Annotated in this window: 47 protein-coding genes and 2 pseudogenes (2 of these 49 only partly in view); 28 read left to right on the top strand and 21 right to left on the bottom strand. The window is 72.5% G+C overall.

What is annotated here, in order from left to right; translation table 11 throughout:
- Positions 1 to 1823: the 5' portion of a helicase-associated domain-containing protein gene (locus tag HGB44_RS01850; protein WP_061079449.1), read on the bottom strand. The gene continues 838 nt to the left of window position 1, outside the view; only the first 1823 of its 2661 coding nucleotides appear in the window; the start codon lies at positions 1821 to 1823; its stop codon lies beyond the left edge, outside the window.
- Positions 1824 to 1987: 164 nt separating this feature from the next.
- On the opposite strand from HGB44_RS01850, the gene HGB44_RS01855 reads away from it, so the two are divergent.
- The 4 genes from HGB44_RS01855 to HGB44_RS01870 all read left to right on the top strand — a co-directional run bounded on the left by HGB44_RS01855 (position 1988) and on the right by HGB44_RS01870 (position 8273).
- On the top strand, positions 1988 to 2809 hold the full coding sequence (locus HGB44_RS01855) for a hypothetical protein (protein WP_061079448.1): 822 nt from the start codon (positions 1988 to 1990) through the stop codon (positions 2807 to 2809).
- A gap of 571 nt (positions 2810 to 3380) precedes the next feature.
- Complete coding sequence (locus HGB44_RS01860) at positions 3381 to 3764, top strand: cold-shock protein (RefSeq protein WP_061079447.1); 384 nt, start codon at positions 3381 to 3383, stop codon at positions 3762 to 3764.
- Between the two features lie 281 nt (positions 3765 to 4045).
- Positions 4046 to 4801 carry a DUF3027 domain-containing protein gene (locus HGB44_RS01865; RefSeq protein WP_061079446.1) on the top strand — a complete coding sequence of 252 codons (756 nt, stop codon included), beginning with the start codon at positions 4046 to 4048 and terminating at the stop codon, positions 4799 to 4801.
- A 229-nt stretch (positions 4802 to 5030) separates the two neighbouring features.
- A complete protein-coding gene (locus HGB44_RS01870; protein WP_061079445.1) occupies positions 5031 to 8273 on the top strand; it encodes a sacsin N-terminal ATP-binding-like domain-containing protein in 3243 nt (1080 codons plus the stop codon).
- A 191-nt stretch (positions 8274 to 8464) separates the two neighbouring features.
- Here HGB44_RS01870 and HGB44_RS01875 read toward each other — a convergent pair whose 3' ends face one another.
- Entirely contained in the window at positions 8465 to 9349 is an 885-nt protein-coding gene (locus HGB44_RS01875; protein ID WP_061079444.1) for an MOSC domain-containing protein, read from the bottom strand.
- 59 nt (positions 9350 to 9408) lie between these two features.
- On the opposite strand from HGB44_RS01875, the gene HGB44_RS01880 reads away from it, so the two are divergent.
- The gene (locus HGB44_RS01880) at positions 9409 to 9762 is read left to right on the top strand and encodes an ArsR/SmtB family transcription factor (protein ID WP_061079443.1); all 354 of its coding nucleotides are present in this window, start codon (positions 9409 to 9411) and stop codon (positions 9760 to 9762) included.
- A 16-nt stretch (positions 9763 to 9778) separates the two neighbouring features.
- Positions 9779 to 10402 carry an SRPBCC domain-containing protein gene (locus HGB44_RS01885; protein ID WP_061079442.1) on the top strand — a complete coding sequence of 208 codons (624 nt, stop codon included), beginning with the start codon at positions 9779 to 9781 and terminating at the stop codon, positions 10400 to 10402.
- 33 nt (positions 10403 to 10435) lie between these two features.
- Here the strand turns inward: HGB44_RS01885 and HGB44_RS01890 are convergent, their stop codons facing one another.
- Together HGB44_RS01890 and HGB44_RS01895 are read right to left on the bottom strand one after the other, a co-directional pair.
- Complete coding sequence (locus tag HGB44_RS01890) at positions 10436 to 11932, bottom strand: DUF7059 domain-containing protein (RefSeq protein WP_061079441.1); 1497 nt, start codon at positions 11930 to 11932, stop codon at positions 10436 to 10438.
- Positions 11933 to 11986: 54 nt separating this feature from the next.
- Entirely contained in the window at positions 11987 to 12241 is a 255-nt protein-coding gene (locus HGB44_RS01895) for a DUF2530 domain-containing protein (protein WP_061079440.1), read from the bottom strand.
- Positions 12242 to 12490: 249 nt separating this feature from the next.
- On the opposite strand from HGB44_RS01895, the gene HGB44_RS01900 reads away from it, so the two are divergent.
- The 5 genes from HGB44_RS01900 (at position 12491) to HGB44_RS01920 (ending at position 18062) form a co-directional block, all read left to right on the top strand.
- A complete protein-coding gene (locus HGB44_RS01900; protein ID WP_061079439.1) occupies positions 12491 to 13945 on the top strand; it encodes an NCS2 family permease in 1455 nt (484 codons plus the stop codon).
- 169 nt (positions 13946 to 14114) lie between these two features.
- Positions 14115 to 15515: an MFS transporter gene (locus tag HGB44_RS01905; protein ID WP_061079438.1), complete on the top strand. Its 1401-nt coding sequence runs from the start codon at positions 14115 to 14117 to the stop codon at positions 15513 to 15515.
- A 175-nt stretch (positions 15516 to 15690) separates the two neighbouring features.
- Positions 15691 to 16281 (top strand): RNA 2',3'-cyclic phosphodiesterase, encoded by a 591-nt coding sequence (gene thpR, locus HGB44_RS01910; protein ID WP_061079437.1) that lies wholly within the window; start codon positions 15691 to 15693, stop codon positions 16279 to 16281.
- A gap of 160 nt (positions 16282 to 16441) precedes the next feature.
- Positions 16442 to 17710, top strand: a complete 1269-nt coding sequence (locus HGB44_RS01915) for an MFS transporter (RefSeq protein WP_061079436.1) — start codon at positions 16442 to 16444, stop codon at positions 17708 to 17710.
- A complete protein-coding gene (locus HGB44_RS01920; protein WP_061079435.1) occupies positions 17697 to 18062 on the top strand; it encodes a MerR family transcriptional regulator in 366 nt (121 codons plus the stop codon). The genes HGB44_RS01915 and HGB44_RS01920 overlap by 14 nt, the downstream gene beginning before the upstream one ends.
- Here the strand turns inward: HGB44_RS01920 and HGB44_RS01925 are convergent.
- Positions 18025 to 18750 (bottom strand): 3-keto-5-aminohexanoate cleavage protein, encoded by a 726-nt coding sequence (locus HGB44_RS01925; protein ID WP_061079434.1) that lies wholly within the window; start codon positions 18748 to 18750, stop codon positions 18025 to 18027. The two genes, HGB44_RS01920 and HGB44_RS01925, sit on opposite strands and share 38 nt — an antisense overlap.
- A 92-nt stretch (positions 18751 to 18842) precedes the next feature.
- Between HGB44_RS01925 and HGB44_RS01930 the strand changes: the two genes are divergently transcribed.
- Positions 18843 to 19904: a hypothetical protein gene (locus tag HGB44_RS01930; protein ID WP_061079433.1), complete on the top strand. Its 1062-nt coding sequence runs from the start codon at positions 18843 to 18845 to the stop codon at positions 19902 to 19904.
- A gap of 7 nt (positions 19905 to 19911) precedes the next feature.
- On the opposite strand, the gene HGB44_RS01935 is transcribed toward HGB44_RS01930, so the two are convergent.
- Both HGB44_RS01935 and serC read right to left on the bottom strand, forming a co-directional pair.
- A complete protein-coding gene (locus HGB44_RS01935; protein WP_061079432.1) occupies positions 19912 to 20913 on the bottom strand; it encodes a glycerophosphodiester phosphodiesterase family protein in 1002 nt (333 codons plus the stop codon).
- Between the two features lie 92 nt (positions 20914 to 21005).
- The gene (gene serC, locus HGB44_RS01940) at positions 21006 to 22136 is read right to left on the bottom strand and encodes a phosphoserine transaminase (RefSeq protein WP_061079431.1); all 1131 of its coding nucleotides are present in this window, start codon (positions 22134 to 22136) and stop codon (positions 21006 to 21008) included.
- Positions 22137 to 22467: 331 nt separating this feature from the next.
- On the opposite strand from serC, the gene pdxH reads away from it, so the two are divergent.
- Positions 22468 to 23121, top strand: coding sequence for a pyridoxamine 5'-phosphate oxidase (pdxH, locus tag HGB44_RS01945; RefSeq protein ID WP_061079430.1), 654 nt, complete (start codon positions 22468 to 22470; stop codon positions 23119 to 23121).
- A gap of 26 nt (positions 23122 to 23147) precedes the next feature.
- Here the strand turns inward: pdxH and HGB44_RS01950 are convergent, their stop codons facing one another.
- Positions 23148 to 23702: a hypothetical protein gene (locus tag HGB44_RS01950; RefSeq protein WP_061079429.1), complete on the bottom strand. Its 555-nt coding sequence runs from the start codon at positions 23700 to 23702 to the stop codon at positions 23148 to 23150.
- 360 nt (positions 23703 to 24062) lie between these two features.
- Here HGB44_RS01950 and HGB44_RS01955 point away from each other — a divergent pair, with 360 nt between their 5' ends.
- Both HGB44_RS01955 and HGB44_RS01960 read left to right on the top strand, forming a co-directional pair.
- Positions 24063 to 24764 (top strand): metal-dependent transcriptional regulator, encoded by a 702-nt coding sequence (locus HGB44_RS01955; protein WP_017563554.1) that lies wholly within the window; start codon positions 24063 to 24065, stop codon positions 24762 to 24764.
- Positions 24765 to 24916: 152 nt separating this feature from the next.
- Positions 24917 to 27214: a SpoIIE family protein phosphatase gene (locus HGB44_RS01960; RefSeq protein ID WP_061079428.1), complete on the top strand. Its 2298-nt coding sequence runs from the start codon at positions 24917 to 24919 to the stop codon at positions 27212 to 27214.
- 273 nt (positions 27215 to 27487) lie between these two features.
- On the opposite strand, the gene HGB44_RS01965 is transcribed toward HGB44_RS01960, so the two are convergent.
- Positions 27488 to 27655: a hypothetical protein gene (locus HGB44_RS01965; RefSeq protein WP_013155167.1), complete on the bottom strand. Its 168-nt coding sequence runs from the start codon at positions 27653 to 27655 to the stop codon at positions 27488 to 27490.
- Positions 27656 to 27691: 36 nt separating this feature from the next.
- Positions 27692 to 28834: an acyl-CoA dehydrogenase family protein gene (locus HGB44_RS01970; RefSeq protein ID WP_061079427.1), complete on the bottom strand. Its 1143-nt coding sequence runs from the start codon at positions 28832 to 28834 to the stop codon at positions 27692 to 27694.
- A 342-nt stretch (positions 28835 to 29176) separates the two neighbouring features.
- Here HGB44_RS01970 and HGB44_RS01975 point away from each other — a divergent pair, with 342 nt between their 5' ends.
- The 3 genes and pseudogenes from HGB44_RS01975 (at position 29177) to HGB44_RS01985 (ending at position 34685) form a co-directional block, all read left to right on the top strand.
- Positions 29177 to 31207, top strand: coding sequence for an MDR family MFS transporter (locus HGB44_RS01975; RefSeq protein ID WP_061079426.1), 2031 nt, complete (start codon positions 29177 to 29179; stop codon positions 31205 to 31207).
- A gap of 872 nt (positions 31208 to 32079) precedes the next feature.
- Positions 32080 to 33411 (top strand): annotated as a pseudogene (locus HGB44_RS01980) (DUF222 domain-containing protein).
- Positions 33412 to 33542: 131 nt separating this feature from the next.
- Positions 33543 to 34685, top strand: coding sequence for an acetyl-CoA C-acetyltransferase (locus tag HGB44_RS01985; protein ID WP_061079479.1), 1143 nt, complete (start codon positions 33543 to 33545; stop codon positions 34683 to 34685).
- Positions 34686 to 34757: 72 nt separating this feature from the next.
- Here the strand turns inward: HGB44_RS01985 and HGB44_RS01990 are convergent, their stop codons facing one another.
- From HGB44_RS01990 to HGB44_RS32810, 3 genes and pseudogenes are all read right to left on the bottom strand, one after another.
- Complete coding sequence (locus HGB44_RS01990; protein WP_061079425.1) at positions 34758 to 35978, bottom strand: winged helix-turn-helix domain-containing protein; 1221 nt, start codon at positions 35976 to 35978, stop codon at positions 34758 to 34760.
- Positions 35979 to 36023: 45 nt separating this feature from the next.
- Positions 36024 to 36173, bottom strand: coding sequence for a hypothetical protein (locus tag HGB44_RS32805; RefSeq protein WP_168443882.1), 150 nt, complete (start codon positions 36171 to 36173; stop codon positions 36024 to 36026).
- 37 nt (positions 36174 to 36210) lie between these two features.
- Positions 36211 to 36477 (bottom strand): annotated as a pseudogene (locus HGB44_RS32810) (acyl-CoA dehydrogenase family protein); the annotation flags it as partial.
- A gap of 231 nt (positions 36478 to 36708) precedes the next feature.
- Between HGB44_RS32810 and HGB44_RS02000 the strand changes: the two are divergent.
- The 3 genes from HGB44_RS02000 (at position 36709) to HGB44_RS02010 (ending at position 38808) form a co-directional block, all read left to right on the top strand.
- Positions 36709 to 37014 (top strand): hypothetical protein, encoded by a 306-nt coding sequence (locus tag HGB44_RS02000; RefSeq protein ID WP_061079424.1) that lies wholly within the window; start codon positions 36709 to 36711, stop codon positions 37012 to 37014.
- 64 nt (positions 37015 to 37078) lie between these two features.
- A complete protein-coding gene (locus tag HGB44_RS02005; RefSeq protein ID WP_231972346.1) occupies positions 37079 to 37906 on the top strand; it encodes an exodeoxyribonuclease III in 828 nt (275 codons plus the stop codon).
- On the top strand, positions 37903 to 38808 hold the full coding sequence (locus tag HGB44_RS02010) for a ribokinase (RefSeq protein ID WP_061079422.1): 906 nt from the start codon (positions 37903 to 37905) through the stop codon (positions 38806 to 38808). Before HGB44_RS02005 ends, HGB44_RS02010 begins: the two co-directional genes overlap by 4 nt.
- Positions 38809 to 38866: 58 nt before the next feature.
- Here HGB44_RS02010 and HGB44_RS02015 read toward each other — a convergent pair whose 3' ends face one another.
- The 3 genes from HGB44_RS02015 to plsX all read right to left on the bottom strand — a co-directional run bounded on the left by HGB44_RS02015 (position 38867) and on the right by plsX (position 42775).
- Positions 38867 to 39475, bottom strand: coding sequence for a YceI family protein (locus HGB44_RS02015; protein ID WP_061079421.1), 609 nt, complete (start codon positions 39473 to 39475; stop codon positions 38867 to 38869).
- Between the two features lie 336 nt (positions 39476 to 39811).
- Positions 39812 to 41557 (bottom strand): arginine--tRNA ligase, encoded by a 1746-nt coding sequence (gene argS / locus HGB44_RS02020; RefSeq protein WP_061079420.1) that lies wholly within the window; start codon positions 41555 to 41557, stop codon positions 39812 to 39814.
- 93 nt (positions 41558 to 41650) lie between these two features.
- Positions 41651 to 42775, bottom strand: coding sequence for a phosphate acyltransferase PlsX (plsX, locus tag HGB44_RS02025; RefSeq protein WP_061079419.1), 1125 nt, complete (start codon positions 42773 to 42775; stop codon positions 41651 to 41653).
- 327 nt (positions 42776 to 43102) lie between these two features.
- On the opposite strand from plsX, the gene HGB44_RS02030 reads away from it, so the two are divergent.
- The gene (locus HGB44_RS02030; RefSeq protein ID WP_082768249.1) at positions 43103 to 44467 is read left to right on the top strand and encodes a KamA family radical SAM protein; all 1365 of its coding nucleotides are present in this window, start codon (positions 43103 to 43105) and stop codon (positions 44465 to 44467) included.
- 268 nt (positions 44468 to 44735) lie between these two features.
- On the opposite strand, the gene HGB44_RS02035 is transcribed toward HGB44_RS02030, so the two are convergent.
- Both HGB44_RS02035 and HGB44_RS02040 read right to left on the bottom strand, forming a co-directional pair.
- A complete protein-coding gene (locus HGB44_RS02035; protein ID WP_061079417.1) occupies positions 44736 to 44972 on the bottom strand; it encodes a DUF397 domain-containing protein in 237 nt (78 codons plus the stop codon).
- A gap of 539 nt (positions 44973 to 45511) precedes the next feature.
- A complete protein-coding gene (locus HGB44_RS02040) occupies positions 45512 to 46396 on the bottom strand; it encodes a helix-turn-helix domain-containing protein (protein WP_061079416.1) in 885 nt (294 codons plus the stop codon).
- A 323-nt stretch (positions 46397 to 46719) separates the two neighbouring features.
- On the opposite strand from HGB44_RS02040, the gene HGB44_RS02045 reads away from it, so the two are divergent.
- Together HGB44_RS02045 and HGB44_RS02050 are read left to right on the top strand one after the other, a co-directional pair.
- Positions 46720 to 47271 carry an ATP-binding protein gene (locus tag HGB44_RS02045; RefSeq protein ID WP_061079415.1) on the top strand — a complete coding sequence of 184 codons (552 nt, stop codon included), beginning with the start codon at positions 46720 to 46722 and terminating at the stop codon, positions 47269 to 47271.
- A 152-nt stretch (positions 47272 to 47423) separates the two neighbouring features.
- Complete coding sequence (locus tag HGB44_RS02050) at positions 47424 to 47792, top strand: STAS domain-containing protein (RefSeq protein WP_061079414.1); 369 nt, start codon at positions 47424 to 47426, stop codon at positions 47790 to 47792.
- A 160-nt stretch (positions 47793 to 47952) separates the two neighbouring features.
- Here HGB44_RS02050 and glmS read toward each other — a convergent pair whose 3' ends face one another.
- Complete coding sequence (glmS, locus tag HGB44_RS02055; protein WP_082768248.1) at positions 47953 to 49800, bottom strand: glutamine--fructose-6-phosphate transaminase (isomerizing); 1848 nt, start codon at positions 49798 to 49800, stop codon at positions 47953 to 47955.
- Between the two features lie 332 nt (positions 49801 to 50132).
- On the opposite strand from glmS, the gene coaA reads away from it, so the two are divergent.
- On the top strand, positions 50133 to 51038 hold the full coding sequence (coaA, locus tag HGB44_RS02060) for a type I pantothenate kinase (RefSeq protein ID WP_061079412.1): 906 nt from the start codon (positions 50133 to 50135) through the stop codon (positions 51036 to 51038).
- A gap of 61 nt (positions 51039 to 51099) precedes the next feature.
- Here the strand turns inward: coaA and HGB44_RS02065 are convergent, their stop codons facing one another.
- Positions 51100 to 51606, bottom strand: coding sequence for a hypothetical protein (locus tag HGB44_RS02065; protein ID WP_231972345.1), 507 nt, complete (start codon positions 51604 to 51606; stop codon positions 51100 to 51102).
- Between the two features lie 374 nt (positions 51607 to 51980).
- Between HGB44_RS02065 and HGB44_RS02070 the strand changes: the two genes are divergently transcribed.
- On the top strand, positions 51981 to 54161 hold the full coding sequence (locus tag HGB44_RS02070) for a HelD family protein (protein ID WP_061079410.1): 2181 nt from the start codon (positions 51981 to 51983) through the stop codon (positions 54159 to 54161).
- Between the two features lie 43 nt (positions 54162 to 54204).
- Here HGB44_RS02070 and HGB44_RS02075 read toward each other — a convergent pair whose 3' ends face one another.
- Positions 54205 to 54924 carry a hypothetical protein gene (locus HGB44_RS02075; RefSeq protein WP_061079409.1) on the bottom strand — a complete coding sequence of 240 codons (720 nt, stop codon included), beginning with the start codon at positions 54922 to 54924 and terminating at the stop codon, positions 54205 to 54207.
- Between the two features lie 221 nt (positions 54925 to 55145).
- Between HGB44_RS02075 and HGB44_RS02080 the strand changes: the two genes are divergently transcribed.
- Complete coding sequence (locus HGB44_RS02080; RefSeq protein WP_061079408.1) at positions 55146 to 56069, top strand: universal stress protein; 924 nt, start codon at positions 55146 to 55148, stop codon at positions 56067 to 56069.
- Positions 56070 to 56439: 370 nt separating this feature from the next.
- A protein-coding gene (locus HGB44_RS02085; RefSeq protein ID WP_061079407.1) for a phosphoenolpyruvate carboxykinase (GTP) crosses the window boundary here: on the top strand, positions 56440 to 57327 show its start. Its footprint extends 921 nt past the window's final position; only the first 888 of its 1809 coding nucleotides appear in the window; it begins with the start codon at positions 56440 to 56442; its stop codon lies off the right edge, out of view.

Genomic DNA, 57327 nt, shown 5'->3' on the forward strand with positions numbered 1-57327 from the left:
GCCAGCTCGCGGGCCAACCCGGACACCAGTGGGCCCGGCGCGACGGCCGTCAGGTCGCCCTGCACCAGCACGTAGTCGAGCGGCTCGGGCAGCTCCCCGCCCAGGACGCGCGCGGCCCCGTCCTCGTCGCCGTCCAGCAGCGGACGGACGTGGTCGGCCAGCGCACCGCGCCCGGTCAGGCCGAGCGCGGCCGCCTCGGCCGCCGCCGCCCGCACCAGCTCGGCGTAGACCGGCGACTGGCGGCGCGGGCGCCGCCAGGACAGCCGCGCCGACAGCGAGTCCGGCAGCGGAGCCAGACCTGGTGCCGCGGTGCCCAGCTCCGTGAGCAGGTCGCGGCGGGCCTGCGGCGCGGCCGGACGGACCAGGCCCGGACCGAGCGCGTTGCGCATCCGCCCGCCCGAGTCGCGCGATCCGCTCAGCGACGCCACGCGGTCCGACTCCAGCCAGGCGGAGGCCAGCCGCAGCCACCGGTGCGCGGGCGCGCGCTCCCGCCACAGGTCGTACTCGCGGGTGGGCAGCCACTCGCCCTCGACCCGGTCGTCGGCGCCGAGCAGCCCGGCGGCGTGCGCGACCTCCACGAACAGGGCGGCGGTGGCGTCGTCGGTCTCCATCGCCTGGGCGGCGCGGCGCAGGTCGCGTACGCCCAGACCGCCGTTGCGCAGCACCGCGGCCGGGTCCTCGGACCAGTGCTCCAGGAGTTCCTCGACGGCCCGCAGCACCGTGAAGGCCTGCCCGGCGGCCGCCCGGGTCACGGCGTCGGCGGGGTGCGCGGTCCCCTCGAAGGGCGGCGGCGCGGTGGTGACCTCACGGAACAGCAGGCCCGAACGCAGGTGCAGCCCCACCTCGCGGGGCAGGGTGAGGGTGTCGTCGCCGCTCGGCAGCAGAAGGGCGCGGGCGATCAGCTCGTCGACCGGAGAGGCGGCGGTGTCCAGGGCGACCTCGCGGCGGGCTCCGGAGACGGTTCCGTGCGGCGGCCCCCACGCCATGCTGTCCAGCAGCCGCCGGGCCTGGGCGCTGATCGGTCCGGTCCGGTCGTCGCCGGGAGCCGGTGCGTCGGCCTGGATCCGTGGGGCGTGCGGGCTCTCCGTGCCCCGTGAGCTCCCCGGGCCTCCTGCGCTCCCCGGGCTCCCCGCGTTCTCTGGGGCTCCCGCGCCCGCGGGGCCCTCCGCGTGCCCGTGACCCTCTCCGTCGACCAGGACCGCGACCCGCTTCGGGTCGGACAGGAGAGCGGCGACCGCCTCGACGGGGGTGTCCTCGGTGCCGTCCGGCGCGAGGTCGTCGGCGAGCCTCCTGACGGCGCCGTGCGGCAGCGCGGCGAGCAGCACGCGCGCGGGCGGGCCGAGCCGGGCGGGCTGGGGGAGCAGGTCGCGCAGCACCTGGACGGGGCGCAGCCGCCCCCGGTCGGGCCAGACCAGGGCCAGGCGCAGCAGGGTGTCCAGGGCCGCGCCGACCGGTCCGTCCGCGGTGTCGCGGCCGTCCACCGGCCCGAGCGCGTCGGCCAGGTCGGCGGCGGGCACCCCCACAGGCTCGGACATCCGGTCGTCACCGAGTGCGACCACCGACTCCAGCACCTGGAGCGTGAACCGGTCCAGCCGTTCCAGGACCCGCAGAACGGTGTTGCGGGTGGTGGCCCGTGAGGCGAGCGCGCCGATGTCGGCCGGGACGGGCTGGGCCAGGTCCGGGCGGGCCCGCAGCAGGGCGACGAGTGCGTCGTCCGACCTGCCGCGCAGCCAGGAGGTGAACGTGGGGGGACGGCCCGACGCGGGGGCCGTGCGGCCCCCCGTGCCCGGTTCGCGCCCGTCGGGCGGTGCGTTGTCGCTCATCGGTTCAACGCTAAGCGATCAGGGCCCCGGTGTTCGCGTCCGTCCCCTGTGGCTTCCGCGACTGCCTACGGCACACCGCAGCAGACCGTATCCGAAGGAAAATAGCTGACCGAAACTGAGAAGTAGGGCTTAAAAGCCAGGTCATCCTGAGCCAATATGGGGGCATGACCCAGCGCTCGGAACAACTGGTACTCGATTATCTGTCCGAGGTCGGCCTGGAGCTGTACGGTCGCATGACCGCGCAGGAACGCACCGCCTACCTCGCCGGAGTGCGCGCGCGCATCAACGCCCGCCGCGCCGCCGCGGGACACGACGTGGACACCGTCCGGGGGATCCTCAGGGGGCTCGGCACGCCCCGGGACCTGGTGGAGCGGGACCTCGACGGCCGTGACCTCGACGTCGAGGACGACGAGCTGATCCCCTCCAGACCGCGCCACGCCGACCGGCCGCCGCCGCCCTGGCGGGGCGGCCCCAACCGCGGGCTCAGGTCCCTTCTGGAGGGGCCCGGTCAGACGGAGATGCGTATCCGGGGCCGCCGCGCGGACCGCGGAGACCCGTCCGGCCGGAGCGGTGGGAGCGCGGGCGCGGACCAGCCCGGCCAGGGGGCCCGGACCGACCGCGGCGGCCCGGTGGGGGTGGTGCGCCGCCACCCGCCCGAGGCCGCGGCCCTGTTCCTGCTGCTGCTGGCCGCGCCCTGGTGGTGGGACCTGGCCTTCCTGTGGGTCCTGGGAGCGGCACTGATCCTGCTCAGCCAGGTGTGGTCCGCCCGGGACAAGTGGGTCGGCGTGGGCCTGCCCCTGCTCTCCTGCGCGCTCGGCATGGCCCTGTGGAGCGGCGAGGCCGAGTTCGTCGACGAGTACGTCCAGGAGTCCCTGACCGCCACCGGGGTCATCGGCCTCGGCGTGGCCTCCCTGGTGTGCGTGGTCTACCTCTACTCCCGGCTGCCGCGCTCGGCGCCGCCCGGGCGGGGGGCCGCGGCGCGCTGAGGCCGTGCGCGCGAAGCGCCGCGCCGTGTCGGGGTGTGCGCGGTGTCGTCCCAGTTCACCGGCCCGGTACCGCTGGTCATTGCTTGGCAAACGCTGGGGAATAACCTTTTCCGGTCGGCCCGTTACCGCGCGTCCGAACACACGGATTCGGGTAGTCATGTCGGTACACCGCCTCTTTCGCTGGGCGGTCGCGTCAGTACCGGTGACCAGGCCTCCAGTCCGGTCGCCACAGCAGCCGAGGCGGCCCGTGTCTCCGCCGAGTCCCGTCCCACACTCCGCACCCAGCGGTGAGGGGCCGCCGTCGGCGCCGCGAGGCCCGGATGATCCGCATCCGGGCCTCCTCGTCGTGTCCCAGGGCCCGCGCTGTGCCCCGGAAGCCCCGCCCCGCCGGGCGTGGGCGGGGACCGGCGGCTGTTTATACCCTCGCGCCGGTGAGCCCGCGGGCACTACTTTGGAGACACCCGTGGAAAAACCAGGGGCGTCCCGGCGACGTGCGGACGGCGCGGATCCCACCGCACCCGCCCGCGTCCCGTCTCCGGCACGCCCGCCAGTGAAAGCATGAGGTCCCCAGGTGCCCACCGGCAAGGTCAAGTGGTACGACGGCGACAAGGGTTTCGGTTTCCTCACCCGCGACGACGGCGGTGAGGTCTTCGTGCACTCCTCCTCCCTCCCTCCGGGCACCACGTCGCTGCGCCCTGGCCAGAAGGTCGAGTTCGGCGTGGCCGAGGGCCGCAAGGGCGCCCAGGCGCTCCAGGTCAAGCTCCTGGAGGACCAGCACTCGGTCGCCAGGGCGCGGCGCAAGAAGCCGGACGAGATGGTGGTGATCACCGAGGACCTCATCAAGCTGCTGGAGGGCCTGTCCAACGGCTACCGCAGGGGACGGCACCCCGAACGCCGTGATGCGGCCAGGATCGCCTCCGTGCTGCGCGTGGTCGCCGACGACCTGGAGGCCTGAGCGGCCGCCGTGTCCCCGGGGGCGGCGGGAGACGACGCGCCCGGGTGACGGGGCCGGCGGGATTCGGTCCGGCCCGGCGGGTTCGGTCTGCTTTGGTTTGCCTCGGTCCGGTTCGGTGTCCCCGGTTCCCGGGTGGTCAGAGGTCCGGGACCGCGTCCGGAGGATGTATCGGGCGAACCTTGACCCTCGTTATGGTCAAATCGGTGCTCGCGATCAGTGAGAATGGGGGCGTGAGCCCTACTCGACGTTCTCCTGTACCGGACAAGGCATGTATCGAGGCGGTGGAGCTGGCTCGCTCGGTGGCCGCCGAGGTCGGGCGACCCGAGTGGGTGGGTGAGCACCTCGCCCCCCAGGTCGAGGACACCCGCCTGGTCACTCACCTCTTCACCTGCCTGGACCCCGCCTACCCGGGGTGGAACTACGCCGTCACCGTGGTCCGCGCCTCGCGCGCCAGACAGGTCACGGTGAACGAGGTCGTTCTGCTGCCCGGCGACGGCGCCCTCGCCCCGCCCGAGTGGGTGCCCTGGAAGGAGCGGCTGCGCCCCGGCGACCTCGGTGTGGGCGACCTGCTGCCCGCCGAGGAGGACGACGAGCGCCTCGTCCCCGGCTACGCCCAGGTGCCCGACAGCGAGCTGGACGCCGAGGGCGAGGACCGGCAGGTGATGTGGGAGCTGGGCCTGGGACGACGCCAGGTGCTCTCGGAGATCGGACGCGAACAGGCCGCGGAGCGCTGGTACAACGGCGAGGGCGGCCCGCGCAGCCCGATCGCGACGGCCGCGCCCGCCCGCTGCCTCACCTGCGGTTTCATGACGCCGCTCGCCGGTGAGCTGCGCCAGATGTTCGGTGTGTGCACCAACGAGTACGCCCCCGACGACGGCCGCGTGGTCTCGATGGACCACGGCTGCGGCGCCCACTCCGAGGTGCGCCGACCCGAGTCGCGCAACGATCCGGTCAAGCCGGTCGTCGACGAGATGGGCTACGACCACATCGTCTTCGACGACACCGCCGAGCTGGAACTGGTCTCCTCGGACTCTTGACGCCGACGTGCACCAGCGCTGTCTGACGACGACGTGCACCGGCGCCGTCCGGGTGCGTGCCGTGTCCCTGGTCTGTCCGGGCGCACCGTCTCTTCCCGCCGCTGTGCCGCCGCGCCGCACGGTCCGGCCCCGGCCCTCCGCTCCGGTGGGCTAGGGTCGGTTTACCGCATCCGCTCCCGCCCCGGGTGCACCGTGCCGGGCCGTGCCCGCAGCGCAGGAGGAAACCGCCATGGCCGAGCCGCTGACCGCTTCGGTGGCCGATCCCTACAACACCGCCGAACTGCGCCGACGCGTCCTCGCGGCGTGGGCCGACGCCCCCGCGCGCTTCCGTGAGGACGCCAACGCGGAGGAGGACTTCGCGCTCGGCGGCTACCGCGACCGGGTCGTGGTCGAGTTGGCCCAGAACGCCGCCGACGCCGCCCGCCGCGCGGGCGTCCCGGGACGGCTGCGCCTGGCGCTGACCGGCCGCCGGCTGACCGCCGCCAACACCGGCGCACCCCTGACCGCCGAGGGAGTGGAGTCGCTGGCCACGCTGCGGGCCTCCACCAAACGCGGTGAACAGGGCTCCGCAGGACGCTTCGGCGTGGGCTTCTCCGCAGTGGCGGCGCTCAGCGACGACGTCACCGTCGACTCCGGCGGCTCGGCCGTCCGCTTCAGCGCCGAGGCCGCCCGCGCCGCGGTCGCGGCCCTGCTGGGCGACGACGGCGTCCACGGCGGGCTCGCGGAGGAGGTGGAGCACCGTTCCGGGCACGTGCCCATGCTGCGCCTGCCCTTCCCCGCCGAAACCGTTGGCCGGGAGGCCCCCGGTGCCGAAGGGGCGGCCGGGTCCTCCGCCTCGCGTGAGGGCGCCGAGGGCTACGACACCGTCGTCACCCTCCTTCTCCGCGACGACCACGCGCGCGACCGGGTACGCGAACTCCTGGACCGGACAGGCGAGGCGCTCCTGCTCGCCCTGCCCGGCCTGGTCGAGGTACGCGTGGACGTCGAGGGCGCCGAGCGCGTCCTCACCCGCGAGGAGGCCACCGGAACGGCCGACCTGGTCACCGCGCACCTGGACGGCGACGGCACCCGGGCCACCCTCTGGCGGACCGTGGAGCGCTCGGGCGCCTTCGACCCCGCCCTGCTCGCCGACCGCCCCACCGAGGAACGGGACCGCACGTCGTGGTCGCTGACGTGGGCGGTCCCCGTGGACGAGGACGGCGCGGTCGCCGCCCTGCCCGCCGACGTCGAGCCCGTGGTCCACGCGCCCACGCCCACCGACACCGAACTCGACCTGCCCGCCGTCCTCATCGGCACCTTCCCGCTGGGCAGCGACCGGCGCGCGGTCCAACCCGGGGCCGCCACCGACCTGCTGCTCATGGAGGCCGCCGAGGCCTACTGCGCCCTGTTGCGTCGCTTCGACCCCCGGGCGGCGCTCGACCTGGTGCCCGGAACCCGTGTGGGCGGCGGCGCCGTCGACGCCGTCTTCCGCGCCCGCGTGGCCGAGCCCCTCCAGGACGCCCCGTTCCTGGTGACGGCGGCCGGTGCGCCCGTCGCCCCGCGCGACGCCGTACTCCTCGACACAGGGGGGCCGGGCGGAACCGACGGCCTCGCCGCCGACCTCGTCTCCGTCCTGTCCGAACTCGTCCCCCGGCTGCTGCCCGGGAGCTGGAGTTCGCGCCACCCCGCGCTGGCCGCCCTGCGCGTCCACCGCCTCGGGCTGGCCGACGTCGCCGACCTGCTCGCCGACACCGACCGGCCCCCGCGCTGGTGGGCCTCGCTCTACGCCGCCCTGGACCGGGCGGGTAGGGGCGGCGCCGACCTGGACGAGCTCGGCGCCCTGCCCGTCCCGCTGGCCGACGGAAGGCTCGTGCGCGGGCCCCGTTCGCTGCTGGTGCCCTCGGAGGACTGGTCGGCGACGGCGGGCGGCGCGCGGAACGACGAGCGGGACGGCTGGGACGCACGGGAGGGCCGGAGCGAACGCGGGCCCCTGGACGCCCTGGCCGCCCTGGGCGTGCGCGTCGTGCACCCCGAGGCCGTCCACCCCCTCCTCAACCGTCTGGGCGCGGTGGAGGCCAGCGCCGCGACCGTGCTGCGCGACGGGCGCACCGAGGCCGCCGTCCGCGCCTCCCTGGACGCCGACGACCCCGACCCCGTGGCCGAGGCCGTGCTGGACCTGGTCTCCGCGTCGGGGATCGGCGTCGCCGACGTGCCCTGGCTCTCCGAGCTGGCCCTGCGCGACGACGAGGACGGCTACTCGGTCGCCGCGGAGCTCCTCGTGCCCGGCGCGCCCCTGGCCGACCTCCTCGTGGACGACGCCCCCTTCGGCACCGTGCACCCGGACCTGGTCGAACGGCACGGGGCCGAGGTCCTGCGCGCGGTCGGCGCGCTGTGGGAGCTGACCGCGGTCCGCGCCGAGGAGGTCGCGCTGGGCGAGGACCTGGCCTCCGTCTTCGACGGCGCGGCGGGGGAGGAGGGCCCGGACGGCCTGGAGGACTGGGCCGACGAGGTCCTCGAACGCGTGGGCGACCCGGAACTGCCGCCGGTCGTCCCCGAGCTGGTGTGCGTCGCCGACCTCGACTACGTGGCCGACGAGCAGTGGCCCCGCGCCCTGGCCATGCTCGCCGAGGGACCGCTGCGCGAGGCGGTGACCTCCCCCGCCCGCGTGCTGCTGCCCGACGGCCGCGTGGCGGACGTGCCCTCCTACACCGCCTGGTGGCTGCGTACGCGGGCCCTGCTGGGCGGGAGCTCCCCGGCCGGGCTGCGGCTCGGGGACGCCGACCCCGCCCTGGTGGGTCTGTACGACGAGGTGAGCGCCGACGTCGACCCGGAGTTCGCCCGCGCGCTGGGCGTGCGCACCACCCTGGACGACGTGCTGGCGGATCCGGACGGCGCGGACGACCTGCTCACCCGGCTGGCCGACCCCCAGCGTCACGTGGACCGCGCCTCGCTGCGCAGGGTGTGGGCCGCCCTGGCCGGGGTGGACACCGACCTGGTCACCCCGCCGTCCCGCGTACGCGCGGTGCGGGGCGGGTCGATCGTGGTGGCCGACGCCGAGGACGCGGTCGTGGTGGACTCGCCGGACCTGCTGCCGCTGCTGGAGGAGCAGGAGAGGGCCCTGGTGCTCGCCCCGGCCGAGACGGCCGAGGCCGTGGCGGACGTACTGGACCTGGACCTGGCCAGCGAGGTCGTGACCGGAAGGGTCGGATCGGCGGGGCAGATGCGCCAGGTCCCGGACGAGGCGGACCTCTTCCTCGACCCGGCGGGGGAGCCCGACCGCACCTACCTGCACCACCAGACGCTCACGGTGGACGGGGTGGAGGTGGAGTGGTACGTGGCGGACGGTTCGGCGCACGCCTCGACCAGTGACGGGCTGGCCCGGGCGCTGTGCTGGCGCGCGGGGCAGTGGTCGAGGAGGCACGTGCTGGCCGACGCGCTGCGGGAGCCGGGGTCGGCGGCGAGGCTGCTGGCCGAGGCCGACCTGGACGACTGAGACCGTCGCCGACGCCCACAGGGCCGTCCGGGGGCGGCGGACGCCCCTTCGGCCCGGGGGCGGTCCGGCCGGCCCCGGTTCGCAGGCCCGGTCGGCCTCCGGGCCCGGGGCCGACGACGAAGGACGCGGCTCCGGCCCCGGGAGCGAGCAGTGGAGCCCTTCCGCGCCCGGCAGGGCGCGGCGGCCCGCGGTCAGGCCGGAACGCTCGTCAGGTCCGCGTCCTCGTCCTGGGCCCCGTCCCAGGCGAGCACCTCCAGCTCGTCGCCCACGGCCAGCGATCCCGGTCGGGTGACGGCGAACTTGGCGCCGAAGGCCACCCCGCCCCGGGCCCTGCGGTAGTCCGCCAGGGTGCGCAGCGGCTCGGGCCCGGCCTTGGCGCCCCGGGACTGGTCGACCGTCGTGGCCACGCAGCGGATGCACACCTTGGCGTAGCCCAGCTCCGCGGTGCCCAGGCGCAGGGCGCGGACGCGGTCCTCGGTGTGCGGCTCGGCCCAGCCCGACACGACGATGTTGGGACGGAAACGGTTCATCGGCACGGGTTCGGCGCCCCGGGCGAGGATGCGCTCGCTGAGCAGGTCGAGGGAGGCCCGCGACACCATCAGCACCGCGGTGCTGTCCGCGAACGCGCTGGTGCCCGGGGTCATCCCGTCCACGCGGCGGTCGTGGTCGTCGGGAACCCGCACCAGGCGGCTGGGTGCGCCGAGTACCTCCGACAGCCAGTCCGCGGCCTCGCGGCCCTGGTCCACGCCGACGAACGGCTGCCGGTGCATGGTCACGTCCAGGCGCGGGCCCCCGGGGTCGACCTCGACCTCCAGGGGCGCGAACCCGTCCGCGCCCGGCTCCGTGCCCGACGCCGGACCCCACCCCAGGCTCAGGCGCGTGCCGTCCGCGGTGACCCCCGCGCGGATGAGCGCCATGCGGGGGTCGTTGCGCTGGCTGCGGAAACCCCCGGCGTCGTCGACCACCATGAACGCGCGGTCGTGCGGGAGGCCGGTCGGCGCCATCTCGGCGGAGGGCACGGAGGTGCCCGCGCACCCCTTGACCGGGTAGTGGACGAGTTCCTCGATTCGGGCCATGGGCAGACGCTATCGCATCAAGGCTGGCTTATATAGCTCGCTGCTTATACAGTGGGGTCATGCACGCCTTCGATGTCCTCGGGGACCCCGTTCGGCGCCGCCTGCTGGAGCTGCTCAACGAGGGCGAGCACTCCTCGGGCGAGCTGACCGAGGTCGTACGAGCCGAGTTCGGCATCTCCCAGCCCGCCGTCTCCCAGCACCTGCGCGTGCTCCGGGAGAACGGCTTCGCCACCGTGCGCCGGGAGGGCACCCGCAGGCTCTACGCGGTCGACCCCTCGCCGCTGCGCGACGTGGACGCCTGGCTGCGGCGCTTCGCCGCCCGCTGGGAGCCCCACCTGATGGCGCTGGAGACCGAACTGGCCCGGGGAAGGCGCGAACGCCGGGAGTCCGCCGACGAGGGGCGGGACCGATGAGCAGGGGGAGCACACCATGGACGTCCGGAAGCAGATCGACGCGGTCGGCCGCACGGTCGAACTCAACGGCGCCGGAGCCGACGCCGCCGTCACGCTGACCCAGGACTACGACGCGCCGATCGGAGACCTGTGGGACGCCTGTACCAGCGCCGAACGCCTTCCCCGGTGGTTCATGCCGGTCACGGGCGACCTGCGCGAGGGCGGCGCCTACCAGCTGGAGGGCAACGCCGGGGGCCGGGTGCTCTCGTGCGACCCGCCGAACTCCTTCCGCCTGACGTGGGAGTACGGCGGGGAGAGCAGCGAGGTGGAGGTCGGGCTGACCGCGCTGTCGGAGGAGCGGACCCGCTTCGCGCTGACCCACTTCGCGCCGGTCAACGACTTCTGGGCCCAGTACGGTCCCGGCGCCACCGGTATCGGCTGGGAGCTGGGGCTCCTCGGTCTGGGCCTGCACCTGGCCTCGGGGGCCGACGTGCCGTCGGAGACGGCGGGCTGGGACAGGACGGAGGAGGCGCGCTGGTTCATGGAGCTGAGCGGACGCCTGTGGGGTGAGGCGCACGCCGCCGCGGGCGCCGACCCGGAGGAGGCCCGGGCCTCGGCGGAGCGGACCGTGGCCTTCTTCACCGCCGAGCCCGAGGACTGAGCCCGCCGGGGCCGCCCGCACGGGCGGCCCCGGTCAGCGGGCCACCCGGAAGAACCCCTCCGAGATGAGGGTGCGCAGCGCGTCGGGCGTGCGCTCGCGCACCAGCGAGGGGTCCTCGCCGATGAGCTCGGCGATCACGTCCAGAAGCGGGCCCACCGGCATGGTGCCGTCGCACACGCCCGCCAGGGCGGCCTCCACCGTTCCCACGCGGGCCACGCGCCGCAGGCCGTCGCGCTGGCGCAGCAGGATCTTCTCCGGGTCCGGCGCGCCGGGGCGCCCCACCCTCTCCTCCACCACGCCCGGCGCGAGCGCCACGTGCGCGGACAGCAGCGCGGCGTCGGTCAGGCGCAGCGCGGTCATCGCCCCGTCCACCACGTCGGGCAGGTAGGGGCCCACGGGCCGCTCGATCTCGTGCCGCAGCTCCTCCACGCGCACGGTCGCGTCCTGGGCGACGTCGTTGCGCAGGCAGATCCACCCGAACCCGATGCCCTTGATGCCCTCGCGCTCGAAGTAGTCGAGCCAGGCGTCGTAGCGGCGGGTGTACTCGGGGGTGCCGTGTTCGCAGGAGTCGCGCAGCCACAGCTCCACGTACTCGGCGGGGTCCTGCACGTCGCGCTGGACCACCCAACCCGAGCACCCGGTCCCGGTCACCCAGCCGCCGACACGGTCCTCCCAGTCGTCGCCGTCGCGGTGCACCCAGTTCGCCAGGATCTGGCACCAGCCGCCCTCGGTCAGGTGAGCCGGGGCCTGCCGCACCAGCTCGGCGCACACGGTGTCGCCGGGCAGGTCCGACTCCCGGTAGGTGTACCGGGAGGAGTCGGGGGTGATCACGAACGGCGGGTTGGACACGATCAGGTCGAAGCGCTCGCCCTTGACCGGCTCGTACAGCGACCCCTGTTCCAGGCGGGCGTCGGTGACCCCGGACAGGGCCAGGCTGATCCCGGCCAGGTGCACGGCGCGCGGGTTGAGGTCGGTGGCCACCACCTCGCGCGCCCGCGAGGCCAGGTGCAGGGCCTGCACCCCGCAGCCGGTGCCCACGTCCAGGGCGCGCTCCACCGGCCCGCCCACGATCAGCTGGGACAGGGTGGAGGAGGCACCGCCCGCGCCCACCACGTGGTCGGGGGCGGGAACGGCCCCGCTGCCGGGGCGCACCTTGGGGTCGGAGACCACGAAGCCGGGTCTGCCGTCCTCCAGCTCCCAGGGACCCAGGTGCACCAGGGAGCGCACGACGGGCCCGCCTCCGCCCTCCTCCACGGTGACCAGGCCGGCGTCGGCCAGCTCGTCCACGGGCAGGATCGAACGCGCGGCGCGCGCGGGGATGGGCGACCGGAGCCACCACAGGCGCAGCAGCAGTCCGAGCCGTTCGTCGCCGCCGGTGGCGCGCAGGGCGGGCACCAGCTCCTCACGGGCCAGTGCGCGCGCGGCGGCGTCGCCGAGGCGGTCACGGACACCGGACACCGTGTAGTCGGCATCGATGAGGATGCCGCGGAGCCGCTCGGCCAGACCGCGCGGAAATCTCGTCTCAGACACCCGCCCATTATCGGGCAGAACCGCGGTGCCCCGCCGGGGGGTGCCCGGCGCTGGTCAGGAGCGGTCGGCCCGGGGCTCGGCCGCGTCGGAGCGCCTGCGCAGCAGGCGCGGTATGTACAGGAACCCGAACACGCCCAACGCGATCCCGGTCACGCAGACGCCGATCCACCAGCGCTCGGTCGCGGGCAGCCCGTCGCCCAGGGCGATGAGGACCACGAGCGCCACCGTCCACGCCAGGGTGCCGATCGCGGCGGGCACGCGGTAGTCGCTCTCGTGGACGTCCGGGTCGGGTTGGCGAGGTTTGCGCACGGTCCCAGGCTATCCGGTCACCGCGGGGGAAGGGGTGTGCCCACCGGGGAGGCGACGTGACCGGTGAGGGGGCTTGCACGCCGGGGCGTGCGGGGACGGATTCGTCACATCCGGTAAGCCGATCATCCGGCCATATGGTCTTTCCTCCGAAAAACCGGGGAAAGGTGTGGCCGGGGTTGTGTGAACATGCAACTAACCTGACGCAGAATCCTTCTTGTCCCGTAAGTACGACCAGGTCAGGCTGACGACGTGAAAACTCCAAGTCCATCCCCCAGCGGCACCGGCAAGAGGCCGTCAGGCCCCCTCGACCGCTACTTCCGCGTCTCCGAGCGCGGGTCCACCGTCGGCACCGAGGTGCGCGGAGGCCTGGCGACCTTCTTCGCCATGGCCTACATCGTCGTCCTCAACCCGCTGATCATCGGTACGGCAGAGGACGTCAACGGAGAGACCCTGGGCATCCCCGAGGTGGCCGCGGTCACCGCCCTGGTCGCCGCGATCTCCTGCGTGCTCATGGGCGTCGTCAGCCGCTACCCCTTCGCCATCGCGGCGGGCATGGGACTCAACGCCGTCGTCGCCTACGGCATCGCGCCGGTCATGCCCTGGTCCGACGTCTTCCTGCTGATCGTCATCGAGGGCGTGCTGCTGCTGATCCTGGTGCTCACCGGGTTCCGCACCGCGGTCTTCGCCGCCATCCCGCCCGGCCTCAAGGTCGCCATCGCCGTCGGCGTGGGCCTCTTCCTGGCCCTGGTCGGCCTGGTCAACGCCGGTTTCGTGCAGGCTGGTGAGGGCACCCCCGTCCAACTCGGCAACGGCGGCCTCCAGGGCTGGCCGATCCTGATCTTCGTCGTCGGCCTGCTGATCACCGTCGCCCTGTACGTGCGCAAGGTGCCGGGCGCGATGCTGATCGGCATCATCGTCTCCACGCTCGTCGCCCTCCTCGTGGAGTCGCTGTTCGGCGGCGGCGACAACCGCCTCGGCTGGAGCCTGACGGTCCCGACCCTGCCCACCGGCGGAGGACTGGTCGCGCTCCCCGACTTCTCGCTCATCGGCATGTTCGCCGACGGCGGTCTCAACGTGTTCTCCCGCTGGGCCGACATCGGCATCGCCACCGTGGTCATGCTGATCTTCACGCTGCTGCTCGCCGACTTCTTCGACACCATGGGCACCATGGTCGGTGTCGCCCACCAGGGCGACCTGGCCGACGAGGACGGCAACATCGAAGGCTCCCGCGAGGTGCTGGCCGCCGACTCCATCGGCACCGTCCTGGGCGGTCTGGGCTCGGCCTCGGTCGCCACCATCTACGCCGAGTCCGCCGCGGGCGTCGGCGAGGGCGCCCGCACCGGTATCGCGCCGATCGTCACCGGCGCCCTGATGATGCTGGCCACCCTGTTCACCCCGCTGGTGAACCTGGTGCCCTTCGAGGCCGCCACGCCGGTGCTGGTGATCGTGGGATTCATGATGATGGTCCAGGTCGTCAACATCGACTTCACGGACCCGGCGCTGGGCCTGGGCTCCTTCATGGCGATCATCATGATGCCCTTCACCTACTCGATCGCCAACGGCATCGGGTTCGGCCTGCTGACCTACGCCTTCGTCAGCCTGGTCACGGGGAAGGGGCGCCAGGTCCACCCGCTGCTGTGGCTGATCTCGCTGGTCTTCCTGGTCCACTTCGCCGAGGCTCCGATCAACGCCCTGATCAGCTGAGGCAGGGCCTTCGCGCCGTACGGGAATTCCGGCGGCGGTGAACGGCGTTGACTCCAATGATGAGTCAACGCCGTTTACTTATTTGCCCGCTTTGTCCACCCGGCCGAGAGCGAAGCCGACCGCCGATGGCCGCATCAGTCCCTCCCCGCACGTCCACGGGGAGGGACTGATGCGGCGTATCGCCATGTTCCGGTCCCTGGCCAACCGCAACTACCGGCTGTACGCCCTGGGCCAGCTGCTGTCCAACCCCGGCACGTGGATGCAGCGCATCGCGCAGGACTGGCTGGTCCTCCAGCTCAGCGGGGGCAGCGGCATCGCGCTCGGCATGACCACCGCCCTCCAGTTCCTGCCCATGCTCTTCTTCGGGCTGTGGGGCGGGGCGCTGGTCGACCGGATGGACAAGCGCAGGCTGCTGGTCTGCACCCAGGCCGCCATGGGCGTGCTCGCGATCGGCCTCGGAATCCTGGCCACCGCGGGCGCCGCGCAGGTCTGGCACGTGTACCTGTTCGCCTTCGGACTCGGCATGATCACCGTGCTCGACAACCCCGGGCGGCAGGCCTTCGTCCCCGAGATGGTCGACCGCGAGCACCTGTCCAACGCCATCGCGCTCAACAGCGCCAGCTTCCAGCTCGGCCGGGTGACCGGTCCGGCCGTCGCCGGTCTGCTCATCGCGGTCATCGGCAGCGGACCGGTCTTCCTCATCAACGGCGCGTCGTTCGGGTTCACCATCCTCGCCCTGACGATGATCCGCGCCTCCGAGCTCAACCCCACCGAGCGGGTGGCCCGGGGCAAGGGGCAGATCCGGGAGGGGCTGCGCTACATCGGCGGCAGACGCGACCTGGTCCTGCTGCTGGTACTGGCCGCCGCCACGCAGTTCTTCGGCGCCAACAGCCAGAACCAGATCGCGTTGATGGTCAACAACGTGTTCGAGGCCGGGGCCGACGCGTTCGGCGTGGCCGCCGCCTTCCTGGCGGTCGGCGCCCTCGTCGGCGCCCTGCTGGCCGCCCGCCGCGACCGGCCCCGGCTGCGGCTGGTGCTGATCGGGTCTCTGGCCTTCGGCGCGCTCCAGATGGTGGCGGGGCTCATGCCCGGCTACGTGTCGTTCATCCTGGTGCTGGTGCCCATGGGCATGGCCTTCATGACGTACGTGACCACGCTCAACGCCACCTTCCAGCTCAGCGTGGACCCGCGGATGCGCGGGCGCGTCATGAGCATGTTCCTGCTGGTGTTCATGGGTGTGGCGCCCATCGGCGCGCCCGTGGTGGGGCTGCTCGCCGACGCCTTCGGCCCGGAGACGAGCCTGGTCATCGGCGGCGCGGTGACCCTCGTGGTCGTCACGGTCATCTCCGCCCTGCTCTTTCGGACCAAGGACGTGCGCCTGCGCGACGTGCTCCCGCGGCGGCGCCCCTCCGCGGACGCGGAGGCCGCGGAGACGGGGGACGAGCGCCGGGAGGTCCCGGAGGCGGAGCACGAGCGGGCGGGCGTCGAGCGCCGCCCGGACGGCTCCAGCGGGGCCCGCCTCGCCCCGGACGAGAACGGGACCCGGCCGGACACGGTCACCCGCGCCTGAGACTCCCGGTCGTGCCCCGCCGTCCTCGGGGCACGACCGGGGCAGCCGCCCCACCCGCCGGCGACCGGTCGCCAGGGCCACCGGGCCGACCGCCACCGGGCCCGGCACCGCACAGCGCAACCCGGGAGCGCTCCGGGGGCGGGCCCGAGGACCCCGCCCGGGGCAGAATGAGGGCATGAGACTGTTCGCGGCACTGGATCCGCCCCCAGACACGGCGGACGAGCTGCGCCGGGCCGTCGACCGGGGCCGCGGCCACACCCCCGACCTGCGCTGGGCCAGCCCCCGCGAGTGGCACCTCACCCTGGTCTTCCTCGGCGAGGTCGACGAGGCCCTCCTGCCGGCGCTCGGCGACGCCCTCGGCCGTGAGGCCCGCAGGCACCGGCCCTTCCACCTCGCCGCCGACGGCTGGGGCGCCTTCCCGGGCGACCTCCGCCGCGCCTCCGTGCTCTGGGCCGGGCTCGGCGGCGACACCGCGTCCCTCGGCGCCCTCGCCGACGGGCTGCGCGCTGCCGCGGCCGGGGCCGGTGTGCCCGTCGAGCGCCGCGCCTACGTGCCGCACATCACGGTCGCCCGCAGCCGCCCCGCACGCGACCTCACCGGCACCGCGGACGCCCTGGGAACACTGCGAGGCCGCAGGTGGCGGGTACGCGAGGCGCACCTGGTGGAGAGCAGGCCGGGGCGGGAGGACCGCTACCGGACCGTCCGGACCTGGGGGTTAGGCTGGGAAGCGGATCCCACCCGACCTCCTGAGCGGAGCGCGTCATGAGCATGCTCACCAACAACCGCAAGCAGCGCTGGCTGCTACCCGTGGTTCTGGGGGGCATCATGCTCATCGTGCTCCTGGGCGCCCTCGTCGGCTGAGCGGCGGCCCCGCGGGCCCGGCGGACTTGACCTTGACGCCAGCGTCAGGGTTCTAGCGTGCCGCCATGAACTCCTCCACGACCGCCACCGGCCGCGCGCAGGGCTCCGGCTGGCTGGTGTGCCTGCTGCTGACCGTCTTCGCGATCGGCACCGACGACCTCGTCATCGCCGGGCTGCTGCCCGACATCGCGCGCGACCTGGGGGTGGGTCTCCCCGCGGCCGGACAGCTGGTGACGGTCTTCTCCCTTACCTACGCCGTCGCCGCTCCTCCGCTGGCCGTGGCCACCGCCCGGCTGCCGCGCAGGGCCCTGGTCCTCGGCGGACTCGGGCTCTTCGCCCTGGCCAACCTGGCCACCGCGCTGGCGCCCTCCTACACCGTCCTGATGGCGCTGCGCGTGCTCACCGCGCTCGTGGCCGCCACCGTGACCCCGGCGGCCTTCTCCATGGCGGCCCGGCTCTCCCCGCCCGAACGGACCGGCCGCGCCATGGGCGCGGTCGCGGCCGGGCTCACCGTCGCCCTCTTCCTCGGCGTGCCCGTCGGCACTCTTCTGGGCTCCGGGTTCGGCTGGCGCTCGGCCTTCGTCTTCGTCGGCCTGTTCTCCCTGGCGGTGCTCGCCGCCTCCGCCCTCCTCCTGCCCGGCCTCCCCGGGGCCAGGGAGAACGGTGTCGGACGCCAGCTGCGCCAGCTCGGCCGCCCAGCGGTGCTGGCCTGCGTGACCGGAACGGTCATCGGCGCGGGCTGCGGGTACATGGCCTACACCTACATCGCCCCCCTCACCCGGGACCTGACGGGTGCGGACGGCGCCGCGCTGGCCCCGCTGCTCGCGGTCGCGGGGATCTCCGGAGCCCTCGGCACCCTCCTGTGCGGTCGCGCCACCGACCGGTGGGGTGCGGACCGCGTGCTGCTGGCCGCCTTCTCAGGGCTGGTCACGGCCAACGCCCTCCTGGCCGCGCTCGGCCTCCTGGTCGAGGGAGCCGTCCCGGTGGCGGCGCTCGCCGCGGTCCTGGCCCTGTGGGGCTTCACCGCCTGGGGGTTCGCCGCGCCCATGAACGCGCGGATCCTCGGCCTCGCCGGGGACGCGGGGACCGAGGCCATGGCGCTCAACACCAGCGGGCTCTACGTCGGCGTCGCCGTGGCGGGGGCGGCGGGGGGCGCCGCGCTCTCCGGGTACGGCGGAACCGGGGTGGCGGTCGCGGCCACGGGAGCCGGGCTGGTCGCGCTCGCGGTCATGGCCGCCTCCGTGCGGCTCTTCCCCACCGGCGCCCCCTTCACCGCGCCCGGGGCGACCCCTACCCTGGGGGAGGACGGCGGGAGGCGGAATGCGGATCGGTGAACTGGCCGAGCGGACCGGGGTGAGCACGCGCGCCCTGCGGTACTACGAACAGCGCGGCCTGCTCGCCTCCGAGCGCGCCGCCAACGGCTACCGCGAGTACCCGCCCGAGGCGGTGGACCGGGTACACGGGATCCGGCTGCTCCTGGACTCGGGGCTCACCTCGGACGACGTCCGTGAGCTGCGCGGGTGCCTGGCACTGGACCTGGTCAACGAACCCGAGTGCGCCGAGGCCGTCGAGCTGTACGAGAACAGGCTCCAGGCTGTGCGCGAGCGCATCGACGCCCTGACCCGCACACGTGACCGGCTGGAGCGGGTCACGCGGACGCGGCGGCCAGACTCACCGCGCGCGTGATCAGATCCGCGTTGTCGTGCGCCTCCTCGCCGCCGGGCAGCCGCATGGTGTCCTCCAGCCCCATCCGGATGTCGTAGCCCGAGGCCACCGCCGACTCCAGGATCGGCCAGGCCGTCGCGTCGGCCCCGTGCAGCATCCGCGGCTGGTTCGCCCCCGCCCGGTCCAGCAGGGAGCAGATCGCCTCGGCGTTGCGCCGGGCGTCCTCCACCGCGACCTGTGTGGGCTCCACCAGGACCGCCGCCACCCTGAGCTTCGTGGCGACGAGGATGCGCGCGGCCTCCACCGTCCACACCCCGGCCTCCACCCCGATCCGGCGGTCGTCCAGCAGGTGCGCCAGGTCCACCGAGCCCGCCTCGTGCAGGTTCACGGTGACCGAGTCCGGCAGGGCCGACGACGCCCAGCGCTGCACCAGGTCGTAGCGCCGCCACGGATCCGACTCCGCCGACAGCGACGTGGTCAGCGACACCGGCACCCGCGGCCCGTCGGCGCGCAGCCGCTCCATGAGCGGACCCACCACCTGGGGCTCCAGCGACTCGGCGCCGGTGGGATCGCGCGGATGCAGGTGCAGCTCGGTCGCGCCCGCCGCCACCACCGCGTGCGCGTCCGACACCAGCTGGTCCACGGACACGGGCAGGGCGGGGTGCGCTCCGGGGCGGCGGTCCCCGTTCAGACAGGCGACGATTCTCATGAGTGCCCTCCTAACGGCGCTCCGTAAGCCCAATGTGCCCGTTACCACCCGGGTACAAGCCATCCGCGGCGTTCCCTGGCAGGATGTCGGTCATGAGAACTCCGCTCGTTCTTGCCGCCGCCGCCCTCTTCGCGACCCTCCCGGCCGCCCCGGCCCTGGCCTTCCCCGAGGACCCGAGCGACTCCGACACCGGTGGTGTCGACTACCCCCGCGGAGGTGAGGGGCCCGAGGGCTCCGAGATCGCCTTCGAGTTCCAGGACCCGAGGATCTCCGAGTCCAGCGGAATCGCCCCCTCCCTGCTGCACGAAGGCGTGTGGTGGACCCACAACGACAGCGGCGAGCACCTCAGCGAGGTGTACGCGGTCGACGAGGAGGGGCGCACGGTCGCCACGGTCACGCTCGACCTGGAGCGCCGCGACTGGGAGGCGGTCTCGGTCACCGAGGCCCCCGACGGGACGCCGTCGGTCCTGGTGGCCGACATCGGCGACAACTTCAACGGCGGCTGGCCCGACGTCAGCGTCTACCGCTTCCCCGAACCCGAGGCGCTCGCCGACACGGTGGTCGACCCCCAGGTGTTCACCTTCACCTACGAGGACGGGGGGCGCGACGCGGAGTCGCTGATGGTCGACCCCCGCGACGGCCGGATGTACGTGGTGTCCAAGGAGTTCTCCGGCGGCCTGTACGCGGCACCCGAGGACCTCGAACCCGGGGCCGGGCACGTCCTGGAGCGGATCGACTCGGCGCCGCTGTTCGCCACCGACGCCGCCTTCAGCCCGGACGGCAGCCGCTACGTCATCCGCACCTACTGGGGCGCCACGGTCTACGACGCCACCGAGGGCGTGCCCGGCTCCTCGCTGGGCGCGTTCGACCTGCCCGAGTCCGACCAGGGCGAGTCCATCGCCTTCACCCCCGACGGCACCGCCCTCATGGCCGGGACCGAGGGGCTCGGCGCGCCGGTCTGGCGGATCCCGCTGGAGGAGCGCTACCTCGCCGAGGAGCCGCCGGTGCGGGAGGTCGCCGCGCAGGAGTCGCCCGCCGGGGAGGGCGGGACCGTCGAGCCCGAGACCCGGGGCGCCCTGCCCTTCATCGTGGGAGGCGCCGCGGTCGCCGCGCTGGTCATCGTCGCGATCGTCCTGCTGGCCCGGCGGGGCTGAGCTCCCCCTACTTCTCGGGCTGCGGGTCCAGGAAGTGCTCGCGCACCAGGAAGGCGTGCCGGGAGAAGTCGGTGAACACGCCGTCCACCCCGGCCTCGAAGAAGGCCTCGTACTCGGCGGCGAAGGACCCGTAGTCGCCCGGCCCGCCTTCCGAGCGCAGTTCGGCGGGAAGGAAGTGGTTCTCGCTGCGGAACGTGTACGGGTGCACCAGGAGTCCGGCCGCGTGCGCGTTCTCCACCAGGTCGGTCGGCTCCCCCAGCACCCCGTCCTCGGTGGGGATGACCAGGCTCTTGGCCGGGCCGATCGCGTGCGCGAACGTCGCCACCTCGGCCAGGCCGTCCGGCGTGGTGTGGTGCAGCCAGTGCTCCTCGGCGCCCATGAGGTAGACCAGCGGCAGCTCCGTCACGGCCAGCTTGCGCAGGCTCTCGGCCTCGAAGGACTGGAGGAACACCGGCACCAGCGGCTCCGGACCCGTCAGCCCCGCCTCCCGCAGGGCCTCGATCAGGAGCGGCTCCAGCTCCAGGCCCTGCGCCTCGTGGTAGGCGGGGTGCTTGGTCTCGGGGTAGATCCCGATCGGGCGGCCCAGCTCCTTGGTGAGCGCCAGCGCGAGCTCGACGACCTCCTCCAGGGTCGGGATCCCGTAGGTCCCGTCCATCACGGCGTTCATCGCGCGCACGTCCTGGAGGCGCTCCACCGCGCGCAGCGTCCGGATCTCCTCCAGCGTGAAGTCCTGGGCGAAGAACCCGGTCACCTCGCGCCCGTCGACGGTGCGCGTGGTGCGTCGGTCGGCGAACTCGGGGCGTTCGGCCACGTCCGTGGTCCCGCCGATCTCCTGCTCGTGGCGGCAGACCAGCCTCCCGTCCCTGGTCGCGACCAGGTCCATCTCGATGAAGTCGCCGCCGTGCCGGGCCCCCAGCTCGTAGGAGGCCAGCGTGTGCTCGGGACGGTGCCCAGACGCCCCGCGGTGCGAGATGATCTTGATGGGGAGTTCCTTCTTGTTCCTGCGCACAGCCGAACCGTCCTGAGAAGCGAGATGCCGGGAAAAGGGGGAGGCCGACCCGACACGGGTCGGCCTCCATTGTGCAACGCGGGGCGAACGGGTCAGGACAGCTCGGTGAGCACGTGGTCCACGCACGCGGTGAGCGCGCGCACGTCGTCCGGCTCGACCGCGGGGAACATGGCCACGCGCAGCTGGTTGCGGCCCAGCTTGCGGTAGGGCTCGGTGTCGACCACGCCGTTGGCGCGCAGGACCCTGGCCACCGCGGCGGCGTCCACGTCGTCGCTGAAGTCGATGGTGCCGACCACCTGCGAGCGCTTGGCCGGGTCGGTGACGAACGGCGTCGCGACCGGCGACTTCTCCGCCCAGTCGTAGAGGACCGAGGAGGACTCGGCGGTGCGCGCCACGGTCCACTCAAGGCCGCCCTGGCCGTTCATCCACTCCAGCTGCTCGGCGAGCAGGAGCAGCGTGGCCACGGCCGGGGTGTTGTAGGTCTGGTCCTTGCGGGAGTTGTCGATCGCCGTGGGCAGCGAGAAGAACTCCGGCACGTAGCGGCCGCCGGCCGCGATCTCCTCCACGCGGGCCAGGGCCCGGGGCGACATGACGGCCAGCCACAGCCCGCCGTCGGCGGCGAAGCTCTTCTGCGGCGCGAAGTAGTAGACGTCGGTCTGGGCGATGTCGACCGGCAGGCCGCCCGCTCCGCTGGTGGCGTCCACGAGGACGAGCGCGTCCTCGTCGGCGCCCGCCACGCGCCTGATGGGCGCGGCCACACCGGTGGACGTCTCGTTGTGGGTCAGCGCGTACACGTCCACACCGGCCTCGGCCACGGGCTCGCCGTGGCTGCCGGGGGCGGTGCTGATGACCGTGGGCTCCTGGAGCCAGGGCGCGCCCTCGGCGACCTTCGCGAACTTGCTGGAGAACTCGCCGAAGGCCAGGTGCTGGGACTTCTCACGCAGCAGGCCGTGCGCGGCGATGTCCCAGAAGGCGGTGGTGCCGCCGTTGCCGAGGACCACCTCGTAGCCGTCGGGGAGGGAGAACAGCTCGCTCACGCCGGCGCGCACCCGGGAGACCAGGGACTTGACCGGCTTCTGCCGGTGGGAGGTGCCCATGTAGCGGGAGCCGGAGGCGGCCAGGGCCTCGACCTGGGCGGGGCGGACTTTGGACGGGCCACTGCCGAAACGGCCGTCGGAGGGCAGCAGGTTCGCGGGGATCTGAATCTCGTCGGTCACGCCCACCAGGGTAGTGGCGGCGACGGCGGCGGGGCCGGTCAGGGCCGCGGTTCGACCGCGTGAAACGACGTGAGGAACCGGGTGCGATGTCACGTTCCTCAGGGTTCTGGGCGGTATGGGCGAGCCGCATTTCGGTTGACACCGGTGCGTTCTTCGCTCGAAGTGTGTCTTGTGGAAGGGGTTTCGGGGGAGAACGCCACCCGGACGGCGAACGCCGGCACGCGACCGCCGCCCGCGGCCAGGCCGGCGCGGGCGCGCCCGACCCCGGACCGTCGTGCCCCCGGACGCGCGGGTCGCCGGTGGCGCACTCGGCACCCGACGCGAGAGGATGCCCCGTGTGGACCACCAAGACCCCGCCGAACTGCGCAAACCGTACCTGGGCGCACCCCTGAGGCGCTCCGGCCTCGCCGACCACCCCATGACGCAGTTCCACCTGTGGTTCGACGAGGCCTACGACTCCGGGCTGGCCGAGCCCAACGCCATGGTCCTGGCGTCCGTCGAGCCCTCGGGCATGCCCCGCGCCCGCACCGTGCTGATGAAGGGCTACGACAGCACCGGACTGCGCTTCTTCACCAACTACACCTCGCGCAAGGGGCAGGCGCTGGAGGCCGACCCGCGCGCCGGGGCGGTCTTCCCCTGGCACGCCATCCGGCGCCAGGTCGTGCTGGCCGGACGGGTGGAGCGGCTCAGCGACGAGGAGAACGACCGCTACTTCGCCTCGCGCCCGCGCGGCTCCCAGCTGGGCGCCTGGGCCAGCGAGCGCCAGTCGCGGCCGGTCGCGGACCGGGCCGAGCTCGACCGGCTCTACCGGGAGTTCGACACGGTCTGGGCAGCGGAGGAGGAGATCCCCCGGCCCGCCTACTGGGGCGGCTTCCGGCTCGTGCCGAGCGAGGTGGAGTTCTGGCAGGGCGGCGCCGACCGCATGCACGACCGGTTCCGCTACCTGCGCGAGCCCGACGGCACCTGGAGCATTGAGCGCCTGGCCCCCTGAGCGGCGGCCGCTCCGGAACCCTCCCGCTACGGGTACCAGACCACTTCGCGCAGCTCGCGCCGGTGCTCCTCGAACAGGGAGGCGTACCAGCGCTCGTAGGCGCCCGCCCCGCCGAGGACGAGGCCGTCCCAGTTCAGGGGGTCCAGGAACAGGGGATCGCGGTCGTCCAGCAGCAGCTCCAGGCACTCCACCACACCGCCGCCGGGGTCCGAACGCGGCCCCAGCGCGTAGCGGGCCCGGGTGAGCCGCGCGGGGGGCGCCCCGTGGGCCAGGAACCGCCCGTCCAGGCGGACGGGGACGTACTCCTCGCCCTCAGCGGGGTCCGCGTACCGTCTGACGTGCCGCTCGGCGCGGGACAGGGAGCCCTCCGCGGTCAGGGACAGCCGGCCCGAGCGGTCGGCGTCCCCGGCGCACAGGTAGCCCCGCTCCGGCGAGCCGACGTGGGCGTGGCTCATCCAGAGCCGGACCGCGTTGCCGTCCGCCCGGTCCAGGATCCCCGGCACGACGATTTCCCCGACCGGGCGTGCGGCCAGCCACCGCAGGAGGTCCTCCACGGACGGGCCGTCCGGTGACGCGTTCATTCCGTCCCGCTTCCGAGAGTGATCTTGGCCGCTTCGTACGGGAGTTCGGGAACCGGTTCCCGCAGATGGAAACGGCCCCGGGACCGTCCGGCACACGCCGTGGGCTGGACGGCCCCTCTCCGGCGGGACCAAGTACCCTTGCGGCGCGGGGAGAACGTATCCGCATCGTGAGACCGGGCAGAAATCCGGGTGTCCCGCGCCACGATATGCTTGCGTGTATCGGTGGTCGCTCCCGCGGTCCTGCGGACGCCCCGGTCCCCACTCGGCCCCTGGGAATCACGTCGCCCCGGCCTGTGTTGTGAGAGACCCGCCGTGCCCGTCGTGACCGCGCGCCGGGCACAGAGCCTTGGGAGGGGAGACTTGACCGCACACGGGCTGATCGACACCACGGAGATGTACCTCCGTACGGTCTTCGAGCTCGAAGAGGAGGGCATTGTTCCGCTTCGGGCCCGTATCGCCGAACGCCTGCACCAGAGCGGCCCCACGGTGAGCCAGACCGTGGCCCGCATGGAGCGCGACGGCCTGCTGCGGGTGGAGAACGACAGGCACCTGGTCATGACCGCCGAGGGGCGCCGTCTGGCCACCCACGTCATGCGCAAGCACCGGCTCGCCGAACGCCTGCTCGTCGACGTCATCGGACTCCCCTGGGAGGACGTGCACATCGAGGCCTGCCGCTGGGAGCACGTCATCTCCGAGGCCGTGGAGGAGCGCCTGGTCACGCTGCTCAACGCCCCCTCGGTGTGCCCGCACGGCAACCCGATCCCGGGTCTGGACGAGCTGGGCCTGGAGGACTACTCCCCCGAGCCCTTCACCGACGACTCCATCGTCCCGATGATCGACGTCGCCGGCAACAGCGAGACCACGGTCACCGTGCGGCGTATCAGCGAGCAGATCCAGTCGGACGCCGACATCATGCTCACCTTGCGCCGATCCGGGGTACAACCGGGACAGGAAGTGGTCTTGCGAGCCTCTGACGACGGGGTCCGCGTGATCGACGGTGAGACCGGGGAAACCGAGCTCTCGGCGCTCGTCGCCGGGCACATCTTCGTCGCCAAGCCGTGAACCGTACGGACGCGTTGATTGGTTGCTCATCAGGATTGTCACATTGCGCTGCGGGAACGTTGACGGTGTTGCTACGCTCGCCCCAAGGTGCGGTCGTTCGGGGTACCCGGAGCGGGCATGTGTGCAGCTCATGACGGCGAGGTGGCGGCTAGATGACACGGTGGGGTGAGCCCTTCCCCAAGGGTGACGCGCTCGCCGCGGCCGCCGTGGCGGATCAGGCGCAGATCGCCATCGTCGTCATCGACCGCGCCAGCCTCCTGCGCTACTGGAACCCCTTCGCGCGCGAGCTGTTCGGGTTCGTGGGCGGTCGCGACTACGTCGGCCTCTCCCTGCTCGACATCGGTATCCACGAGTCCGACCGCGAGCACGCCTCCCAGCTGGCCCGGCGCGTCCTGCGCGGGGAACCGTGGGAGGGCACCTTCGCCGTGCTCCGGGGCGACTCGACCTGGATCCACGTGCGGGCCCAGGCCGTGCCCATGCGCGACGAGTCCGGCGAGGTCGACGGCATCACCCTGATCGCCAGGGAGGCCCTGCGCAGCGGACGGGTGGAGGAGCAGTACGGCCTGCTGGAGCGCATCGGCAGCCGCCTGACCAGCTCGCTGGAGTTCGACTCCACGGTCAGGGGGGTGGCGGGCATCCTCGTCCCGCAGTTCGCCGACCACTGCTTCATCGACCTCTACGACCGCGACCGCCTGGTCAGACAGGTGTCGGTGCACGCCGAGGGGTGGACACCCCCGCCGCGCACCTGGTTCGAGGTCGGGGACGAGGTCCGCTACCCCGAACGCCACTTCGTCACCCAGGCCCTGCGCCGCCTGGAGACGGTGGTCAGCAGCGAGTACCTGTTCGAGAACTCACCCAGCACGCGCTCCGACCAGGTCTCCCGACAGGTCGGCGTCACCTCCGCCATCGCCGCCCCGCTGCGGGCCCGCGGCGAGGTGCTGGGCGTGCTCACCCTGGCCCTGTCCGGGCTCTCCCCGCGGCAGAAGAGCACCTACGGCGGCTTCGACCGCGACCTCGTCGGCGCCATCGCCTCCCGCGTGGCCCTGGCCATCGACAACGCCCGCCTGTTCGAGCAGGAGCGCAGTACCGCCCTGGCCTTCCAGCGCAGCCTGCTGCCCAGCAGCCTCCCCCGGCTGGACGGGCTGACCGCGGCCCACCGCTACCTGCCCGCGGGGCCGCTGCGCTCCGACGGGTACGGGGTCCAGACCCAGATCGGCGGCGACTTCTACGACGCCATCCCGCTCTCCGCCGGACGCGTCGGCCTGGTCATCGGCGACGTCGAGGGCCGCGGACCGCACGCCGCCGCCGTCATGGGCCAGCTGCGCGCCGCGCTGCGCGCCTTCGCCCAGGCCGACCGCGAACCCGCCGACATCCTGCGCGAACTCGACGAGTGGGTCCGCCAGCTGGGCCAGGAGGACGAGGAGGGCGGCACCTGGATCCCCAGCGTCAGCTGCCTGTACATGGTCTACGACGCCTGGTCGCGCGAGCTGTCCTACGCCAACGCCGGTCACGCGCCACCGCTGCTGGTCACCTCCGAGTCGGTGGAGAAGATCGACCTGGAGGTCACCGACCGCATGCTGGGCGTGCGGGCCAAGGGCGGATCCGGCGAGGACGTGGTCTACCACCAGGCCAACCTGCGCCTGCCCATCGGCGCCACCCTGGTCCTGTACACCGACGGGCTCGTGGACCGGCGCCCGGCCGGGGGCAGGGCCGACCCCGAGCAGGCCTTCGAGCGGCTGTCCGAGCGGGTGGCCGAGGTCGCCGACAAGGACGTGGAGCAGATCGCCGAGGCGGCCGTGCACAGCGTCCCGGGCGAGCTGGACGACGACACCGCGCTGCTGGTCGTGCGCACCCACTCCGAGGAGCTGGCGCTGCGCGAGGGCTGGTTCCCCTCGGAGGCCTCCACCGTGGGCGAGGCCCGCCACATGGCGGCCAACACCTTCGACGAGTGGGGGGTGGACCGCGACCAGGCCGAGCTGGCCTGTCTGCTGGTCTCGGAGATCGTCACCAACGTCGTCATCCACGCCACCCCGCACCCCGTGCACCGCGAGTTCACCGGCGCAGGGGTGCTGGATTCCGAGACCCCGCTCGGCGCGGGGGCCGACGAGTTCGACGAGGACTGGACGGACCTGCTGGAGGCGGTGGCCGAGGAGGCCGACGAGCCCGCCGAGGAGGCCGGGGAGAAGGAGTTCCTGCTGCGGCTGCGGCGGGGCGCGGACACGGTGTGGGTGGAGGTCTTCGACAACGACCTGCGCCTGCCCCGCATCCGCAGCGCCGCCGCCGACGACGAGGGCGGCCGCGGCCTGTACCTGGTCGAGCAGCTGGCCAGCCGGTGGGGGGCGCGGCCGACCCCCGACGGCAAGGCGGTCTGGTTCGAGATGCCCATGCGCTCGGAGGAGACCGAGGAGCCGGAGAAGGCCGACGACGGGGAGAAGGCCGGGCAGGACTAGCCTCCCGCCGCCGCCTCCCGGCCCGGCGCCGTCGTGGAACCGCCGCGACGCGCCGGGCCCGTCCGTTCGTCGGGGGCATGCCTGGGGTCTGTTCGCGGCCTCAGCCTGTGGGGGTTGGTTCGGGCGCCCACGGGGTTCTGGAGGTGACGGAGGTGGGACTGCGAGGAACGAGCCGTCTCACCCGAGGCACCACTGCGCTCCTTCAACCCCATTCCCGTGCTTCGGGCGCCCGAACACGGGCCGAAGCGAAGCGGAGGCCCCCGAAAGCACTGCCTAGCGCCAGGACCAGGCCCACAGCAGCAGGCACAGGAAGACGAAGAAGACCACGATCCCGCTGGTGGTCCACGGGATGTGGACCCGGGGCCGGAGCTTGCGCACCCCGATCACGAGCAGAACGACCAGCAGGCCCATGACGATGAGGCCGTCCCACGCACCGCTCATTCCAGCTCCGACCCTTCTGGGGAGGGGGTTGTGCGGTCACAGTCCCAGGCCGCGTCCCACGATCTCCTTCATGATCTCGGTGGTGCCACCGTAGATCGTCTGGACGCGGGTGTCCTGCCAGGCCCGTGCCACGGGGTATTCCATCATGTACCCGTACCCGCCGTGAAGCTGGAGGCACCGGTCCATGACCTTGTTGCACAGTTCGGTGGTCCACCACTTGGCCATGGCGGCGTCCTCCACGGTCAGTTCACCACGGTTGAGCAGGCCGATGCCGCGATCCACGTAGGTGCGGGCGATGTCCACCTCGGTGGCCAACTCGGCCAGGACGAAACGGGTGTTCTGGAAGCGCCCAATCGGGCGTCCGAAGGCGGTCCGCTCCCGGCAGTAGGCGATGGTGTGCTGGAGCACGGCGTCGGCGGAGGCCACCGCGCAGGTGGCGATGGACAGCCGCTCCTGCGGCAGGTTCTCCATCAGGTGGACGAACCCGCCCCCCTCCCGCCCGATGAGGTTGGCCGCGGGGACGCGCACGTCGTCGAAGAACAGCTCGGCGGTGTCCTGCGCCCTCATGCCGATCTTGTCGAGGTTGCGGCCCCGGGTGAACCCGGGGGCGCCGCGCTCCACCGCGATCAGCGAGAAGCCCTGCGCGCCCGCCTCGGGGTCGGTCCGGGCGACCACGACCACCAGGTCGGCGTTGACGCCGTTGGTGATGAAGGTCTTGGAGCCGTTGAGGACGTACTCGTCGCCGTCGCGCACCGCCGATGTGGTGATGCCCTGGAGGTCGCTGCCCGCCCCGGGCTCGGTCATGGCGATGGCGGTGATCAGCTCGCCGCTGGCGAACCCCGGCAGCCAGCGCCTCTTCTGCTCCTCGTCGGTCAGATCGACCATGTACGGGGCCATGACGTCGTTCTGGAGCGTGACGCCCAGGCCGCTGGCGTGGGCCCGGCAGATCTCCTCGTTGACGATGGTGTTGTAGCGGAAGTCCCTCAGCCCGGTGCCGCCGTACTCCTCGGGCACGCCGTGGCCGAGCAGGCCGACCTCGCCCGCCCTGGTCCACACCTCGCGGGGCACGATGCCGTCCTTCTCCCACTCTGGGTGGTGGGGTGTGACCTCGCGCTTGAGGAACTCGGCCACCGATGTGCGGAAGAGGTCCTGGTCGGCGTCGAAGAGTTCCCGCTTCATGCTCTGCTCCGGGGTGTCGGGGTGCTGGGGTCTTGTGTCGGGGTGTCGGGGGTGCCGAGTTGTTTGGGGTCGTGGGGCCTGGGGTCGTGGGGCCTGGGGCCTGGGGCCTGGGGCGTCGGGATGCTGAGGTGTCGGGGTTTCCTGCGTGACGCCACAGTAACCGAGCAAGATTCGGTTTTGAAGGGGACAGTCCAAGCCCGAGCAAAGTTCCCGTGCCCGTGGTACCCGAGTCGGCGGTTCCCGCGGGGCCCGGGCGCGACGGCTTCCTAGGGTGGCGGCAGCGGAGCCGGTAGCCGAGGGGCAGGGCCGCCCGCGGCCCGGCCGGAGGAGGGGATGAGGGCCATGGCCCAGCACGCGGTCGGGCGACGGGAGCGACGGGAGCACCGGGGCGGCAGGATCGCGCTGATCATGAGCGCGCTGATGCTCACCGTGCTGCTGTCGGCCCTGGACCAGACGATCGTGTCCACCGCGCTGCCCACGATCGTGTCCGAACTCGGCGGACTCAACCACCTGTCGTGGGTGATCACCGCCTACCTGCTCGCGGTCACGGCCGTCACCCCGCTGTGGGGCAAACTCGGCGACCAGTTCGGCCGCAAGCAGCTCTTCCTCATCTGCATCGCCGTCTTCCTGGTCGGCTCGGCCCTGTGCGGGACCGCCCAGGACATGCTCCAGCTCATCCTCTTCCGCGGGCTCCAGGGCGTCGGCGGCGGAGGGCTGATGGTGCTGGCCTCCGCCATCATCGGCGACGTCGTCTCGCCCCGCGAGCGCGGCAAGTACCAGGGGCTGTTCGGCGCGGTCTTCGGAATCTCCAGCGTGGCGGGTCCGCTGCTCGGCGGGCTGTTCGTCGACCACCTGTCCTGGCGGTGGGTGTTCTACGTCAACCTGCCGCTGGGGGTCCTGGCCTTCGCCACGGTGCTCGCGGTGCTGCCCCGCCGCCAGCCGACCGGCCGCCAGAGCATCGACTACTTCGGGATCGTGCTGCTGGCCGCCACCGCGATCTGCCTGACGCTGGTGGCCTCCTGGGGCGGCAGCCTCTACCCGTGGACGTCGCCGCAGGTCCTCGGGCTCGGCTTCGCGGCCGTGGTGCTCGGTGTGGGCTGGTGGCTGTCCGCGCGGCGGGCACCGGACCCGGTCATGCCGCTCAGCCTGTTCCGCGACCCGACCATCGTGGTGGCCATGGCGATCGGCTTCTGCGTGGGCTTCGCGATGATGGGGTCGATGGCCTTCCTGCCGCTGTTCCTGCAGATCGTGCACGGCCTGTCGCCCACGGCCTCGGGGCTGCACCTGCTGCCGATGGTGCTGGGCCTGTTCCTGACCTCGATCACCAGCGGGCGCCTGGTCACCCGCACCGGTCACTACAAGATCTACCCGGTGCTGGGGATGGCGGTGACCTCCCTCGGCCTGTTTCTGCTCTCGCGGTTGGGCCCGGAGAGCTCGATGCCGCAGATGGGGCTCTACTTCTTCGTTCTCGGCGTGGGGCTGGGCCTGGTGATGCAGGTGGTGGTCGTGGTGGTGCAGAACGCCGCCAGTTACGCGAACCTGGGGGTGGCCACCTCTGCGGCGACGTTCTTCCGGTCCATCGGGGGGTCGTTCGGCACGGCGGTGTTCGGCGCCGTCTTCTCCGGGCAGCTGGCGGCCAACCTGGCCGAGCGGGCCGCACAGATCCAGCTGCCCCCCGGGGTGGACCCCGCGGCGCTGGAGAGCGACCCGCGCAGCCTGGACCAGCTGACCCCGCAGGCGCAGGCGTCCTTCCTCCAGGCCTACGCGGACGCCGTGGACACCGTCTTCCTGTGCGCGGTCCCGGTCGCCCTGGCCGGGTTCGTGCTGGCGCTGTTCCTGCGGCAGGTCCCGCTGCGCACCACCATCGACTCCCCGGACCTGGACGAGTCCATCCCGCCCGTGGCCGCCGCGAGCCGCAGCGCCATCGCGCACGTGGAGAAGGAGGTGTTCCGGGCCTGCGGCCGGGAGGGCGCCGACGAGATGTACGGGCGCCTGCGCGAGGCGGCGGGTCTGGAGGTCTCGCCGCGCGCGTGCTGGGTGCTCAGCCACCTGGGCGTGACCGGGCCGCTGGCGCCCGGGGAGCTGGTGGAGATGTCGGGGCTGCCCGCCGAGTACTGGGCGCCGGTTCACCAGGAACTGGTCGAGGCGGGCTACCTGGCCGGTGGGGGAGAACCCTGGGAGCTCAGTCGGCGCGGCGCGTCCGCCGCCCGCAGGATGTTCGAGGCCCAGCGCACCGCGCTGCGCTCGCTGCTGGCCGACTACGGGCCCGAGGAGCATCCGGAGGTGGTGGCCGTCCTGGAGCGGATCACCACGGACACCCTGGGGGACGAGGGGGACGCCGCGCACCTGGACCGCGGGGCGCACCGGGCTTGAGTGCGTCGGGTTCGGGGGGCGTCGCATCCTGCGCGAGCACGGACTCGTGCGTGGGCCCGGTGACGAGGAGTACCCCCGATTCCGCCAAGGCAAGGGACGGGTGTGCGGGGGAGTGGGTGGACGGGTGAGTGAGTGAGAGGTGTCTGGGGCGTGGATGTGCGGGTGTCTGGGACTTGGGCGTGCGGACGTACGAGGCGTGCGGGCATGCGGGTGTGGTGGGGGACTGGTGGGCCGGTGGGTGAGGGCGAAGAGGTTGGTTTTCCACAGGTGGTGGTTGGGGGTGTCCCGGGGAGGGGCGGGGATGGTTTCCTGGAAATAGGGGGGATCCCACCCCTGTACGTTTCGGCGTGCCCTCAATCGACCGACAGTAGGAAAAGACCAAGGAATTAAGGGGCAGGGAGGGGCCGCCATCAGGTCTCTCCCCTACGCTGCTCTTGACGGGGGTTGCTGGCGGCAACGAAAGCGCACCCGCTGCCGCGAAGTGAAATGGACTCCGATAAACGGTAGTCGTCCAGTGGGGGGTTGGGCGCCCAGCGAAAAGCGGCACCAAAGGCAGGAGCGACTGGCCCAGGGCGACCAACGCCCGGGGTTCGGGGACGGCCGGGGTCAGCGACGGTGGCGCCAACGGCAGGCGGATCCTCCAGCCTCGGATGGCGTCTTTGGCCCCTGTGGTCGGGGGTCGGCGGCGATGGCACCCACGGCGAGTGATCATTTCTCCCGCGCCCTTTCTGGCGCCTTACGGTTTGTCCCCATTGTGGCTTATCAATGAAGGACACGCCTCCCGCGAGAGAAAGCCGGAAGGGCGGGTAATTCGGTGCTGTGAATTCTGGCGCAATGGCTGCTGTTGGCTTATAATAAGAGGTATGGAGATGATGCTTGCAGTGCCCGACGCGGCCTCCGGGGTTTGTTCCCCGGCGGTGGCCGCGCTGGCCGGTGCGCGCGAGATCATCGACCAGGCGTGGGATGCCGAAGTGCCGCCCGGGGCCGATGAGGCTGCTGCGGAGGAGATCGCGGCGCTGTGGGCTCAGTTGGACCAGCTTCGCTACCGGGCGCTGGTGCGGATGGCGCGTTTGTACGCGCGCGGTGAGGTGGCCCGCTACAGCGGCTATTCGACCCTGGACAAGTGGATCACTCACCAGTGCAAGGTGCCGACTGGTCAGGCCAAGGATTTGGCCCGTCTGGCCCAGCACGTGCACGAGGAGACCCTGCCCGCCACCGCCGAGGCGGTAGGGGAGGGCACTCTGGCGCTGGGTGAGGCGGTCGCGATTGCCAAGGTCACCGACAAAGCCGTCCAGACCCGGGATGAGGACCACTTCCCCGATGAGGGGGAGTATCGGCAGGGGTTTGAGTCGGCGTTGGTGGCGGCGAAGGCGGAGCGTCCTGCGTTGTCGGTCAACCAGCTCCAGTCGGTGGCCCGTCAGGTCGCTTATCGCCTGGATCCGCACCGGTTGGACCGTGACCATGAGGCCGCCCACGCCGGGCGTGGTCTGGTCGTGCATGACACGTTCCAGGGCAGCTACCAACTCCAGGCCTGGGGCGGGGCCGGAGACGCGCTGATCGTGCGCGCCGCTATCGACACCTTCACCACCCCACCCGGCGAGGGTGACACCCGTAGCCGGTCTCAGCGCGAGCACGACGCGCTCATCGCGGCACTGCGTTTTGCCACCACCCACACCGGGTGCGACAACACCCCTGCCCCGTTGGCGCAGATCCGCATCCTGGTGCCCGTGGAGACCTACCTGGACGCCGAAGGCTAGGAAACCCCAGCTCTGGACGAGAACGGCCGGGTAATCCCCGTCAGGCTGGTACACGAACTGGCTGGGGACTCCGAGGTGGTGCGGATGCTCACCGCACCCCCCACCGGACACGTGCTGGACGTGGCCCCCAGCCGCCGCCTGGCCTCCGCCCGACAGCGCGCAGCAGCTTTCCATGGGCACGCCACGTGTGCGCACCCGGGAGGGTGCGAGGTGCCGATCACCTGGTGCCAGGCCGACCACATCACCTCCTTCTCCCAGGGAGGACGCACCGAGGTCGCGAACCTGCAACCACTATGCGGCCCCCACAACCGGGCCAAGTACCAACGCGAAACACGAGAACACCAGCAACAACACCGGGTACGCAACGGCCACCAGAACCACCCACGCCACCAAGGCAGCCCAGGGCGGGGACACCCGCCCGAACCCCACCCACCACCCCGGGGGTGACCCCCTGCCCTCCGCCATCCGTTCGTGGACGACCCAGGTGAGCCCCCGTTGATGGGGGCGGGGGCTTGCCGGATCCGAGAAACCGAATACAGTTCGGTTCGTAACCGTCATCCAGGCCCTTGGAGGACCCCGTGGCCGAGGCATACATCGTCGACGCAGTGCGCACCCCCGTCGGCACCAGGAAGGGCGCCCTGGCCGCCGTGCACCCGGCGGACCTGGGGGCGCACGTGCTCAGGGAACTCGTCTCCCGGACCGGGGTGGACCCGGCCGCGGTCGAGGACGTCATCATGGGCTGTGTCAGTCAGGTCGGACCGCAGGCGCTCGACCTCGCGCGCACCGCCTGGCTCTCCGCGGGCCTGCCGGAGTCCGTCCCCGGCGTCACCATCGACCGCCAGTGCGGCTCCTCCCAGCAGGCCGTCCACTTCGCCGCCCAGGGCGTCATGTCCGGCACCCAGGACCTCGTCGTGGCCTCGGGCGTGGAGAACATGGGCATGGTCCCCATGGGAGCCAACGTCCAGTACGCCCTCGACAACGGGCTCGGCCTGTACGGCGACGGCTGGGTCGAGCGCTACGGCCTCCAGGAGATCTCACAGTTCCGCGGCGCCCAGCTCATGTGTGAGAAGTGGGGCTTCAAGCGCGAGCAGCTGGAGGAGTTCGCTTTGGAGAGCCACCGGCGCGCGGCCCTGGCGCTGGAGGCGGGCCGCTTCGACGAGCAGGTCGCCCCCCTGGCCGGAGTGGAGCGCGACGAGGGCGTGCGCCCCGACACCACCCTGGAGAAGATGGCGGGCCTGAAGCCGCTGCGCGAGGGCTGGGAGCTCACCGCCGCCGTGGCCAGCCAGATCTCCGTCGGCGCGGGCGCGGTCATGATCGCCTCCGAGCGCGCGGTCGAGCAGCACGGCCTGACCCCGCTGGCCCGGATCGTGCAGCTCTCGCTCGTGGGCGACGACCCCGTGTACATGCTCACCGCGCCCATCCCGGCGACCCGGATCGCCCTGGAGAAGGCTGGCCTGGGCATCGACGACATCGACGTCACCGAGATCAACGAGGCCTTCGCCCCGGTGCCGATGTCCTGGATCCAGGAGCTGGGCGCCGACCCGGCCAAGGTCAACCCCAACGGCGGTGCCATCGCGCTGGGCCACCCCCTGGGCGCCACCGGCACCGTGCTCCTGGCCAAGCTGGTCGGCGAGCTGCACCGCACCGGTGGCCGCTACGGCCTCCAGACCATGTGCGAGGGCGGCGGCCAGGCCAACGTCACCATCATCGAGCGGGTCTGAGCTTCCTCGGCTGGAGGCCTGTGTGCTCGCGAGCACACAGGCCTCTTTCCCGAACCAGGGTGATGACGGCGTCTAGCGCAGGGCCGGGCCGCCGACGCCGTTGGACAGGCCCAGCCAGGCGGCCATCTCGGTCAGCTGTTCGACCAGTTCGGGCACCGTCTCGGCGGGGGCGCCGTCCTCCAGGGTGATCCGCTGCGCCAGCAGGGTCCCCGAGGCGCGGTCCGCCTTGAGGTCCACACGCGCCACGAGGTCCTCGCCCAGCAGGAAGGGCAGCACGTAGTAGCCGTGCACCCGCTTGGCGGCGGGCACGTAGATCTCCAACCGGTACCGGAACCCGAACAGCTCCTCCGCCCGGTCGCGCGTCCACACCAGCGAGTCGAACGGGCTCAGCAGAGCCCGCGCCCGCACGCTCCGCGGCACCCGGGCGTCCCGGTGCAGGTAGGCCGTGCGGTCCCAGCCCCGCACCCGCACCGGCACCAGCTCGCCCGCCTCGACCAGGTCGGAGACGGCCGCCCGGGACTCGGTGTGCTTCAGGCGGAAGTAGTCGCGCAGGCAGGCCTCGGTGGCCACCCCGTGGGCGCGGGCGGCGATCGACACCAGTTCCCGGTGCGCCTCCTCCGGGGTGGTCTCCGGCGCCGCGTACACCTCCGGCGGCAGCACCCGCTCGGGCAGGTCGTAGAGCCGCTCGAACTGCGCGTTGCGCCCGTTGGAGGACAGGTCGCCGATCCAGAACAGGTACTCCAGGCACCTCTTGACCTCGGACCAGTTCCAGCCCCAGTGGTCCTTGGTGCGCGGCACGTCGTGCGCCAGCGCCGCCTCCACCTGCCGGGCGCTGGCCGGGCCGAGCCGCACCACCTCCTCCAGCACCGCCTTGACCAGTCCGGGCTTCTCCTCCCGGATGCGGTCCATCCACCCCACCCGCTTCTGGGCGCGGTTGCGCTCCATCCGGTAGCGCATGAGCTGGCGGGTGGAGGGCGGCACCAGACTGGCCTCGTGCGCCCAGCACTCCACCAGCCGGGCGGGCCCCGACCCGGCCGCGGAGGTGGTCGCCCGGTCCAGCAGGGCGGTGCCGTAGGCGCCCATGCGCGCGAAGACCGGCAGGTACTGGCTGCGGGCCAGCACGTTCACGCTGTCGATCTGGAGGATGCCCACCCTGCGCACCACCCGCGCCAGGTGGGCGAGGGTCGGCTTTCCGGCGGGCCTGGGGTCGCTGAACCCCTGGGCGGCGAGTGCGATCCTGCGCGCCTGGGAGAGGGAGAGTTCCGCGTCGCGGCGGGGGTGCGGTTCTGCCATTGCGCCACCGTAACCCCGACCGCCGACAGTCCGCCCTCCCGGGGCTCAGCCCATGCGCCGGTGCTGGTTGTCTTCCTTCGACGGTCCCGGGACGGTCGGCGCGATCAGCGGCCCGGGCAGGGAGGGATCGACCACGCCCTCCTCCAGCCAGGTGTACGCGTCGTCCATCAGACGCCGGGACAGTTTGCCGTCCACGGTGTCGGTGTTGGACCACCGGCCCGTGAAGAGGGTGGCGATCGACGCGCTGGGAGTCGATGCCCTCGCAGAAACCGCGCAGGTCCGCCAGGAAGGCCTCGCCCCGGAGCCGCGCCTCCTCGTCCGGGCCGGTCAGGGGGTGGATCAGGTCCAGGCGCAGCCGTCCCAGGTACAGCTCCTTGGCGAAGCCGGGCCGCTGCCAGCCGCTCTCACGGGCCTGCTCCGCCACGGCGCGGGCACGGCGCTCGTCGACCTCGGGGGCGGGGTGGTGCTGGGTCCGTCCGCTGGCATGCGCGCTCCTCACCGAGGGACAGTGGCATGTGCTCTGCATCACAGGACTACCCGCCGGTGTCGCTCCCACGCGCGGACACCGCGCGCCGGACCGGTGGCGGGCGTCGAAAAACCTTTGGCCCAATGCGAACCTCCGGGGGTGGAAAGCCGTCCAACAGAACGCGACAGGAACGACCGGGCATGTGCCGGGAGTCGCGCACGCCCCGGTGCGGAGGACGGCCGCACCGGGGCCACGACCGCTTCCGTGCCCCGCGCCCCCGAGGAGCGGGGCACGGACGGTCCCTTCTTCGCGTTCTTCCCGGCGGGGGTCCCGCGCTCCCGTTGTCCACAGGTCCGATACGCCTACTCGCCGCAGGACCCGCCCTTCGTCCAGACCCCGTCGGACCACGAGCGGGACGGAGGGGAGTGCGTGCTGCTGGCCCAGGCGGACTACGAACTGTTCGGCGCCCCCGGCTGGACCGGGTACGCGGTGTGGGTCATGTACCGCCACGACCTGGAGGCGATGGCCTTCGCGAAGGCGATGGGCGGGGTGCTGGCCTCCCACCCCTGACGGACACGCGGGACCGGCTCCCGGCGGGGCCGGTCCCGTCACCGCCATGGCCTAGCCTTCTGCTGTGCGTATCGCGACATGGAATGTGAACAGTGCCCGGGCCAGGGCCGAGCGGATCGGCGCCTGGCTGGACCGGAGCGACGTCGACGTCCTCGCCATCCAGGAGACCAAGGCCCGGGACGACCAGTTCCCCGCCTCGGTCCTCACCGACCGCGGCTACGAGGTGGCCCACCACGGCCTGTCCCAGTGGAACGGGGTCGCGATCGCCTCCCGCGTCGGCCTGGAGGACGTGCGGATCGGCTTCCCCGGCCAGCCCGGCTACGGCGACCCCGAGGAGGCCGAGGCCCGCGCCATCGGCGCCACCTGCGCGGGCGTACAGGTGTGGAGCCTGTACGTGCCCAACGGGCGGGAGGTCGACCACCCCCACTACGCCTACAAGCTGCGCTGGCTGGAGGCGCTGCGCGAGGCGGGAACCGCCAGCCTGGCCGCCGACCCCGACGCCCAGATCGCCTACGTCGGCGACTTCAACATCGCCCCCCGCGACGAGGACGTGTGGGACATGGCCGCCTTCGAGGGCAGCACCCACGTCACCGAGCCCGAGCGCATGGCCTTCGACAAGCTGGTCGGCGCCGGGTTCGACGAGGTCGTGCGCGCCCACACCCCCGGCCCCGGCGTGTACACCTACTGGGACTACAAGGGCCTGGCCTTCCCCAAGCGCAGGGGCATGCGCATCGACTTCGTGCTCGCCTCCCCGGCGCTGCGCGACCGCGTCAGCGGCGCGAGCATCGACCGGGAGGAGCGCAAGGGCAAGGGCGCCTCCGACCACGCCCCGGTCATCGTGGGGCTGGACGGCGACAGCGGCGAGGCCGTGGCCGGGGAGGCGGCCAAGTGAGCGCCGCGGCGCCGCGTGTGGCGGTCTTCGGCAGCGTCAACATGGACCTGGTCGCCTACGTCGAGCAGGTACCCGCCAGCGGTGAGACGGTCACCGGCACGGCCTTTCGCCAGGTGCCCGGCGGGAAGGGCGCCAACCAGGCCGTGGCCGCGGCCAGGGCCGGGGCCGACGTCGCCTTCCTCGGCGCGGTGGGCGAGGACTCCTTCGGGGAGGACCTGCGCGCCAACCTCGTCGGCAGCGGCGTCGACGTGTCCGGGCTGCGCACGGTGCCCGGGGCCTCGGGGGTGGCGCACATCGTCGTGGACGGCGGGGGCGGCAACTCGATCATCGTCGTGCCCGGGGCCAACGGCGAGGTCACCGGCGTGGCCGCGGGCGACCCCGGGATCATCGGAGGTAGCGCGGCCCTGCTGCTCCAGCTCGAACTGCCCGTGGAGGCGGCGGTCTCGGCCGCGCGCACCGGCCGCGAGCTGGGCGTCCCGGTCTACCTGACCCCCGCTCCCGCGCGCGAGCTGCCCGCCGAACTCCTGGAGTCGGTGGACGTCCTGGTGCCCAACCAACACGAGGCGGCCGCGATCACCGGCCGTGCCGATCCGCGCGAGGCGCTGACGGCGCTGTTGGAACTGGTTCCGGAGGTGCTGCTGACCCTGGGCGAGGACGGCTCGCTCCACGGTCGCAGGGGGGCCGAGCCGGTGCACGTTCCCGCGCTCCGGGTGGAGGCGGTGGACACCACGGCGGCCGGGGACGTCTTCTGCGGGTCGTTCGCGGTCGCCCGTGCGGAGGGCCGCACGCCCGAGGAGGCCATGCGGTTCGCCGCCGCGGCGGCCGCGCTCTCGGTCCAGCGGCACGGCGCCAGTTCGTCGATGGCCTCCCGGGACGAGGTCGAGGCGCTGCTCGGCGGCTGAGACCGCCGCGCCCCCGCCCCGGCTCCCGCGGGGCCCCGCGCGTTCGGGCACACGCTCCTCAGGGCGTGTGCCCGATCTGCCTGAGGAAGGGGGCGGGGTCCTGGTCCTGGAGGCGCACCTCCAGCACGATGTCGACCGTGTCGCCGACCATGCGGCCTCCCCAGGGCACCGGCCCGCCGTCGCCCACGCCGAAGTCCGAGAGGCGGATCCGGGTGGTGGCGGAGAAGAAGTGGCCGTGGGTGTCCTCGGGGGACGCGTAGTCCGGGGCCTCGCCCACCCACTGGGCGTCCAGCACGGTGGGCACGGTCGTGCCGTGGATGGTCAGGTCGCCGTACAGGCGAAAGGCGTGGCGGTTGCGTCGGCTCGGCTCCAGCCCGGTGGAGACGAAGCGCAGCTCGGGGTGGTGGTCCACGTCCAGGAAGTCGGGGGAGCGCAGGTGGGCGTCGCGCGCGCCCACGCCGGTGTTGACGCTGGCGGCGTCGAGGACGACCTCCACCGCGGACCGTTCGGGCTCCTCCGCGACGGCGACGCGGCCCCATGCCTGGCCGAACGTGCCCTGGACCCGGCCGAAGCGCAGGTAGTGGGCGACGAAGATCAGGCTGGAGTGCAGGGGGTCGAGGTACCAGGTGCCGGGTCTGGGACCGATCTCCGCGGGGGCTGTTGTCATAACCGTTTTCTCCCTTTTGTCCCATCTATGGCTTTTGTCCACATACCTTAGGTCTGACGTCCTGTCGGAGAACGAAGTTCCGGACCGGCCGCAGGCGAGATCTTCGACTCGGTGGCCGCGCACGCGCGGGAACCGCTCCTGGCGAGGCGGTTCGCCCCGTGTGAGATCTCCCGGAGGGTTCTGGGCGGCCGGAACCGGTCAGCAGCGCGACGCCGGGTGGGCACGGTGCGCGAAGGCCCGCACACGCACGGGTACCGGCGCGCACGCGAAGGAGGCCGGGGCGCCGCCGCCCCGGCCTCCTCCACGCGCGCGTCCGGTGGACCCGCGTCCGCGCCGCTACATGTGCTCGGGAGCCTCCACGCCCAGCAGGTCCAGGCCCTGGACCAGGACCCGGAACGCCACCGCGACCAGCGCCAGGCGCGACTCGCGCTCGGCCTCGCTCCGGGCGGTCAGCACCGGGCAGTGCTCGTAGAAGGCCGTCAGGGACTGCGCCAGCTCGAACAGGTACGTGGACAGCCGGTGCGGCTGGAGCAGGTCGCCGACCTGCGCCACCACCGCGCCGAACTCCAGCAGCTTGAGCGCCAGGTCGCGCTCGGCGCCCTCGGAGACGCTGATGTCCCCCCTGGCCTGCGACAGCTCCAGGCCGCCCTTGCGGAAGATGGAGCGGATCCGGGCCTGGGCGTACTGGAGGTAGGGGCCGGTGTTGCCGGTCAGGGCCAGCATCCGGTCGAAGTCGAAGGTGTACTCGGTGTCGTGCGCGACCGACAGGTCGGCGTACTTGACCGCGCCGATGCCGACCTGGCGGGCGATCTCGGCCTGGTCCCGGGCGTCCAGGTCGGGGCGGTTCTGCGCGACCACCGCCGCGGCGCGCTCGACAGCCTCGTCCAGCAGCGCCATGAGGCGCACCGGCGCGCCGCTGCGCGTGCGCAGGATCTTGCCGTCGCTGCCCAGCACGTTGCCGATCTGCACGTGGACGGTCTCGACGCCCTCGGGCAGCCACCCGGCCTCGCGGGCGGCGGCCCACACCATCTTGAAGTGCATGGCCTGCGGGGCGCCGACCACGTACAGGATGCGGTCGGCCTTGAGGTCGTCCACGCGGTGGCGGACGGTGGCCAGGTCGGTGGTGGCGTAGCCGTAGCCGCCGTCGCTCTTGCGCACGATCAGCGGGACGGGCTTGTCCTCGCGGCCGGTGAAGCCCTCCAGGAACACGCACAGGGCGCCGTCGCTGACCTCGGCGATGCCCTTGGCCTCCAGCTCCTCGCACACGTCGGCGAGCGCGGCGTTGTAGCTGCTCTCACCGGCGAGGTCCTCGTCGGTGAGGGTCACGCCGAGCTTGGCGTACACCTTGTTGAAGTAGACCTTGGAGAGGCCGACGAGCTTGCGCCACAGGCGCAGCGTCTCCTCGTCGCCGCTCTGGAGGGAGACCACGCGGCGGCGGGCGCGCGCGGCGAAGTCGTCGGAGCCGGGGCCCGACGCGTCGAACTTGGTCCGGGCCGCCTGGTAGAAGGCGTTGGGGTCGGTGGTGACCAGGTCCGCCTCGGGGGAGTCCTCGCCCACCTCCAGCAGGTGCTCGATGAGCATGCCGAAGGGGGTGCCCCAGTCGCCGATGTGGTTCTGGCGGATGACGTTGTGGCCCAGGAACTCCAGGGAGCGCGCGAGCGCGTCGCCGACCACGGTGGTGCGCAGGTGCCCGACGTGCATCTCCTTGGCCACGTTGGGCGCGGAGTAGTCCAGCGGGATGTTCTGGCGCTCCTGCTCGGGAACCCCCAGCCGCGGGTCGTCCAGGAGCCGGCGGGTCTGCTCGGCGATCCAGTCCTCGCGCAGCGTCAGGTTGATGAAGCCCGGCCCGCTGACCTCGACGTCGCGGCAGACGTCGGCCACGTCCAGGTGCTCCATGATCGCCGCGGACACCTCACGCGGCTTTCGGCCCAGTCGCTTGGCGAGCGCGAGCGCGGCGTTCGCCTGGTAGTCGGCGAACTGGGACGGGCGGATGACGGGGTCGGTGTCGGCGAACTCGGGGCCGAAGGCGGCGCCGAGGGCGGACTGGACCCGTCGCGAGAGTACTTCCTGCGGGTCGGCCATGCCCCAAGCGTACCGACCGGAGCCGCCTCTCCCGGCCCGTGCGGGCCGGGGCGTCCCGTCCGAGGGCCGTCCCCTCGCCAGGGGACCCGCCCGTCAGCGCTCCTCGGTCTGCTCGCCGCCCCGCTGCCCCGGCGCCTCGGACTGGGCCAGGCGGTGCAGCCAGTTCGGCGGACGGCTGTGCACCCGGCGGCGGATCTGCTCCCCGATGCGGCCGCCCGACAGGTCGTTGGCCAGCTGGCAGGCGCGGGCCACGCCCTTGGCCCGGCTGTCGCCGTGCGCGATCACCACGGTCCCGTTCAGGCCCAGCAGCGCGGCGCCGCCGTAGGTCTCGCTGTCCAGACGCTCGCGCAGGCTCCGCAGAGCCCTGCGCTGCAACAGCGCGCCCGCCTTGGCCGCGGTCGAGGAGGTCAGCGCCGCGTGCACGGCCTCCATCGCGAACGCGGCCGTGCCCTCCACCGACTTCAGCGCGACGTTGCCGGTGTGGCCGTCGGTCACCACCACGTCCACCTTGCGCGCCAGCAGGTCGTGGCCCTCGATGTTGCCCCGGAAGTCCATCGCCGGGGGCCCCTCCGCGGTGGCCGCCAGCAGCTCCGTCGCCCTGCGCACGAGCTTGTTGCCCTTGCCCGGCTCCGAGCCGATGGTGAGCACCCCCACCCTGGGCCTGCGCACCCCGAACGCGGTCTGGGCGTACGCGCAGCCCAGGTGTGCGAACTGCACCAGCATCTCGGGCTTGGCGTCGGCGTTGGCCCCGGCGTCCACCATGATCGTGGGCGTCTCGCCGGTGGGAAGGGTCACAGCCAGCGCCGGGCGCAGCACCCCGGGCTGGGTGCGCAGCCGCACGGTGGAGGTCGCCACGATCCCGCCGGTGGACCCGGCCGAGACCAGGGCGTCGGCGTCGCCCCGGCGGATCAGGCGGCAGGAGACGGCGGCGCTGGAGCGGGGCCGACGCCAGCTGGCCAGGGCGCCCTCGTGCATGGCCAGGTTGTCCTCGGCGTGCACGATGGGGATGTCGCGCAGCGCGCCCTCCTCGGCGAGCAGCGCGGCGATCTCGCTCCGCCGCCCCACGAGCAGGACGCGCAGGCCGAGTTCGCGGACGGCCATCACGGCGCCCCGCACGATCTCGGCGGGCGCGTTGTCCCCGCCCATCGCGTCCACGGCGATGATCGGCGGGGACGGGCGCCGCGCGACGGACGCCTCCGCGTCGGGTGTACCAGTCAACTGTTCCCTCACGGGTGTGGTGGGCGGACGCGGTGACACGGTATCGGGTCGCGCAGGGGCGGCGTCGTCAGGCGCTTTCGTGTACTCATGCGAGGATACTTCCCGTATGTCCAGGTCAGGCCTGAACTTCCCGCATGATGGATAAAAGCCCCTAAACGGGGTATATCCGCTCGCTGCCCCGGGGTGTGATCACCCTCCGGCGGCACGCGACAACCACATCGAACACCTTCCGGCGGTCCGCTGGTGTGCCCGCACACCGGAACCGCCGGGTCAGGGCTGCCCGCACCAACCCGTCGGGCGCCCTGCTCACCCGCAGAGAGGAGAGGCGTGAGCGTTACGCCAGACGCGGCGACGTCCCCGTCAGCCGGACGTCGGTTTCGTGCCTACACTACGAAACACCTCGACGAGCTCACCACGCGAGCCGGACTCGCCGCCGACGAGCGGCTCGCGGTGCAGGCGGTGGCCACCGTGCTGCCGTTCCGGGTCAACAGCTACGTCGTCGACGAGCTGATCGACTGGGACGCGGCTCCCGACGATCCGATCTACCGCCTGGTCTTCCCGCAGGCGGACATGCTGCCCCAGGACGACGTGTCCCGGATCGCCGACCTGCTGCGCTCTGGCGCCCAGCGCAAGGAGCTGAACGAGGCCGCCAACCAGATCCGCGCACGCCTGAACCCGCACCCCGCGGGCCAGATGGACCTCAACGTGCCCAAGCTGGCCAACGAGGAGCCCATCCCCGGAGTCCAGCACAAGTACAAGGAGACCGTGCTCTTCTTCCCCAAGCAGGGGCAGACCTGTCACGCGTACTGCACGTACTGCTTCCGCTGGGCCCAGTTCGTCGGCGACGCCGACCTGAAGTTCGCCTCCAGCGAGATCGACCAGCTGGTCGACTACGTCCGCTCGCATCCCGAGGTCACCAGCGTCCTGTTCACCGGGGGCGACCCGATGATCATGGGCGAGGGGGTCATCTCCAAGTACATCGAGCCGCTGCTGGAGATCGAGCACCTGGAGGCCATCCGCATCGGTACGAAGGCGCTGGCCTACTGGCCGCAGCGCTTCGTCACCGACCCGGACGCCGACGACACCCTGCGCCTGTTCGAGAAGGTCGTGGCCTCGGGCAAGAACCTCGCGTTCATGGCCCACTTCTCCCACCCCAACGAGATGAGGCCCGAGCTCGTGCAGGAGGCGGTGCGCCGCATCCGCGCGACCGGAGCCGTCATCCGCACGCAGGCGCCGCTGATCCGCACGATCAACGACGACTCCGCCGTGTGGGAGAGCATGTGGCGCACCCACCTGCGGCACGGCATGGTCCCGTACTACATGTTCGTCGAGCGCGACACGGGTCCGCAGGACTACTTCGCGGTGCCGCTCGCGGAGGCCTACGAGATCTTCCGCGGCGCCTACAAGAAGGTCTCGGGCCTGGCCCGCACGGTGCGCGGCCCGTCGATGTCGGCGACCCCGGGCAAGGTGTGCGTGGACGGTGTCACGGAGGTGGCGGGCCAGAAGGTCTTCGTCCTCCACTTCATCCAGGCGCGTGACCCCGAGCTGGTCGGCAGGCCCTTCTTCGCCGAGTACGACGAGAAGGCCGCGTGGCTGTTCGACCTCAAGCCCGCCCTGGGCGCCACCCACCTGCCGTGGGAGCAGCCGCCGGTCGGCGCGCCCGGCGGTCTGGTCGACCCCACCCGCCTGTAGAGCGGTCCGGAGCCGCGCGTCCGATCCCGAGTGCGCTCGGGACGAGGCGGACGGCGGTCCCGTCCCAGGGGGTTTGGAGCGTCCCTGGGGCGGGTCCCGTCCGCCGCGCGCGTCCCCGGACACAGACGGAGCCCGGCACCGCGGTGGTGCCGGGCTCCGCTCGCGTCCGCGCCGTGGACGGAGTGCGGGTCGCCGGACGGGTTCGGGTGGTCACGGCGACCCTCGACGCGGACCCTTTCCTGGGTGGTCTGAGGGTTGGGGGTCCTGGTCAGCGCAGGAGGGCGTCGAAGTCGCCGGTCTTGGCGCCGCGCACGAAGGCCTCGATCTCGGCGGGGGTGTAGACGAGCGCCGGCCCCTGGGGGTCGCGCGAGTTGCGCACGGCGATGTCCCCGTCCGGAAGCGTGGCGACCTCGACACAGTTCCCGTCCGGATTGCTCCAGCTGCTCTTGGTCCAGACGACCTTCGGCAGCCGGCTGGCGGGAACGCCGTTGTAGAACGGATGCATCTCAACCTCCTGGAACGTGGGGGACGCGTGAGCGGGGTGTGTCCACACGCGGCGGTCCAGTCCGCCGCGCCCGTCGTGTCGAACCACCGGGGCCCCGCCGGGAAGTCGACCCCCGGGCATGGGTGGCCCTGTCCCCCGTTGGGCTGTTTCATCCCCGGTGCGAGCCAAAGCGTAGCTTATGCACGTGCATTCGTACTTACGGCAGTAAGTACTTATGCAAGCACGTCGGGCGGTTCGGGGGCGGAACCGCACGTCACGCCCAACGCGGCGGGAATGCCGGGGGTCCGGTCCCCGAGGATCGTTGTCCGGTCGTGGCCGAAGGCGGCCAGCCGGGGGCCGGTTTCGTGTGCGAAAAGCGAACACCTGGGCGCGGAGAGCGACCAGGTGTGGGAAGGCGGTGGGGGAGGCGAACGGTGGGGTGGAGGAGGCTCCCGGGAGCGGGGTCCGGTGGTGGGGCCTGGCGGCGGGGACGAGGGGGAGGGCGTCCCGAGGCGGGTACCCCGGTCAGGGGCTCGGGAACCGGTGGGCGGGGACGGCGGTCAGGAGTAGCGCTCCAGGAAGCCGAGGAGGATCTCCTCCGTGGCGGAGGGCGGCGGCGCCTGGGTGGCGAGGTGGTCCATCGTCTGCGCGTAGCGGTGGGTGTCGTCGTACTTGTCGAAGTACAGGGCGCTGCTCAACTGCTCCAGGTAGACCACGTCGGGCAGTTGGGGGGTGGGGAAGCGCAGGATGCTGAACGGGCCGCCAGCGGCGGGGTGGCCGCCCATGGCGAAGGTGGCGATCTGGAGGGTGATGTTGGGGCGGCGGGCCATCTCGACCAGGTGCTCGATCTGCCCGCGCATCACCTCGGTGCCGCCGTAGGGGCGGTGCAGTACGGCCTCGTCGATGACCGCCCACAGTCTGGGCGCCTCGGGTTCGACGAATCTGCGCTGGCGGCGCATGCGCATCCGCACCCGGCTGTCGACGTCCTCCTCCGACGTGGCGGTCCGGGACAGGCGGATGACCGAGCGCGCGTAGTCCTCGCTCTGGAGCAGGCCCGGGACGAACTGGACCTCGAAGGTGCGGATGACCGACGCGGCCTCCTCCAGGCCGACGTAGACACCGAACCAGTTCGGCAGCACGTCGCCGTACTTGTGCCACCAGCCCTGGGCGTTGGCGCTGGAGACCAGCCCGAGGAGGGCCTCGCGCTGGTCCGCCTGCTCCACGCCGTAGAGCTTGAGCAGGTCGTCCACGTCGCGGCGCTTGAAGCTGACCTGGCCGAGCTCCATGCGGCTGATCTTGGCGTGGGAGGCGCGGATGGCGTACCCGGCGTCGTGCCGCGAAATCCCCTTCTCCTGGCGCAGCCGCCGCAGCTGCGTTCCCAGGAGAATGCGCAGCACGGTGGGGCCACCGCTGGAATTGGCCAGGAAATCCTGGGTGACCTGCATATTCTGTGCCTCTTCGGCGACCACATCGCCTCCTGTGCAACGGCTGTAGCGGCTTTGGTGCGGGCGACCGCTCAGTATACCCACGGGGCCCTGTTACGGACAGAGGTGAGCGGGGATTGGGGTGGGACCTATGAGCCCCTTACGGGTCTGATGTAAACACGCATGCCCGTCTGTGAATTCTGCGCAAGGGATCTACCAATAAGGGTGCTTCGTCCTATACTCTAGGCCGGACGTTGAGCTGCACGTGCATCTGTGTCTTACAGATGTAAGCCACGATGGCCCCTCGGACCGGGTCAACCGACAGCGCACTCGTGAGGACCTTGATGAACGCAGAGCTGGTGTCCTCGGAGACCGACTCCGAGCCCTCCTGGAGCCGCCCCTCCCTCGCGGTGGCCTCCCAGGCACTCCTGGGCGGCTGGTGGGACGACCCGCTGGGCCGTCTCCCGGTCGGCGAGCGCGCGCGGACGAGGGACGCGGCGGCGGGCGCGTTCGCGGCCTCGCCGGAGTCGGTGCGGCGGGCGCGCGAGTTCGCCTCCGGGGCCCTGGAGGAGTGGGGGTTCTCCGAGGAGGTCGAGGACGTCCGGCTGATCGTCTCCGAACTCGTGGGCAACTCCTGTCGGCACGCCCTCCCCGAGGTCGGACGCCCGCGCGGCCGCGTCGTGGTCCAGCTGCGCCGCCTCGACGGCGGGCGGGGCGGTGTGGTGTGCATGGTCGCCGATTCCAGCGAAAAAGCCCCGGTCAGGGTGGACGCCCACCATTTCGCCGAGTCGGGCCGGGGGCTCGGCCTCGTCTCCGCTTTCAGCCGTGAATGGGGCTGGGAACCGGTCAGCGGCCGCGGAAAAATCGTGTGGGCGATATGCGGTGGTGAGGGCTGACGCACGCCCCTGAGGGATTCCGGGAAAGGGCACCGGGGGCTGTGGACGGCACCGGACGGACCGCCCGGGAAGAGTAGGCTGTCAACGCATGTCGGCATTTGGCCGACCGCGTCCTGAGCAGAGTTCCCTACACCCGATCCCCGGAGCGAGGCGTGACCGTGCTGGACACGGAACAGGACCAGTTCGTCTGTGACGGGACCACCGTCGTCGAGCTGGGCGGCGAGATCGACATCGCCACCGCGGAGGAGGCGTTCACCCGGATCACGGCCGCCGCCGCGGACGGCTGCGTGGTGGTGGACCTGTCCGCGGTGGAGTTCATCGACGCCTCGGGCGTCAACGCCCTCGTGCGCGCCCTGCGCTTCGCGGCGGGGGCCCGGCACCACCTCCTCCTGGCCTGCCCGCCCCGCCAGCTGACCCGCATCCTCGACGTCCTGGCGCTGAGCGCGGTCCTGCCGACCCATCCCGACGTCTCCGCCGCCCGTTCCGCCCACGACGGATCCGGACGCGGCGCCCCGCGCTGACGGGAGCGTTCCCACGAGGGGGAGCGGACCCGTTCGCGCACCCGGCGCGGCCCCGCGCCGCACCCGCACACGGAAACCGACCCCGGCCGCGGGCCGGCCCCGGACACAGGAGGGGGCGCGCCCGGCGCCGTGCGCCGGACACGCCCCCTCCCCGGTCCTTCTACTCGACCGTCACGCTCTTGGCCAGGTTGCGCGGCTGGTCCACGTCGTTGCCCTTGGCCAGGGCCAGCTCGCAGGCGAACACCTGCATGGGGATCGTGGACACGAGCGGCTGGAGCAGGGTCGGCACGGCCGGGATGGGGATGAGCACGTCCGCGTACGGGCGGACCGCCTCGTCGCCCTCCTCGGCGATGACGATGGTGCGGGCGCCGCGGGCGCGCACCTCCTGGATGTTGGACACGATCTTGTCGTGCAGCACGCTGCGGCCCTTGGGGGAGGGCACCACCACGACGACCGGCACACCGTCCTCGATCAGCGCGATCGACCCGTGCTTGAGCTCACCGGCGGCGAACGCCTCGGCGTGCATGTACGCCAGCTCCTTGAGCTTGAGCGCGCCCTCCATCGCCACGGGGTAGCCCACGTGACGGCCCAGGAACAGCACCGTGTCGGCGTCCGACAGCGACCGGGCCAGCTCGCGGACCGGCTCGGCCGTCTCCAGGACCCGCTCGACCTGCTCGGGCATGGTGGCCAGCTGGGCGATCACGGTGTTGATCTCGTCGCCGAACTTCAGCCCGCGCACCTGGGCCAGGTACAGGCCGATCAGGTAGCAGGCGGCCAGCTGGGTGAGGAAGGTCTTGGTGGCGGCGACGCCGACCTCCGGGCCCGCGTGCGTGTACAGGACACCGTCGGACTCGCGCGGGATGGTCGACCCGTTGACGTTGCAGATGGCCAGCACCCGGGCGCGCTGCTCGCGGGCGTAGCGGACCGCCATCAGGGTGTCCATGCTCTCGCCGGACTGGGAGATGGCGATGACCAGGGTCTGCTGGTCCAGGATCGGGTCCCGGTAGCGGAACTCGCTGGCCACCTCGACCTCGCACGGGATGCGGCACCAGTGCTCGATGGCGTACTTGGCGATCAGACCCGCGTGGTAGGAGGTGCCGCAGGCGATGATGACGATCTTCTCGACCGAGCGCAGGTCCTCGGGGGACAGGCGCATCTCGTCCAGGGTGAGCTGGCCGTCGGCCGTCACGCGGCCCAGGAGGGTGTCGGCCACCGCGCGCGGCTGCTCGACGATCTCCTTGAGCATGAAGTAGTCGTAGCCGCCCTTCTCGGCGGCGGAGGCGTCCCAGTCCACGTGGTACTCGCGCACGTCGACGGGGTTGCCGTCGTAGTCGGTCACCGTGACCGAGTCCGCGCGCAGCTCCACGACCTGGTCCTGGCCCAGCTCGACCGCCTCGCGGGTGTGGGCGATGAACGCCGCCACGTCACTGGCCAGGAAGTTCTCGCCCTCACCGCGGCCGACGACCAGCGGCGAGTTGCGGCGGGCGGCCACGACCAGGTCGGGGTCGTCCACGGAGACGGCCACGAGGGTGAACGCGCCCTCCAGGCGTTTGCACACCGCGCGCATGGCGGAGGGGAGCCCGTCGGTCCGGGCCAGCTCGGTGTTGAGCAGGTGCGCGGCGACCTCGGTGTCGGTCTCGGAGAGGAACTTGCAGCCCTGCTCCTCCAGCTCCAGGCGCAGCGCGGCGAAGTTCTCGATGATGCCGTTGTGGACGATGGCGACACGGTTGTCGTTGTCCACGTGGGGGTGGGCGTTGACGTCGTTCGGGGCTCCGTGCGTGGCCCAGCGCGTGTGCCCGATCCCGGCGCCGTCGCCGCTGACGGGCCGCTCCTCCAGCGCCCGGCGCAGGTTCGCGAGCTTGCCCGCGCGCTTCTCGGTGCGCAGGGCGCCCTCGCCCAGCACAGCCACACCCGCGGAGTCATATCCGCGGTACTCCAACCTTGCTAGGCCGTCCACGACAACCTCAAGCGCCGGTTGCGGCCCGACGTAGCCAACGATTCCGCACATGGCCGCCAGCGTAAGCGAAGAAGCCGGTCGAATCGACCAACCAGGCACCCATACCACTGGTCATTTTCGCAGGTAACGGTATAGACCATTTGGTGCATGGGGAGTAGACCACGCAGGTCGGGGGCATGGGGGGGCAACGAGTGGAACCGATTCCACCCTCCGGGAAGGAGAGGCAAAATTTTGGGGGTACGTGTCGTGAACATGTGGCTTCGGGCACGTTTCCGGCGCTGTGGCGGGACTTGTGGGGACCGGCCGCCCGGTGCGGTCGACCCCCTGCTCTAGGGTGGTCATTCGTGTCTCACGCGACGAAGAACGGCTTCTCCACGCCGTACGTGGAGATGGACCGGGAGGCCTGGGCCGCGCTCCGGGCCTCCACACCCCTTTCCCTGACCGAGGCGGACCTCGCCGAGCTCCGCGGCACCACCGACCCCACCTCCCTCGAGGACGTGCGGGACGTCTACCTGCCGCTGTCGCGACTGCTCAACCTCTACGTGGGCGCGACCCAGCAGCGGCACGCCGCGGTGCGCGCCTTCCTCGGCGAGTCCGACCGCCCGTCGCCGTTCATCATCGGCGTCGCGGGCAGCGTCGCGGTGGGCAAGTCCACCACGGCGCGCCTCCTGCGCTCCCTGCTCGCCCAGTGGCCCAACCACCCGGACGTGGAACTGGTCAGCACCGACAACTTCCTGCACGCCAACGCGGTGCTGGAGTCGCGCGGCCTGATGCGCCGCAAGGGCTTCCCCGAGAGCTACGACCGCCGCGCCCTGGTGCGCTTCGTGTCGGAGATGAAGGCGGGGGCCGACCGGATCGACATCCCCGTCTACTCCCACCTGAACTACGACATCGTGCCGGACGAGCGCCAGACCGTGCACCGACCCGACATCCTCATCGTCGAGGGCATCAACGTCCTCCAGACCCCCTCCGTGGGACGCCTGGCCGTGGCCGACTTCTTCGACTTCTCCATCTACGTGGACGCCAGGGTCGAGAACATCCGCGGCTGGTACCTCGACCGCTTCCGCGAGCTGCGCCGCACCGCGTTCTCCGACCCGCGCTCCTACTTCCACCACATGGCCACCGCCATCGGCGAGGAGGAGGCGCTGGAGTTCGCCGCCAACACCTGGCGCACCATCAACGAGGTCAACCTCGTGGAGAACATCCGTCCCACCCGGGGACGGGCCACCCTGATCCTGTACAAGGGCGACGACCACCGCGTGAGCCGGGTGCGGCTGCGCAAGACCTGACCGGCCCGACACGGGCGTTCGGCCCGGCGCCGCGCCGGGCCGGGCCGAACGCCCGCCGCGGCTACCCCGCCGTCAGGGCCAGGCCGATCAGTACGCCCGCCACGACGGCCAGGGTCAGGACGACGGCGAACGCCATTCCGAGCAGGTAGGCGTGCTGCTCGAACCACGTCACGAGACCGGGGCGGAACCGGCTGAGCTCCTTGGGGGTGACAGGCCCCTCCGGGCCGCTGCACGGCAGCCCGAGCGCGCCCACCAGCCGGTCCATGTCCTCGGTCGTGTAGTTGGCGCCGTACACCCGGACGAGCACGCCGCCGTGTGCGTCGAGGACGAACAGGGTGTCGCAGGGGCCCCCGCGCGGCTGGACGACGGTCGCGCGGATCGTCCACACGGCGTGCGACCGTGACCGGCGCCGCTGGAAGAACGCCCCCTTGAGGACGATCTCGTGCGCGGTCAGCACGATCCTGGCGCGGTGGAGGTGCACGGCCACCACCGCGACCAGCACGGTCCACGCGGCGCCCGTGGCCAGGGCCGCTCCCGGGCCGACGCGGAACGCGATGCCGGCGGTCATGACCACACCGGTCACCACCCCGACACCCAACCTGGCCCATCCCGCCCGAAGGCCGGGCCGTAGTACGAGGTCGCCCTGAACGTGGTGCATGTGAGTACCGCCCTTTCCCGGTTCCTCGGACGCTCCCGCGCCCGCGTCGGTTCCCGTCCCCTCCGGGCGGTCGCGTACCGGCGGCGGCGCGGCCGGGGACCCGGGCCGGTTTGGCGAGGGTCCCGGGGCGGGTTAGGCTGGTGGCTCTTTTCGGCAGCGCCCCCTCAACGGGTGCTGTGCGCTCTCATGGATCGGAACGAACCGGGCCCTCGCGGCGACCGGGGCGGGACCCGCGCACGCGCGCTGCCGCGTTCCTGTCCCGCAGATCCCTCCGAGGTCGCCGCATGTCCACGACCGATCCCTCCGCCGTGCCCGTGAGCCCCGAACTCCGGGCCGAACGCGACCGCCTCGCCGCCGCCCGCGCCGCCCTGGACCGGATGCGGGAGGAGACCGAGAACAGCGCGCTCGTCCTGGGCGACGTCGTCAACGACAAGGTCACCAACGCGGCCCTGCGCCGCGGCCGCGAGCGCCGCCTCGCGGCCCTGGCCGACGTTCCCGGGGCCCCGTTGTTCTTCGGCCGCCTCGACTTCGAACCGGGCACCGTCTTCCTGGACGACGTCGTGTCCGACGGTGCCGGACCCGCGGCTCCGGCCCCCGACGCCGAGCCCGACCGGATCCACATCGGCCGCCGCCACGTCCACGACGCCGAGGGGCGTCCGATGGTCCTGGACTGGCGCGCCCCCATCTGCGTCGCCTACTACCGGGCCTCGCCCGGCGACCGGATGGACGTGCGCCTGCGCCGCCGCTACGGCTTCACCACGATCGACCGCGGCCGCGACGCTGACCCCGAGGTGGTGCTCACCGCCTTCGAGGACGAGCCGCTCACCACCGCCCCGACCGGGAGCGGCCAGCGCGGCAGCGCCCTGCTGGACGCGGAGATCGAACGCCCCCGCACCGGGCCCATGCGCGACATCGTCGCCACCATCCAGCCCGAGCAGGACGGCCTGGTCCGGGCCCCGCTCGGCACCACCCTGTGCGTGCAGGGCGCGCCCGGCACCGGCAAGACCGCCGTGGGCCTGCACCGCATCGCCTTCCTCCTCTACACCGAGCGCGAACGCCTCTCCCGCTCCGGCGTGGCGATCGTCGGCCCCAACCGCTCCTTCCTCTCCTACATCCGCGACGTCCTGCCCGCCCTCGGCGAGGTGGACGTCCAGCAGACCACCGTCACCGAGATGCTCACCGCCGGGCTGCCCGAGCGGTCCCGTCCCGCCGCCGGGTGGGTGCGCCGGACCGAGGAGCCCCGCGCAGCCCGGATCAAGGGCCAGGCCCGCATGGCCGAGGTGGTCCGCCGCGACCTGTGGTCGCACCTGCGCACGCCCGAGGAGGCGGTCATGGTCCGCCGAGGGTCGCGCCGCTGGCGCCTGTACCCCGAGGACCTGCGGCCCCTCCTCGACGAGCTGGCCGAACGCGGCGTCGCCTACGGCTCCGGGCGCGAACTCCTCTCCCACCGCATCGCCCACGCCGTGCTCTCCCTCATGGAGGCCCGGGGCGAGGTCTGCGACGACCGCACCCACGCGCAGGTGCGCCGCGATCCGGCCGTGAGGTCGGCCGTCACCGCCATGTGGCCCAAGGCCGACCCGCTCAAGCTGGTGCTCGGCCTGCTCACCGACCCCGAACGCCTGGCCCGCGCCGCCGAGGGCCTGCTCACCGCGGAGGAGCAGGCCGCCGTCCTGCTGCCGGGAAGGCCCCGCGGCCCCAAGACGGCCCTGTGGTCGGAGGAGGACCTGGCCCTGGTGGACGAGGCCGCCGCGCTCATCGAGCGCCCCACCGGGCTCGGCCACATCGTGGTGGACGAGGCCCAGGACCTGAGCCCCATGCAGTGCCGGGCGATCGGCCGCCGCTGCGTGTCCGGCTCGCTCACCGTGCTCGGCGACATCGCCCAGGGCACCAGCCCCTCGGCGGCCGTCAACTGGTCCACGCTCCTGGAGCACCTGGGCAAGCCCACCGGCCACCTGAGCGTCCTGGACCGCGGCTACCGCGTCCCCGCCCAGATCATCGACTTCGCCGCCCGCCTGCTGCCCGCGATCGCGCCCGGGCTGGGCGCCCCCGTGGCCGTGCGCCGCGCGCCCGGGGCGCTGCGGATCACCCCCGCCGAGGGGGACCTGGCCGCGTCGGTCGCCGACGCCTGCCGCACCGCGCTCAAGGGGGAGGGATCGGTCGGCCTCATCGCCGCCGACGCCGACCTGCCCGCCCTGCGCGAGGCCGTCGAAGCCGAGGGGCTGGCCGCGCCGCTGCTGGGGGAGGCGGGCTCCGGACCGGACGCGGGACGCCTGGTCGCGGTCCCGGCGAGCCTGGCCAAGGGCCTGGAGTTCGACGCCGTGGTGGTCGCCGAGCCCGCGGCCGTCGTCGAGGCCGAGGAGCGCGGCGTCAACCGGCTCTACGTGGTGCTCACCCGCGCGGTGAGCACCCTGCACGTGGTGCACGCGCGCCCCCTGCCGGAGGCCCTGCGCGACACCGGGGCGTGACGACGGGCGGGAGCGCGCCGGGAGCCGCTCCCGCTCTGGTCCCTCAGTGCTCGGCGCGGGTGCGCCGGGGCGTCCAGGACCGCTTCCACAGGCTGGGCAGCAGGCCCGCGGTGAGCAGCCACAGGGCCACCGCCACCAGGTGGACCCGTTGCAGGGTGCTGAACACGACCCCCGGATCGCCGTCGCCCCCGCCCGCGTGGAGCCGTACCGCCGCGACCAGGACGGCGACCGCGGTGACCAGCTGGAGCGCGGCCACGACGGCCACCAGCGGCCACTTGCCGTCGCCCATCCGGCGCCGGTCCACCGCCAGCACGGTCGCACCCGCCAGCGCGGCCAGGAGCGCGACCGCCGCGACGACGGCCTGGGTCGCCGTCGCCCCCTCCAGCCCCTCCGCCAGCGACTCCGTCGCGCACGCGACGTCCGTGGACACCACGCACGGCCCGGGGAAGAACGTGGCGGCCAGCGACGCCGCGCCGAACACGACCATGCACCACCACGACACCGCCAGCAGGTGGCCCGTCCTCTCCCTCGCGCCCAGCCCGAGCCCGATCCCGGCGGCGATCACCACCAGGATCGCCCCGATGCGGTGTGCGCTCTCCAGGAACCTGGCGAAGTCGGCGTCCTGGTCGGCCAGGGCCCCCTGGACCGTGCTGCCGCCGGGCAGCATGACCTCCACGGCCCACAGGCTGTACACGAGCGCGGCGACCACGGCCGCGACCTTCCCGTCCCTGTAGTCCCAGTGCAACTGCGTGGAGTGCGACATCGTGCCCCCTGTTTCCACGAACGTTCCCACGCCTCCCGCGGAGACATCCCCGGGAAGGCACGTGCTCGAACCACCGCTGTGCCGCCATCCCCTACCCGTGGTGCCCTGTCTCACCCAACTCGCGTCGGCACCGTTATCCACGGGTGCGTGTTCACACGGCATCATCGGGGGACACCGGCGGAATACGCGGGGCAGGGACGGCCGACGAGAAGGGCGCACGCATGGACGGCGCATCCACGACGCGATGGGTGATCGTGGGGGTCGACGGCACGGAATCCAGCCGCCACGCGCTGGAGTGGTCGGCGCACCAGGCGATGCTGCGCGGACTCGGGGTCCGGATCGTGGCGGCCGCGGGGCCGCTGGCCTCCGTCGGCGTGTTCGCGGGGCACGCGCACACCGACCCCGACGTCGCCCCGGACGTGCTCCCCGACGAGGTCGACGCCCAGGGGGCCGAGTCCCTCCTGGAGTACGCCGGGGACTGGGTGGCGCGGCTCTTCCCCGAGCTGCGGGTGGAGAAGCGACTGTCCTACGCCCGACCGGTGGAGGCCCTGCTCGCCGAGGCCTCCGCGGAGGGCGCCGTCGCCGTGGTGGTCGGCTCGCGCGGGCTGAGCGGGATCGTGGCCGCGTTCGTCGGCTCCGTGGGCATCGAGCTGGCCGCCCGCGCGCCCGTCCCGGTGATCGTGCTGCCCCGGGAGCACGCCTCCGCGCACGGTGTGCGGGGCCGGGTGATCGTGGGCATCGACGGGTCCGAGCCCAGCAGGCGCGCGGTGGACTTCGCCTTCGCGCAGGCCGACTTCGCCGACACCGAACTGGTCGCGGTGAGCGCCTGGCAGCCGCTGGTGGCCTTCGCCGCCGCGACCGGGCCCATTCCGCCCGAGCTGTTCGACGACGCGACCGCCGCCGAGGCCGCCCGGCAGGCGCTGGAGGAGGAGCTGGCCGGGCCCCGCGCGCGCCACGCCGGTGTGCCGGTGCGCACCCGCGTTGTGCGCGCCCACCCCGTGATCGCCCTGCTGGAGGAGGCCACCCCCGCCGACCTCATCGTGGTCGGCTCGCGCGGACGCGGGGGCTTTCGCGGGCTGCTGCTCGGATCGGTGAGCCACTCCGTCCTGCACGGCGCCAGGGGGCCCGTCGCCATCCTGCGCTGATCCGGTCCGGAGCCGTCTCTGACGCTCCCACCTGCGTCGACACGCCCCCGATCCCGGGGGTTGGCGGCACAGGTCTAGTGCCCGTGTCCGGGCCCCGGACACGGTGTGTGACGAACAGCACGGTGTGTCGATCGCGGTGCCCGGTTCCCCCCTCCGGCAGGGGAACCGGCCCCCAACAGCACCGGAACAGCTGCCGTTCGTGCACTTGCGTACCCGGTGGTAGACCACGCGGAACCCTTGCTGCACAGGGAAATCCGTTTCTCCGGCATGAGTTCTGTAGACCATTGGCCTAAACCAATTGGTCACTGCGGGGGATCGTCGTTCATGATGCGAGAGATCTCGACCTTGAGAAGGAGCCGCTGTGACTGCCGTGGATACCGACGTGGAAGCGCCGACCAAACACGAGGAGCTCGTCTCCTGGGTGCGGGAGGTCGCCGAGCTCACGCAGCCGGACGAGATCGTGTGGTGCGACGGTTCCGAGGAGGAGTGGACCCGCCTGACCGACCAGCTGGTCGAGCAGGGCACCTTCGTCCGCCTCAACCCGGACAAGCGCCCCAACAGCTTCTACTGCAAGTCCGACCCGAGCGACGTCGCCCGGGTCGAGGACCGCACCTTCATCTGCTCCGAGCGCGAGAGCGACGCGGGCCCCACCAACAACTGGATCGCCCCCGACGAGATGCGCGCCACCTTCGGCGAGGTCTTCCGGGGCGCCATGCGCGGGCGCACCATGTACGTCGTGCCCTTCTGCATGGGGCCGCTGGGCGGCGACATCTCCCAGCTCGGGGTCGAGATCACCGACTCCCCGTACGTCGTGGTGTCCATGCGCATCATGGCCCGCATGGGCAGCGCCGCCCTGCGCCTGATCGAGGAGCGCGGCGAGTTCGTCAGGGCCGTCCACTCCGTGGGCGCCCCGCTGGAGCCCGGCCAGCAGGACGTCGCCTGGCCCTGCAACTCCACCAAGTACATCTCGCACTTCCCCGAGACCCGTGAGATCTGGTCCTACGGCTCGGGCTACGGCGGCAACGCCCTGCTCGGCAAGAAGTGCTACGCGCTGCGCATCGCCTCGGTGATGGCCCGCGACGAGGGCTGGCTCGCCGAGCACATGCTCATCCTCAAGGTCACCCCGCCCAAGGGCCGGGCGCACTACGTCGCCGCCGCCTTCCCGAGCGCCTGCGGCAAGACCAACCTGGCCATGCTCCAGCCGACCATCCCGGGGTGGAAGGTCGAGACGGTGGGCGACGACATCGCCTGGATGCGC

The sequence above is a fragment of the Nocardiopsis alborubida genome (genome assembly GCF_012396365.1).
GTDB classification, from domain to species: domain Bacteria; phylum Actinomycetota; class Actinomycetes; order Streptosporangiales; family Streptosporangiaceae; genus Nocardiopsis; species Nocardiopsis alborubida.

What these genes read in the sequence shown, in the direction of transcription:
- HGB44_RS01915 (WP_061079436.1), top strand. Translation starts at nt 16,442, where the DNA reads ATGAACTCCTCCACGACCGCCACCGGCCGCGCGCAGGGCTCCGGCTGG.
- HGB44_RS01990 (WP_061079425.1), bottom strand. Translation starts at nt 35,978, where the DNA reads ATGGCAGAACCGCACCCCCGCCGCGACGCGGAACTCTCCCTCTCCCAG.
- HGB44_RS02045 (WP_061079415.1), top strand. Translation starts at nt 46,720, where the DNA reads ATGAACGCAGAGCTGGTGTCCTCGGAGACCGACTCCGAGCCCTCCTGG.
- thpR (WP_061079437.1), top strand. Translation starts at nt 15,691, where the DNA reads ATGAGACTGTTCGCGGCACTGGATCCGCCCCCAGACACGGCGGACGAG.
- HGB44_RS01975 (WP_061079426.1), top strand. Translation starts at nt 29,177, where the DNA reads ATGGCCCAGCACGCGGTCGGGCGACGGGAGCGACGGGAGCACCGGGGC.
- HGB44_RS01905 (WP_061079438.1), top strand. Translation starts at nt 14,115, where the DNA reads ATGCGGCGTATCGCCATGTTCCGGTCCCTGGCCAACCGCAACTACCGG.
- HGB44_RS02035 (WP_061079417.1), bottom strand. Translation starts at nt 44,972, where the DNA reads ATGCATCCGTTCTACAACGGCGTTCCCGCCAGCCGGCTGCCGAAGGTC.
- HGB44_RS01970 (WP_061079427.1), bottom strand. Translation starts at nt 28,834, where the DNA reads ATGAAGCGGGAACTCTTCGACGCCGACCAGGACCTCTTCCGCACATCG.
- HGB44_RS01875 (WP_061079444.1), bottom strand. Translation starts at nt 9,349, where the DNA reads ATGGCCCGAATCGAGGAACTCGTCCACTACCCGGTCAAGGGGTGCGCG.
- HGB44_RS01920 (WP_061079435.1), top strand. Translation starts at nt 17,697, where the DNA reads ATGCGGATCGGTGAACTGGCCGAGCGGACCGGGGTGAGCACGCGCGCC.
- HGB44_RS01880 (WP_061079443.1), top strand. Translation starts at nt 9,409, where the DNA reads ATGCACGCCTTCGATGTCCTCGGGGACCCCGTTCGGCGCCGCCTGCTG.
- HGB44_RS02075 (WP_061079409.1), bottom strand. Translation starts at nt 54,924, where the DNA reads ATGTCGCACTCCACGCAGTTGCACTGGGACTACAGGGACGGGAAGGTC.
- HGB44_RS01965 (WP_013155167.1), bottom strand. Translation starts at nt 27,655, where the DNA reads ATGAGCGGTGCGTGGGACGGCCTCATCGTCATGGGCCTGCTGGTCGTT.
- glmS (WP_082768248.1), bottom strand. Translation starts at nt 49,800, where the DNA reads ATGTGCGGAATCGTTGGCTACGTCGGGCCGCAACCGGCGCTTGAGGTT.
- HGB44_RS01930 (WP_061079433.1), top strand. Translation starts at nt 18,843, where the DNA reads ATGAGAACTCCGCTCGTTCTTGCCGCCGCCGCCCTCTTCGCGACCCTC.
- HGB44_RS01855 (WP_061079448.1), top strand. Translation starts at nt 1,988, where the DNA reads ATGACCCAGCGCTCGGAACAACTGGTACTCGATTATCTGTCCGAGGTC.
- HGB44_RS01870 (WP_061079445.1), top strand. Translation starts at nt 5,031, where the DNA reads ATGGCCGAGCCGCTGACCGCTTCGGTGGCCGATCCCTACAACACCGCC.
- HGB44_RS02070 (WP_061079410.1), top strand. Translation starts at nt 51,981, where the DNA reads ATGTCCACGACCGATCCCTCCGCCGTGCCCGTGAGCCCCGAACTCCGG.
- argS (WP_061079420.1), bottom strand. Translation starts at nt 41,557, where the DNA reads ATGGCCGACCCGCAGGAAGTACTCTCGCGACGGGTCCAGTCCGCCCTC.
- HGB44_RS02015 (WP_061079421.1), bottom strand. Translation starts at nt 39,475, where the DNA reads ATGACAACAGCCCCCGCGGAGATCGGTCCCAGACCCGGCACCTGGTAC.
- HGB44_RS01960 (WP_061079428.1), top strand. Translation starts at nt 24,917, where the DNA reads ATGACACGGTGGGGTGAGCCCTTCCCCAAGGGTGACGCGCTCGCCGCG.
- HGB44_RS02065 (WP_231972345.1), bottom strand. Translation starts at nt 51,606, where the DNA reads ATGACCGCCGGCATCGCGTTCCGCGTCGGCCCGGGAGCGGCCCTGGCC.
- HGB44_RS01925 (WP_061079434.1), bottom strand. Translation starts at nt 18,750, where the DNA reads ATGAGAATCGTCGCCTGTCTGAACGGGGACCGCCGCCCCGGAGCGCAC.
- HGB44_RS02080 (WP_061079408.1), top strand. Translation starts at nt 55,146, where the DNA reads ATGGACGGCGCATCCACGACGCGATGGGTGATCGTGGGGGTCGACGGC.
- HGB44_RS02040 (WP_061079416.1), bottom strand. Translation starts at nt 46,396, where the DNA reads ATGCAGGTCACCCAGGATTTCCTGGCCAATTCCAGCGGTGGCCCCACC.
- HGB44_RS01950 (WP_061079429.1), bottom strand. Translation starts at nt 23,702, where the DNA reads ATGAACGCGTCACCGGACGGCCCGTCCGTGGAGGACCTCCTGCGGTGG.
- HGB44_RS01885 (WP_061079442.1), top strand. Translation starts at nt 9,779, where the DNA reads ATGGACGTCCGGAAGCAGATCGACGCGGTCGGCCGCACGGTCGAACTC.